The 57,671-nt window shown below is 71.0% G+C and carries 49 protein-coding genes and 1 riboswitch (2 of these 50 cut by a window edge); of the genes, 37 read left to right on the top strand and 12 right to left on the bottom strand.

The annotated features are described in order from the left end of the window. Positions 1–529 carry the end of a GTP-binding protein gene (locus AB0I66_RS23920; protein WP_363209951.1) on the top strand. 557 nt of this gene lie to the left of the window's left edge, so only the last 529 of its 1,086 coding nucleotides appear in the window; the start codon falls outside the window, past its left edge; it ends in the stop codon at positions 527–529. On the opposite strand, the gene AB0I66_RS23915 is transcribed toward AB0I66_RS23920, so the two are convergent. Continuing rightward, a complete protein-coding gene (locus tag AB0I66_RS23915) occupies positions 530–2,983 on the bottom strand; it encodes a DNA topoisomerase IV subunit A (RefSeq protein WP_363209950.1) in 2,454 nt (817 codons plus the stop codon). A gap of 219 nt (positions 2,984–3,202) precedes the next feature. Here AB0I66_RS23915 and AB0I66_RS23910 point away from each other — a divergent pair, with 219 nt between their 5' ends. The 4 genes from AB0I66_RS23910 (at position 3,203) to AB0I66_RS23895 (ending at position 8,041) form a co-directional block, all read left to right on the top strand. Continuing rightward, on the top strand, positions 3,203–4,552 hold the full coding sequence (locus AB0I66_RS23910; RefSeq protein WP_363210062.1) for a pitrilysin family protein: 1,350 nt from the start codon (positions 3,203–3,205) through the stop codon (positions 4,550–4,552). Continuing rightward, entirely contained in the window at positions 4,549–5,934 is a 1,386-nt protein-coding gene (locus AB0I66_RS23905) for a pitrilysin family protein (protein WP_363209949.1), read from the top strand. Before AB0I66_RS23910 ends, AB0I66_RS23905 begins: the two co-directional genes overlap by 4 nt. A 213-nt stretch (positions 5,935–6,147) precedes the next feature. Next, positions 6,148–6,311, top strand: a riboswitch (cyclic di-AMP (ydaO/yuaA leader). Between the two features lie 12 nt (positions 6,312–6,323). Then, positions 6,324–7,127, top strand: a complete 804-nt coding sequence (locus AB0I66_RS23900; RefSeq protein ID WP_363209948.1) for a M23 family metallopeptidase — start codon at positions 6,324–6,326, stop codon at positions 7,125–7,127. A gap of 227 nt (positions 7,128–7,354) precedes the next feature. Next, on the top strand, positions 7,355–8,041 hold the full coding sequence (locus AB0I66_RS23895; protein ID WP_363209947.1) for a GntR family transcriptional regulator: 687 nt from the start codon (positions 7,355–7,357) through the stop codon (positions 8,039–8,041). A gap of 154 nt (positions 8,042–8,195) precedes the next feature. Here AB0I66_RS23895 and AB0I66_RS23890 read toward each other — a convergent pair whose 3' ends face one another. Further along, complete coding sequence (locus AB0I66_RS23890) at positions 8,196–8,477, bottom strand: HPr family phosphocarrier protein (RefSeq protein ID WP_363209946.1); 282 nt, start codon at positions 8,475–8,477, stop codon at positions 8,196–8,198. A gap of 133 nt (positions 8,478–8,610) precedes the next feature. Here AB0I66_RS23890 and AB0I66_RS23885 point away from each other — a divergent pair, with 133 nt between their 5' ends. The 4 genes from AB0I66_RS23885 to AB0I66_RS23870 are packed head-to-tail and all read left to right on the top strand — an operon-like array spanning position 8,611 to position 14,038. Continuing rightward, positions 8,611–11,493: a GNAT family N-acetyltransferase gene (locus tag AB0I66_RS23885; RefSeq protein WP_363209945.1), complete on the top strand. Its 2,883-nt coding sequence runs from the start codon at positions 8,611–8,613 to the stop codon at positions 11,491–11,493. 42 nt (positions 11,494–11,535) lie between these two features. After that, positions 11,536–12,132, top strand: coding sequence for a DUF5998 family protein (locus AB0I66_RS23880; RefSeq protein ID WP_363209944.1), 597 nt, complete (start codon positions 11,536–11,538; stop codon positions 12,130–12,132). Then, the gene (locus AB0I66_RS23875) at positions 12,132–13,325 is read left to right on the top strand and encodes a nucleotide pyrophosphatase/phosphodiesterase family protein (RefSeq protein ID WP_363209943.1); all 1,194 of its coding nucleotides are present in this window, start codon (positions 12,132–12,134) and stop codon (positions 13,323–13,325) included. The genes AB0I66_RS23880 and AB0I66_RS23875 overlap by 1 nt, the downstream gene beginning before the upstream one ends. A gap of 53 nt (positions 13,326–13,378) precedes the next feature. Then, entirely contained in the window at positions 13,379–14,038 is a 660-nt protein-coding gene (locus AB0I66_RS23870; protein WP_363209942.1) for a thymidine kinase, read from the top strand. Position 14,039: 1 nt separating this feature from the next. Here the strand turns inward: AB0I66_RS23870 and AB0I66_RS23865 are convergent, their stop codons facing one another. Beyond that, entirely contained in the window at positions 14,040–14,846 is an 807-nt protein-coding gene (locus AB0I66_RS23865; protein ID WP_363209941.1) for a VOC family protein, read from the bottom strand. Between the two features lie 321 nt (positions 14,847–15,167). On the opposite strand from AB0I66_RS23865, the gene AB0I66_RS23860 reads away from it, so the two are divergent. Then, a complete protein-coding gene (locus AB0I66_RS23860) occupies positions 15,168–16,022 on the top strand; it encodes a sulfurtransferase (protein ID WP_363209940.1) in 855 nt (284 codons plus the stop codon). An 80-nt stretch (positions 16,023–16,102) separates the two neighbouring features. Here AB0I66_RS23860 and sepH read toward each other — a convergent pair whose 3' ends face one another. Then, a complete protein-coding gene (gene sepH, locus AB0I66_RS23855; protein WP_363209939.1) occupies positions 16,103–17,200 on the bottom strand; it encodes a septation protein SepH in 1,098 nt (365 codons plus the stop codon). A 462-nt stretch (positions 17,201–17,662) separates the two neighbouring features. Here sepH and AB0I66_RS23850 point away from each other — a divergent pair, with 462 nt between their 5' ends. Then, positions 17,663–18,919 (top strand): hypothetical protein, encoded by a 1,257-nt coding sequence (locus tag AB0I66_RS23850; RefSeq protein ID WP_363209938.1) that lies wholly within the window; start codon positions 17,663–17,665, stop codon positions 18,917–18,919. A gap of 26 nt (positions 18,920–18,945) precedes the next feature. Here AB0I66_RS23850 and AB0I66_RS23845 read toward each other — a convergent pair whose 3' ends face one another. Next, positions 18,946–20,277: a D-arabinono-1,4-lactone oxidase gene (locus AB0I66_RS23845; protein ID WP_363209937.1), complete on the bottom strand. Its 1,332-nt coding sequence runs from the start codon at positions 20,275–20,277 to the stop codon at positions 18,946–18,948. Then, a complete protein-coding gene (locus AB0I66_RS23840; protein ID WP_363209936.1) occupies positions 20,225–21,475 on the bottom strand; it encodes an MFS transporter in 1,251 nt (416 codons plus the stop codon). The genes AB0I66_RS23845 and AB0I66_RS23840 overlap by 53 nt, the downstream gene beginning before the upstream one ends. A 154-nt stretch (positions 21,476–21,629) precedes the next feature. Between AB0I66_RS23840 and AB0I66_RS23835 the strand changes: the two genes are divergently transcribed. Both AB0I66_RS23835 and AB0I66_RS23830 read left to right on the top strand, forming a co-directional pair. After that, positions 21,630–22,757: a ferrochelatase gene (locus tag AB0I66_RS23835; protein WP_363209935.1), complete on the top strand. Its 1,128-nt coding sequence runs from the start codon at positions 21,630–21,632 to the stop codon at positions 22,755–22,757. A gap of 10 nt (positions 22,758–22,767) precedes the next feature. After that, complete coding sequence (locus AB0I66_RS23830; protein WP_363209934.1) at positions 22,768–23,565, top strand: inositol monophosphatase family protein; 798 nt, start codon at positions 22,768–22,770, stop codon at positions 23,563–23,565. An 86-nt stretch (positions 23,566–23,651) separates the two neighbouring features. Here AB0I66_RS23830 and AB0I66_RS23825 read toward each other — a convergent pair whose 3' ends face one another. Next, entirely contained in the window at positions 23,652–23,825 is a 174-nt protein-coding gene (locus AB0I66_RS23825) for a hypothetical protein (protein WP_351173867.1), read from the bottom strand. Positions 23,826–24,128: 303 nt separating this feature from the next. Here AB0I66_RS23825 and AB0I66_RS23820 point away from each other — a divergent pair, with 303 nt between their 5' ends. The 4 genes from AB0I66_RS23820 (at position 24,129) to AB0I66_RS23805 (ending at position 27,654) form a co-directional block, all read left to right on the top strand. Next, positions 24,129–24,782, top strand: coding sequence for a response regulator transcription factor (locus tag AB0I66_RS23820; protein WP_135331070.1), 654 nt, complete (start codon positions 24,129–24,131; stop codon positions 24,780–24,782). A 6-nt stretch (positions 24,783–24,788) separates the two neighbouring features. Further along, positions 24,789–26,021 carry a HAMP domain-containing sensor histidine kinase gene (locus AB0I66_RS23815; RefSeq protein WP_363209933.1) on the top strand — a complete coding sequence of 411 codons (1,233 nt, stop codon included), beginning with the start codon at positions 24,789–24,791 and terminating at the stop codon, positions 26,019–26,021. A 393-nt stretch (positions 26,022–26,414) separates the two neighbouring features. After that, positions 26,415–26,711 carry a DUF4193 domain-containing protein gene (locus AB0I66_RS23810; RefSeq protein WP_055544889.1) on the top strand — a complete coding sequence of 99 codons (297 nt, stop codon included), beginning with the start codon at positions 26,415–26,417 and terminating at the stop codon, positions 26,709–26,711. Between the two features lie 13 nt (positions 26,712–26,724). Continuing rightward, a complete protein-coding gene (locus tag AB0I66_RS23805; protein ID WP_363209932.1) occupies positions 26,725–27,654 on the top strand; it encodes a hypothetical protein in 930 nt (309 codons plus the stop codon). Between the two features lie 22 nt (positions 27,655–27,676). Here the strand turns inward: AB0I66_RS23805 and AB0I66_RS23800 are convergent, their stop codons facing one another. Continuing rightward, positions 27,677–28,123, bottom strand: a complete 447-nt coding sequence (locus AB0I66_RS23800; RefSeq protein ID WP_363209931.1) for a DUF3093 domain-containing protein — start codon at positions 28,121–28,123, stop codon at positions 27,677–27,679. Between the two features lie 58 nt (positions 28,124–28,181). Between AB0I66_RS23800 and AB0I66_RS23795 the strand changes: the two genes are divergently transcribed. The 16 genes from AB0I66_RS23795 to AB0I66_RS23720 all read left to right on the top strand — a co-directional run bounded on the left by AB0I66_RS23795 (position 28,182) and on the right by AB0I66_RS23720 (position 49,375). Beyond that, positions 28,182–28,766 (top strand): PaaI family thioesterase, encoded by a 585-nt coding sequence (locus AB0I66_RS23795; protein WP_363209930.1) that lies wholly within the window; start codon positions 28,182–28,184, stop codon positions 28,764–28,766. Beyond that, positions 28,763–29,299 (top strand): dUTP diphosphatase, encoded by a 537-nt coding sequence (gene dut / locus AB0I66_RS23790; protein WP_363209929.1) that lies wholly within the window; start codon positions 28,763–28,765, stop codon positions 29,297–29,299. The genes AB0I66_RS23795 and dut overlap by 4 nt, the downstream gene beginning before the upstream one ends. A 1-nt stretch (position 29,300) precedes the next feature. Then, on the top strand, positions 29,301–30,074 hold the full coding sequence (locus tag AB0I66_RS23785) for a DUF3710 domain-containing protein (RefSeq protein WP_363209928.1): 774 nt from the start codon (positions 29,301–29,303) through the stop codon (positions 30,072–30,074). A gap of 314 nt (positions 30,075–30,388) precedes the next feature. Beyond that, positions 30,389–30,478 carry a K(+)-transporting ATPase subunit F gene (kdpF, locus tag AB0I66_RS23780; RefSeq protein ID WP_033264828.1) on the top strand — a complete coding sequence of 30 codons (90 nt, stop codon included), beginning with the start codon at positions 30,389–30,391 and terminating at the stop codon, positions 30,476–30,478. 8 nt (positions 30,479–30,486) lie between these two features. Then, positions 30,487–32,151: a potassium-transporting ATPase subunit KdpA gene (gene kdpA, locus AB0I66_RS23775; protein ID WP_363209927.1), complete on the top strand. Its 1,665-nt coding sequence runs from the start codon at positions 30,487–30,489 to the stop codon at positions 32,149–32,151. After that, positions 32,148–34,301, top strand: coding sequence for a potassium-transporting ATPase subunit KdpB (gene kdpB, locus AB0I66_RS23770; RefSeq protein WP_363209926.1), 2,154 nt, complete (start codon positions 32,148–32,150; stop codon positions 34,299–34,301). The genes kdpA and kdpB overlap by 4 nt, the downstream gene beginning before the upstream one ends. Positions 34,302–34,324: 23 nt before the next feature. Beyond that, the gene (locus AB0I66_RS23765; protein WP_363209925.1) at positions 34,325–35,005 is read left to right on the top strand and encodes a potassium-transporting ATPase subunit C; all 681 of its coding nucleotides are present in this window, start codon (positions 34,325–34,327) and stop codon (positions 35,003–35,005) included. 144 nt (positions 35,006–35,149) lie between these two features. Then, entirely contained in the window at positions 35,150–38,392 is a 3,243-nt protein-coding gene (locus AB0I66_RS23760) for an FtsX-like permease family protein (RefSeq protein ID WP_363209924.1), read from the top strand. Between the two features lie 819 nt (positions 38,393–39,211). Then, the gene (locus tag AB0I66_RS23755) at positions 39,212–41,728 is read left to right on the top strand and encodes a hypothetical protein (protein ID WP_363209923.1); all 2,517 of its coding nucleotides are present in this window, start codon (positions 39,212–39,214) and stop codon (positions 41,726–41,728) included. Next, positions 41,721–42,641, top strand: a complete 921-nt coding sequence (locus tag AB0I66_RS23750) for an ABC transporter ATP-binding protein (RefSeq protein ID WP_363209922.1) — start codon at positions 41,721–41,723, stop codon at positions 42,639–42,641. The genes AB0I66_RS23755 and AB0I66_RS23750 overlap by 8 nt, the downstream gene beginning before the upstream one ends. 99 nt (positions 42,642–42,740) lie before the next feature. Further along, the gene (locus AB0I66_RS23745) at positions 42,741–43,967 is read left to right on the top strand and encodes an alginate lyase family protein (protein ID WP_363209921.1); all 1,227 of its coding nucleotides are present in this window, start codon (positions 42,741–42,743) and stop codon (positions 43,965–43,967) included. A 76-nt stretch (positions 43,968–44,043) separates the two neighbouring features. Then, positions 44,044–44,724 (top strand): ABC transporter ATP-binding protein, encoded by a 681-nt coding sequence (locus tag AB0I66_RS23740; RefSeq protein WP_363209920.1) that lies wholly within the window; start codon positions 44,044–44,046, stop codon positions 44,722–44,724. Between the two features lie 150 nt (positions 44,725–44,874). Next, complete coding sequence (locus AB0I66_RS23735) at positions 44,875–47,421, top strand: sensor histidine kinase KdpD (RefSeq protein WP_363209919.1); 2,547 nt, start codon at positions 44,875–44,877, stop codon at positions 47,419–47,421. 44 nt (positions 47,422–47,465) lie between these two features. Next, the gene (locus tag AB0I66_RS23730) at positions 47,466–48,149 is read left to right on the top strand and encodes a response regulator (RefSeq protein ID WP_351173923.1); all 684 of its coding nucleotides are present in this window, start codon (positions 47,466–47,468) and stop codon (positions 48,147–48,149) included. 89 nt (positions 48,150–48,238) lie between these two features. Then, on the top strand, positions 48,239–48,637 hold the full coding sequence (locus AB0I66_RS23725; RefSeq protein ID WP_160507673.1) for an OB-fold nucleic acid binding domain-containing protein: 399 nt from the start codon (positions 48,239–48,241) through the stop codon (positions 48,635–48,637). 3 nt (positions 48,638–48,640) lie between these two features. Next, positions 48,641–49,375 carry a DUF3159 domain-containing protein gene (locus AB0I66_RS23720; protein ID WP_363209918.1) on the top strand — a complete coding sequence of 245 codons (735 nt, stop codon included), beginning with the start codon at positions 48,641–48,643 and terminating at the stop codon, positions 49,373–49,375. Positions 49,376–49,451: 76 nt separating this feature from the next. Here AB0I66_RS23720 and AB0I66_RS23715 read toward each other — a convergent pair whose 3' ends face one another. From AB0I66_RS23715 to AB0I66_RS23700, 4 genes are all read right to left on the bottom strand, one after another. Continuing rightward, positions 49,452–50,129 carry a TrkA family potassium uptake protein gene (locus AB0I66_RS23715; RefSeq protein ID WP_363209917.1) on the bottom strand — a complete coding sequence of 226 codons (678 nt, stop codon included), beginning with the start codon at positions 50,127–50,129 and terminating at the stop codon, positions 49,452–49,454. Beyond that, positions 50,129–50,797 carry a TrkA family potassium uptake protein gene (locus AB0I66_RS23710; RefSeq protein WP_363209916.1) on the bottom strand — a complete coding sequence of 223 codons (669 nt, stop codon included), beginning with the start codon at positions 50,795–50,797 and terminating at the stop codon, positions 50,129–50,131. The genes AB0I66_RS23715 and AB0I66_RS23710 overlap by 1 nt, the downstream gene beginning before the upstream one ends. Positions 50,798–50,951: 154 nt before the next feature. Then, the gene (locus AB0I66_RS23705) at positions 50,952–51,191 is read right to left on the bottom strand and encodes a hypothetical protein (RefSeq protein ID WP_190082440.1); all 240 of its coding nucleotides are present in this window, start codon (positions 51,189–51,191) and stop codon (positions 50,952–50,954) included. Further along, complete coding sequence (locus AB0I66_RS23700; RefSeq protein ID WP_363209915.1) at positions 51,191–51,520, bottom strand: winged helix-turn-helix domain-containing protein; 330 nt, start codon at positions 51,518–51,520, stop codon at positions 51,191–51,193. Before AB0I66_RS23700 ends, AB0I66_RS23705 begins: the two co-directional genes overlap by 1 nt. Before the next feature lie 214 nt (positions 51,521–51,734). Here AB0I66_RS23700 and AB0I66_RS23695 point away from each other — a divergent pair, with 214 nt between their 5' ends. The 4 genes from AB0I66_RS23695 to AB0I66_RS23680 all read left to right on the top strand — a co-directional run. Further along, the gene (locus tag AB0I66_RS23695; protein ID WP_363209914.1) at positions 51,735–54,011 is read left to right on the top strand and encodes an MMPL family transporter; all 2,277 of its coding nucleotides are present in this window, start codon (positions 51,735–51,737) and stop codon (positions 54,009–54,011) included. Between the two features lie 61 nt (positions 54,012–54,072). Then, the gene (locus AB0I66_RS23690) at positions 54,073–56,121 is read left to right on the top strand and encodes an APC family permease (RefSeq protein ID WP_363209913.1); all 2,049 of its coding nucleotides are present in this window, start codon (positions 54,073–54,075) and stop codon (positions 56,119–56,121) included. Between the two features lie 107 nt (positions 56,122–56,228). Continuing rightward, complete coding sequence (locus tag AB0I66_RS23685) at positions 56,229–57,596, top strand: class I SAM-dependent RNA methyltransferase (protein ID WP_363209912.1); 1,368 nt, start codon at positions 56,229–56,231, stop codon at positions 57,594–57,596. A gap of 32 nt (positions 57,597–57,628) precedes the next feature. Next, positions 57,629–57,671, top strand: partial view of a spore photoproduct lyase family protein gene (locus AB0I66_RS23680; RefSeq protein ID WP_363209911.1) — the start only. Its footprint extends 1,145 nt past the window's final position; the window shows 43 of its 1,188 coding nt (coding positions 1–43); its start codon is at positions 57,629–57,631; its stop codon lies off the right edge, out of view.

Raw genomic sequence — 57,671 nt, 5'->3', positions numbered from 1 at the left:
CTACGGGCGCGTCGACATTGAGTTGCTCCTTGATCGGAAGCCCGTGGGGGAACGCCTTGGGCAGCTCTCCTTCGACGACCTGCATCAGCATGAGCACGACGTGAGCGGCAACCACCACGACCACCTGCACTCCGCCTACGAAAGTCTCTCCTTCTCCTCCGAAGTGCCCATGAGCCCCCGCCCCTTCATGGCCCTCCTCGACAGTCGGCCCGAGGGGCTCTACCGCATCAAGGGGTACGTCGATTTCGGCGCCGCCGACCCGCGCAACAAGTACGCCGTGCACGCCGTGGGGCGGTTTCTGCGGTTCTACCCGGAGCCGTGGGCCGCGGGGGAGGCCCGGCTGACCCAGCTCGTTCTGATCGGGGCCGGGATCGACGTACCCGCCCTGGAGAAGGAGCTTGAGGCCACCCGTGAGTACGCCCCACACGCCGGCGCCGATGAGCGCAGCATGTGGGGCGTGCTTCGGTACGTCCAGGAGCCGCAGGAGCTGCAGGACCCGCAGGAGCTGCAGGACCCGCAGGGCGAGTGATTACGCCGGGCCCGCCACCGCCGCCACCGGCTTCGCCAGGGAGACGCCCGAGCCGTCGCGGCGCGGGTCGATCTCCGGCAGCTCCGCCGGCAGGCCGCTGCGCTGGGCCGCGAGCGGTGGCGTCGGGCCCGCCCACGCGAAGCTCAGGCAGTCCTCGCCCTTCAGGAAGCGCTGGACACGGACGCCACCCGTGGCGCGGCCCTTGCGGGGGTACTGGTCGAACGGCGTGACCTTCGCCGTCGTCTGCACCGAGTCGTCGAGCGTGCCGCGCGAGCCCGCCACCGTGAAGACCACGGCGTCGACGGCCGGGTCCACCGCCACGAAGGAAATGACCTTGACGCCGTCCGCGAGCTTGATGCCCGTCATGCCGCCCGCGGGGCGGCCTTGCGGGCGCACCTGTGAGGCTTGGTAGCGCAGCAGCTGCGCGTCGTCCGTGATGAAGACCAGGTCCTCCTCGCCCGTGCGCAGCTCGGCCGCGCCGACGATCCGGTCACCGTCCTTGAGGGTGATGACCTCAAGCTCTTCCTTGTTGGACGGATAGTCCGGGACGACGCGCTTGACCACGCCCTGTTCGGTGCCGAGGGCCAGGCCCGGTGAGGACTCGTCCAGGGTCATCAGGCAGATCAGCTTCTCGTCCGCCTCCAGGGAGAGCAGCTCCGAGACCGGGGCGCCTCCGGAGAGGTTCGGTGCCGAATGCGTCTCCGGGAGCTGGGGGAGGTCCACCACGGAGAGGCGCAGCAGGCGTCCCCCAGAGGTCACCGCGCCCACCTCGCCCCGCGCGGTCGCGGGCACGGCGGAGACGATCACGTCGTGCTTGACGCGCTTGGTGTCGCTCTCGGCGAACGGCTCGCCGTTGGCCGTACGGGCCAGGAGGCCGGTCGAGGAGAGGAGCACGCGGCACGGGTCGTCCGCCACCTGGAGCGAGACGGTGGGTGCCGGAGTGCCCGCCGACTCCAGGAGGACCGTGCGCCGGTCCGTTCCGAACTTCTTCGCCACGGCGGCCAGTTCGGCGGAGACCAGCTTGCGCAGCTCGGCGTCCGACTCCAGGATGCGGGTCAGCTCCTCGATCTCGGCCTTGAGCTTGTCGCGCTCGGACTCCAGCTCGATGCGGTCGAACTTGGTGAGGCGGCGCAGCGGCGTGTCGAGGATGTACTGCGTCTGGACCTCGCTCAGCGAGAAGCGCTCCATCAGGCGCTCCTTGGCCTGCGCGGAGTTTTCGCTGGAGCGGATGAGGCGGATGACCTCGTCGATGTCCAGGAGGGCGACAAGGAGACCCTCGACCAGGTGCAGCCTGGCCTGCTTCTTGCCGCGGCGGAACTCGCTGCGGCGGCGCACGACGTTGAAGCGGTGGTCGAGATAGACCTCGAGCAGTTCCTTGAGGCCGAGCGTGAGGGGCTGGCCGTCCACCAGGGCCACGTTGTTGATGCCGAAGGACTCCTCCATCGGCGTCAGCTTGTAGAGCTGTTCCAGGACGGCCTCCGGGACGAAGCCGTTCTTGATCTCGATGACCAGGCGCAGGCCGTGCGAGCGGTCCGTGAGGTCCTTGACGTCGGCGATGCCCTGCAGCTTCTTGGAGCCGACCAGGTCCTTGATCTTCGAGATGACCTTCTCGGGGCCCACGGAGAAGGGCAGTTCGGTGACGACCAGGCCCTTGCGGCGCGCGGTCACGTTCTCGACGGCCACCGTGGCGCGGATCTTGAAGGTGCCGCGGCCCGACTCGTACGCGTCCTTGACCCCGGAGAGGCCGACGATGCGGCCGCCCGTGGGCAGGTCGGGGCCCGGCACGAAACGCATCAGCGTCTCCAGGTCGGCCCCGGGGTGCTTGATCAAGTGGCGGGCCGCGGCGATGACCTCGCCGAGGTTGTGCGGCGGCATGTTCGTCGCCATGCCGACGGCGATGCCCGAGGCGCCGTTGACCAGGAGGTTCGGGTAGGCCGCCGGGAGGGTGACCGGCTCCTGCTCCTGGCCGTCGTAGTTCGACTCGAAGTCGACCGTGTTCTCGTCGATCGACTCCGTCATCAAGGACGTCGCGTCGGCCATCTTGCACTCGGTGTACCGCATGGCGGCCGGCGGGTCGTCGTTGCCGAGGGAGCCGAAGTTGCCGTGGCCGTCCACCAGCGGCAGGCGCATGGAGAAGGGCTGGGCCATGCGCACCAGGGCGTCGTAGATCGACGCGTCGCCATGGGGGTGCAACTTACCCATGACCTCGCCGACGACGCGGGCGCACTTCACATAGCCGCGTTCGGGGCGCAGGCCCATCTCGCTCATCTGATAGACGATGCGCCGGTGCACCGGCTTCATGCCGTCCCGGGCGTCCGGCAGGGCGCGCGAGTAGATGACCGAATACGCGTACTCGAGGAAGGAGCCCTGCATCTCGTCGACGACGTCGATGTCGAGGATCTTCTCCTCGAACGAGTCATCGGGCGGCGGGGTCTTCGTGCTGCGGCGGGCCATCGCTGCTGCGGCTCCTTCAGGGTGTCTGCCAGGGCATCAAAGGGATCTGACGCCGACCATTGTGGACTGTCCCACTGACAACGCCGACCACGACCCGGACTTCGGGGCCGACTACGCCGAGCGCGGAGCGGGAACTTCACAGGTTGTCGGCACGCTTGCATACAGTGTCAGGACTGGCAGAATTTCCAGCTTTTCGCGATCGAAGGGACGTACATGCCCATGGGTCACACGGCCACAGCCGAGGCCGGCTCCGGCGGCCTGACAGCGACCGAGCACCGGCTGTCCAACGGCCTGCGCGTGGTGCTCTCCGAGGACCACCTGACCCCGGTCGCCGCGGTCTGCCTCTGGTACGACGTCGGTTCGCGCCACGAGGTCAAGGGGCGTACGGGCCTCGCGCACCTCTTCGAGCACCTCATGTTCCAGGGTTCGAAGCAGGTGCAGGGCAACGGCCACTTCGAGCTCGTGCAGGGTGCGGGCGGTTCCCTCAACGGCACCACGAGCTTCGAGCGCACGAACTATTTCGAGACCATGCCCACACACCAGCTCGAGCTGGCCCTGTGGCTGGAAGCCGACCGCATGGGCTCGCTGCTCTCCGCGCTCGACGAAGAATCCATGGAGAACCAGCGCGACGTCGTCAAGAACGAGCGCCGCCAGCGCTACGACAACGTTCCGTACGGCACGGCGTTCGAGAAGCTGACCGCCCTCTCGTACCCCGAGGGCCACCCCTACCACCACACTCCGATCGGCTCCATGGCCGACCTGGACGCGGCGACGCTGGAGGACGCGCGGGCGTTCTTCCGTACCTACTACGCGCCCAACAACGCGGTCCTGTCGATCGTCGGCGACATCGACCCGGAGCAGACCCTCGCCTGGGTCGAGAAGTACTTCGGGTCCATTCCCTCGCACGACGGCAAGCAGCCGCCGCGCGACGGCTCGCTGCCCGACACGATCGGGAAGGAGCTGCGCGAGGTCGTCGAGGAAGAGGTCCCCGCCCGCGCCCTGATGGCCGCCTACCGCCTCCCGGAGGACGGCACGCGCGCGTGCGACGCGGCCGACCTGGCGCTGACGGTCCTCGGCAGCGGCGAGTCGTCCCGGCTCTACAACCGCCTCGTGCGCCGCGACCGCACCGCCGTGGCGGCCGGTTTCGGCCTGCTGCGGCTCGCCGGCGCTCCCTCGCTCGGCTGGCTGGACGTGAAGACGTCCGGTGACGTCGAGGTGCCCGTCATCGAGGCCGCCGTCGACGAGGAGCTCGCCCGCTTCGCGGAAGAGGGCCCCACCGAGGAGGAGATGGAGCGCGCCCAGGCACAGCTGGAGCGCGAGTGGCTCGACCGCCTCTCCACGGTGGCGGGCCGCGCGGACGAACTCTGCCGGTACGCCGTCCTGTTCGGCGACCCGCAGCTCGCCCTCACCGCCGTCGGGCGCGTCCTCGACGTGACCGCCGAAGAGGTCAAGGCGGCAGCGGCGGCCCGCCTGCGCCCCGACAACCGCGCGGTGCTCGTGTACGAGCCCATCGACGGCACCGCGGGCGCCGAAGCCACCGACGAGGACGAAGAGGAGGCGGCGAAGTGACCGAGGCCGCAACGATGCAGTTCCATCCGCAGCCCCAGGCGGGCGACGCACGGCCGTGGGCCTTCCCCGCGCCCGAGCGCGCCACCCTGGACAACGGCCTCACGGTGCTGCGCTGCCACCGCCCCGGCCAGCAGGTCGTCGCGGTGGAGGTCCACCTGGAGGCGCCGCTCGACGCCGAACCCGCGGGCCTCGACGGCGTCGCCACCATCATGGCGAGGGCCTTCAACGAAGGCACGGACAAGCACTCCGCCGAGGACTTCGCCGCCGAACTCGACCGCTGCGGCGCCACCATGGACGCGCACGCCGACCACCCCGGCGTACGCGTCTCGCTCGAAGTCCCGGTCTCCCGCCTCCCGAAGGCGCTCGGCCTGCTCTCCGACGCCCTGCGTGCCCCCGCCTTCGCGGACAGCGAGATCGAGCGCCTCGTGCGCAACCGCCTGGACGAGATCCCGCACGAGGCCGCGAACCCGGGGCGCCGCGCCGCCAAGGAGCTCTCCCGGCAGCTCTTCCCGGCGACCTCCCGCATGTCGCGCCCCCGTCAGGGCACCGAGGAGACGGTCACGGCCATCGACTCGGCGGCGGTTCGCACCTTCTACGAGAAGCACGTGCGGCCCGCCACGGCGACCGCCGTCGTCGTGGGCGACCTGACCGGCGTCGACCTGGACGCCGTTCTCGCCGACACCGTCGGCGCCTGGACGGGAGGCACCGCCGAGCCGCGTCCGGTGCCCCCCGTGACCGCGGACGACACCGGGCGTGTCGTCATCGTGGACCGCCCCGGAGCGGTCCAGACGCAGCTGCTCATCGGCCGCGTGGGACCGGACCGCCACGACCGCGTCTGGCCCGCGCAGGTGCTCGGCACGTACTGCCTCGGCGGCACCCTCACCTCACGCCTGGACCGCGTCCTGCGCGAGGAGAAGGGATACACCTACGGCGTACGGTCGTTCGCCCAGGTCCTGCGTTCCGCACCGGACGGCACCGGCGCCGCGATGCTCGCCATCAGCGGCTCCGTGGACACCGAGTCCACGGGCCCGGCGCTCGACGACCTGTGGAAGGTCCTGCGCACCCTCGCGGCCGACGGCCTCACGGACGCCGAGCGCGATGTCGCCGTGCAGAACCTGGTGGGCGTCGCCCCGCTCAAGTACGAGATGGCGGCGTCCGTCGCGGCCACCCTCGCCGATCAGGTCGAGCAGCACCTGCCGGACGACTTCCAGGCGCAGCTGTACCGCCAGTTGGCCGCGACCGGCACCGTGGAGGCCACTGCCGCCGTCGTGAGCGCCTTCCCGGTGGACCGCCTGGTGACGGTGCTCGTCGGTGACGCCGCGCAGATCGAGGAGCCCGTCAGGGCGCTCGGCATCGGTGAAGTGAGTGTCGTCACCGGCTGAGCATGGTGACAGGCTGAGTGACAGTCAGGACATATCGGGACCCCAGTGGCTGAGATTAACCACTGGGGTCCTCATATGTCCGAATTGGTATGGAGGTTACGTGTCTGACCTGTGGCGTGCGCTACAAAAGCTCTGATCCGTTTGTCGTTTGAAAGATGGCCCGCTTAGCGTCATCCCGGCTGTTCGTCATGCAGTAGTCGCACCCGCGGCACCGGACAGTCATCGCCGAGTCCCCGTACGGCGCGAGCCAGGGGAGCCGGGGACCCACATGTCCCCTTGGGGTGAATCGGGAACCTTGCCGTCAGGTGAGGGACTCGTAGGAGACCTTCCTGCTCCGAACCCGTCAGCTAACCCGGTAGGCGAGAAGGAAGGAAAGGATCAGCCGCTTCATGGCGTTCACCCGTGCCACCGGGAAGCACCGTCGCCCGAGCCGCCTCACGCGTACCACCGCGAACGTGGCGGGCGTCGCAGCCCTCACCACCACCGGTGTCATCGGAGGCCTGGCCGCTCCGGCGCTCGCCGCCGACGACGCGGCGGCCCTTGAGCACACCGGCCTGACCCAGGCCATCTCCGTCGGCGACTCGCTCGCCGAGAGCATCGACGCGCAGGCCGCCGCCCAGCAGCAGGCCGCCGACGACGCCGCGGCCGCCAAGAAGGCCGAAGAGGCCGCCAAGAAGAAGGCCGAAGAGGCGAAGCGCAAGGCCGAGGCCGAGGCGAAGGCCAAGGCCAAGAAGGAGCGCGAGGCCAAGGAGCGCGCCGCTCGCGAGGCCGAGCGCAAGCGCCTCAACAGCTACGTCTCCCCGATCTCCGGTTCGTACGTCTCCACGGGCTACCAGACCGGCGGCGCCATGTGGTCCTCCGGCAGCCACACCGGCGTCGACTTCCACGCCGCGTCCGGCACCTCGGTCCACGCGGTCGGCTCCGGCACCGTCGTCGAGGCCGGCTGGGGCGGCGCCTACGGCAACAACGTGGTCATCAAGATGAACGACGGCACGTACACCCAGTACGGCCACATGTCGTCCCTCGGTGTCACGGTCGGCCAGGCGGTCACTCCGGGCCAGCAGATAGGCCTCTCCGGCTCCACCGGCAACTCCAGCGGCCCGCACCTGCACTTCGAGGCCCGCACCGGCGCGGACTACGGCACGGACATCGACCCCGTCTCGTACCTCCGCTCGCACGGCGTTAACGTCTGATTCCGGCGGTCTGATCCCCGCGGTCGACGGCGGACGCACGCAGCGCCACTGATTCACCGAAAGCCCCGGCTCGTCGAGAGCCGGGGCTTTCGTCGTTCCCGTATCTCCTTTGGCCAAAAGTATCCCTGGATTTCGGCCTGCCGTCGGAAATTCGGCCGTCCTGCAATAGAGTCGCAGAACAGGCGTCGATCGACCGCGTTACGCGGGGATTAAGGCGGAGGTCAGTCATGCGCATTCCCGCGCACTCGGTATGCACGGCCATCCGGGACGACATCGTGTCCGGTGTCTACGAACGGGGTGGCCGGCTCACCGAGGAACTGCTCGCGCGCCGCTACGGAGTCTCCCGCGTCCCGGTGCGCGAAGCCCTGCGCACCCTTGAGGCGGAGGGCTTCGTCGTCACGCGCCGGCACGCGGGCGCGTGCGTCGCGGAGCCCACCGAGCAGGAGGCCGCCGACCTCCTGGAGATCCGCGCGCTCCTGGAGCCGCTGGGCGCGGCCCGCGCCGCCCAGCGTCGCACGGAGGCGCATCTGAAGGTCCTGCGCGGTCTCGTCAGGCTCGGCCAGGAGCGGTCGAGGCGCGGCCAGAGCGAGGATCTGCGCTCCCTGGGCGGCTGGTTCCACGAGACGCTCGCCCAGGCGTCCGGCAGCCCGGGCCTCACGGCACTGCTCACCCAGCTCCGGCACAAGATCGCCTGGATGTACGTGGTCGAGACGGCGGCCGCTCCCGCCGAGACCTGGGCCGAGCACGCCGCGATCGTCGACGCGGTCGCTCGCGGGGACGCGGAACGGGCCCGCGCGCTCACCGCTCAGCACACGGAGCGGACGGCCGCCGCGCACCGGCCGCGCTTCGTGCGCCATCTCTCCGGTGTGAGGGGTTCGCAACATTCCGTAAACACGGTGGGTCTGCGGCTTTAACAGAGGCGCCGTATACAAAGAAGTGGAAAGAAGCGCTATTGAGGGGGGCGTTATTTCTGCTGCCCGAATACTGCCCGAATAGCAGTGGAAAAACGCCGAAGGGCCCGCCCCTATTTCGGGGGCAGGCCCTTCGGCGTATGAGTACCAGTCTTTACTAGACGGTCTCGGGGAGTTCCTCGAGGCCGTCCGCGACCAGCTTCGCCAGACGGTCGAGGGCGGCGTCCGCACCCTCGGCCTCGGAGGCGAGCACGATCTCCTCGCCGCCCTGCGCGCCCAGACCGAGCACCGCGAGCATGGAGGCGGCGTTCACGGGGTTGCCGTCAGCCTTGGCGATCGTCACGGGGACGCCGGCGGCGGTGGCCGCGCGGACGAAGATGGAGGCGGGTCGGGCGTGAAGGCCCTCGGCCCAGCCGACGTTGACGCGGCGCTCAGCCATGTGTTGCTGCCCTTCCAGGTGTCTCACACTTGTCTAGACCAGTGTCTCATGCCGTCACGAGTGCTCCGCCGGCTGTTCGACGTCTCCTAGCCTGCCCCGGCCAAGGCACCCCCGCGACCCGTACCCTGGGCCCATGCAGACCCCGTCGGACCGGCACGCATACCCCTCCCACTGGGAAGCGGACGTCGTCCTGCGTGACGGAGGCACCGCCCGGATCAGGCCGATCACGGCCGAGGACGCGGACCGCCTGGTCAGCTTCTACGAACAGGTCTCGGACGAGTCGAAGTACTACCGCTTCTTCGCGCCCTACCCCCGCCTGTCCGCCAAGGACGTGCACCGCTTCACCCATCACGACCAGGTGGACCGGGTGGGTCTCGCGGCCACCGTGGGCGGCGAGTTCATCGCCACCGTCCGCTTCGACCGCATCGACGAGCGCGGCATGTCCGCCAGCGCGCCCGCCGACGAGGCCGAGGTCGCCTTCCTCGTGCAGGACGCCCACCAGGGCAGGGGAGTGGCCTCCACCCTTCTCGAACACATCGCCGCCGTAGCCAGGGAGCGCGGCATCCGCCGTTTCGCCGCCGAGGTGCTGCCCGCGAACACCAAGATGATCAAGGTGTTCACGGATGCGGGCTACCAGCAGAAGCGCAGCTTCGAGGACGGCGTCGTACGGCTCGAGTTCGATCTGGAGCCGACCGACCGCTCGCTCGCCGTGCAGCGCGCCCGCGAGCAGCGGGCCGAGGCGCGGTCGGTGCAGCGGCTGCTCACGCCGAAGTCGGTCGCGGTGATCGGCGTCGGACGCACGCCGGGCGGCGTGGGGCGCAGCGTCCTGCGGAACCTGCGCGAAGCGGGCTTCACGGGACGGCTGTACGCGGTGAACAGTGCGTTCGACTTCGAGGCGGGGGAGAGCACCGAGGTCGACGGGGTGCCCGCGTACCGCTCCGTGCGGGACATCGACGAGGCCGTCGAGCTCGCCGTGGTCACCGTGCCCGCCGAGCGGGTGCCGCAGGCCGTCGACGAGTGCGGGGAGCGTGGCGTGCTCGGGCTCGTCGTGATCTCCGCCGGGTACGCGGAGAGCGGCCCCGAAGGGCGGGAGCGGCAGCGTGAACTGGTGCGCCAGGCTCGGTCGTACGGCACGCGCATCCTCGGCCCGAACGCCTTCGGGGTCATCAACACGTCGCCGGACGTGCGGCTCAACGCGTCGCTGGCCCCGCACCCTCCCGAGCGCGGCAGGATCGGCCTCTTCACGCAGTCCGGCGCGATCGGCATCGCGCTCCTCTCCGGCCTGCACCGGCGTGGTGCGGGCCTGTCGACCTTCGTGAGCGCGGGCAACCGCGCGGATGTGTCCGGCAACGACGTCCTGCAGTACTGGTACGAGGACCCGGACACCGATGTCGCCCTGATGTACCTCGAATCCATCGGCAACCCGCGCAAGTTCACGCGGCTCGCCCGGCGCGCGGCGACGGCGAAGCCGCTGGTCGTGGTGCAGGGGGCGAAGCACAGCGGGATCGCGCCCACGGGGCACGCGGTGCAGGCCACGCGGCTTCCGTATGCCACGGTGTCGGCGCTGCTCCGCCAGGCCGGGGTCATCCGGGTCGACACCGTGACGGAGATGGTGGACGCGGGGCTGCTGCTCGCGGGGCAGCCGTTGCCCTCCGGGCCGCGGGTGGCGATCCTCGGGAACTCCGAGTCGCTCGGGCTACTCACGTACGACGCGTGTGTCGCCGACGGGCTTCGGCCGCTGCCGCCGGTGGATCTGACCACGGGGGCCACTCCCGCGGACTTCCGCGCGGCGCTCGCCGACGCCCTGTCGGACGACGCCTGCGACGCCGTGATCGTCACCGCCATTCCCTGGGTGGGGGAGGACGGGGCCACGGGGTCGCCCGAGGGGGAAGAGCTTGCGGCTGCGCTGCGGGCGGCTGCTGCCGGGTGCCCCGCGAAGCCGGTAGCCGTGGTCCACGTGGAACTCGGCGGCCTCGCCGAAGCGTTGGCCGCCGCGACGCGTACTCGCCCTGACGCTGCGGAACGCCTGCCCACAGCGACGGCGGCCAAGGAGGGCAGGCCCGCGGCGGGGGCGCCCGCAGCGGCGGCGGAGACAGCGGGCAGGCCCCCGGCTGCCTCCGAACCCAGCCCCAGCCCGGCGCAGCCGTACCGCATCCCCGCCTACCCCGCCGCCGAGCGTGCCGTCCGGGCCCTCGCCGAAGCCGTGAAGTACGCCCAGTGGCGGCGCGAGGCCAAGGAACCCGGCAAGGTGCACGAGTACGAGGACATCGACGAGAGCGGCACCGCCCGGCGGATCGACGAGCTGCTCGCCGCGCAGGACGACCCGCGCGGCGCCACCCTCGGTCAGGACGACGCCCGCGAACTGCTCGGGCTGTACGGCATCGACGTACGGGACGCCCGGCCCGCGCCCGACCCGGACGCGGCCGTCGCCGCCGCCCGCGCGCTCGGCTACCCCGTGGCCCTCAAGACCACGGCCCCGCACCTGCGCCACCGCGCCGACCTCGGCGGCGTCCGGCTCGACCTGGCGGACGAGGAACAACTGCGCCGGGCCTACGCCGAATTGACCCGCGCCTTCGGCAAGCCCGCCGAGCTGCGGCCCGTCGTGCAGGCGATGGCACCCCGCGGCGTCGACACCGTCGTCCGCGCGGTCATCGACCCGGCGGCCGGAGCGGTGCTCTCGTTCGGGCTCGCCGGCGCCCCGTCCGAGCTGCTCGGCGACACCGGGCACCGCCTCGTCCCGGTCACCGAGCGCGACGCGGGTTCCCTGGTCAGGTCCATCCGGACCGCCCCGCTCCTCTTCGGCTGGCGCGGTTCGGCGCCGGTCGACACCCCGGCACTCGAAGAGCTGCTCCAGCGGGTCTCGCGCCTCGTGGACGATCACCCCGAGGTGGTCGCCGTCTCCCTGGAGCCCGTGGTCGTCGCCCAGCGCGGCCTCTCCGTGCTCGGCGCCTCCGTGCGGCTCGCGCCCCCGCCGGCCCGCGGCGACCTCGGCCCGAGGGCCCTGCCCGGGTACTGAGGCGGCCAGTGGGGCACCGTGCGCCCTCCGTCGGGTCGTAGGATGGACGGCATGGCAAAGACCGGTACGACGACCCAGGGGCTGCGCGCGGCGATCGAGCGCAGCGGCTACTACCCGGCCCTCGTGGCCGAGGCGGTGGAGGCCGCGATCGGCGGCGAACCCATCGGGTCCTACCTGGTCCACCAGGAGACCACGTTCGACGCGAACGAAGTGCGCCGGCACGTGACGGTCCTCGTCCTGACGGGCACGCGCTTCATCGTCAGCCACACCGACGAGCAGGCCGCGGACAGCACCTCTCCGACGCCGTACGCGACGACCTCCACGGAGTCCGTGAAAATCGGCCGGATCTCGTCCGTGGTCGTCAGCCGCGTCGTCGCCAACCCCGAGAAGTACGTCCCGGGCTCGCTGCCCCGCGAAGTCGTCCTGACCATCGGCTGGGGCGCCGTCTCGCGCATCGACCTGGAGCCCGCCGCCTGCGGCGACCCCAACTGCGAGGCGGACCACGGCTACACCGGCAGCTCCACCGCCGACGACCTCAGTCTCCGCGTCAGCGAGGCGGGCGACGGCCCGGACACGGTGCGCCAGACCCTGGCCTTCGCCCAGGCGCTGTCCGAGGCGACCGCGGACACCACCCGCTGATGTCCCTGCCCGCCTGGGACGACGTGCAGCCGCTCGCCCTCGACTCCGCGCCCCTGCCCGAGTACGGCGTGGGCTCCCTCGCCGACCTGCTGCCCACGCTCGTCTCCCACCAGGGTGTCGAGGGCTTCGCGCCCGTCATCCCGGAACTCGCACCGGCCGACCGGAACTGCGTCTTCCTGATCGATGGCCTCGGCTGGGAGCAGCTGCGCGCCCACCCGGACGAGGCGCCCTTCCTGACCTCGCTGATCAGTTCCTCCCGCGGCGGCACGGGACGCCCGATCACCTCGGGTTTCCCCGCCACCACCGCGACGTCCCTCGCCTCGGTCGGCACGGGTCTGCCGCCCGCGTCGCACGGCCTGCCGGGCTACACCGTGCGCAACCCCGCCACCGGTGAGCTGATGAACCAGCTCCGCTGGAACCCGTGGACGGACCCGCGCAAGTGGCAGCCGTACCCCACCGTCTTCCAGCAGGCCCACGAGGCCGGCGTGCACACCGCCCAGGTGTCGTCCCCGACGTTCCAGAACACCCCGCTCACCAAGATCGCGCTGAGCGGCGGCAGCTTCTGCGGCAAGCTCTCCGGCGAGGACCGCATGGACCTCGCGGCCGAACAACTGGGCGCGGGCGACCGCTCGCTGGTCTACACGTACTACGCGGAGGTCGACGGCAAGGGGCACCGCTTCGGCGTCGACTCCGACGCCTGGCGCGGCCAGCTGATGTACGTCGACCGGCTGGTCCAGCGCCTGGCGGAACAGCTCCCGCCCCGCAGCGCCCTGTACGTCACCGCCGACCACGGCATGCTCGACATCCCCTTCGACGAGCAGTCGCGCATCGACTTCGACGAGGACTGGGAGCTGCGCGCCGGAGTCGCCCTCCTGGGCGGCGAGGGCCGCGCCCGCCATGTGTACGCGGTCCCGGGCGCCGAGAACGACGTCCTGACCGTCTGGCGCGAGGTGCTCGGCGAGCAGTTCTGGGTGGCGAGCCGGGACGAGGCGATCGCGGCAGGCTGGTTCGGTCCGCCCGGCGCCGTGGACGAGCGGGTGTACGGACGCATCGGCGACGTCATCGCGGCGGCCCACGACGACGTGGCGATCATCGCCTCCGAGAAGGAGCCGAAGGAGTCGGCCCTGGTCGGCATGCACGGCTCCATGACCCCCGTCGAGCAGCTCGTGCCGCTCATCGAAGTACGCTCCTGAGCACACCCGGCACCCCCCGCCCCCTCGTACGTCCCGAAAGGCCTCAACTCCCCATGCCCGAGCTGGTGTTCTTCTCCGGAACGATGGACTGCGGAAAGAGCACCCTGGCTCTGCAGATCGAACACAACCGATCGGCCCGGGGCCTGCAGGGGCTGATCTTCACGCGTGACGACCGCGCGGGCGAGGGCAAGCTCTCCTCGCGCCTCGGTCTCGTCACGGACGCGATCGAGGCCGCCGACGACTTCGACTTCTACGCCCATCTCGTCGACCACCTCTCGCAGGGCGGCCGCGCGGACTACGTGATCGCGGACGAGGCGCAGTTCCTCGCCCCCGGCCAGATCGACCAGCTGGCGCGCGTCGTCGACGACCTGGGCCTGGACGTCTTCGCCTTCGGCATCACCACGGACTTCCGCTCCAAGCTCTTCCCCGGCTCGCAGCGTCTCGTCGAACTCGCCGACCGCGTCGAGGTGTTGCAGGTCGAGGCGCTGTGCTGGTGCGGCGCCCGCGCCACCCACAACGCCCGCACCATAGGCGGCGCGATGGTCGTCGAAGGCGCGCAGGTCGTCGTCGGTGACGTCAACCACGCGGCGGACGAAGTGGGTTACGAGGTGCTGTGCCGCCGTCACCACAGGCGCCGGATGACGGCGGCGACCTCGCGCGCGGGCGCCCTGTCGCCGGACGTGCTGCCGGTCGACACGTCCGCCCGCGTCTGAGTCAGCCCTCCGAGCGCACCAGGGTGAAGACCGCCCCCTCCGGGTCGGCGACCGTGGCCTCCTGTCCGTGGGCGCCCGCGTGCGGGGGCCTGATGACGTGGCCGCCGAGTTCCACGACCCGCTCCACCGACTCGTCCACGTCGGCGACCTCGAAGTACGTCATCCAGTGCGCGCCCCGGTCCCGCGGCAGCGCCTGGCCGACGCCGTGCACCGAGGCCACCGGCCGGCCGTCGACCTGCAGCGTGACGAAGTCGAAGTCGGCCGATACGACGGCCTCTTCGGTATATCCGAAGACCGCTTGATAGAACTTGACGACGCCCGCCGTCTCCTGCGTGACCAGTTCGTTCCAGGCCGGGGCCCCGGGCTCCCCGCCCAGGGCGGCGCCCACATGCTCCGCCGCCTGCCAGATCCCGAACACCGCGCCCGCGGGGTCCACCGCGATGGCCATGCGCCCGGCCGGGCCCGCGTCCAGCGGTCCGACGCCGATCGTGCCGCAGCAGTGCCGCACGGCCTCGGCCGTCGCGTTCACGTCGTCCGAGGCCAGATACGGCGTCCAGGCGATCGGCAGATGGTGGTCGGGCGGCAGCTGACCGATCCCGGCGACCTCGTGGCCGTCGAGCAATGCCCGTACGTAGGGCCCGAGCTGTTCCGGCCCCGGCCGGAACTCCCAGCCGAACAAGGCCCCGTAGAACTCCTGGGTCGTGGCCAGGCCGTGCGCCATCAGACTCACCCAGGTGGGTGTGCCGGGCGCGCGGCGGACGGCCTCCGAGCCGTCATGCCGGCCCGTCGACCCCCGTGCCTCCGTCATCGTCACTCTCTCCTCGGCCCTTCAGGTGGCCGCTCGGCTCCGCATTTCGCATGCACGTACCTGTGTCGCGCCCTGGCCCGCCCGTGCAGATGCTCGCACCACCTGTGGCGCCCCGCGCCCCGGCCGCGCCGCTTGTCCCGGCTCCGCCCAGAGGATGCCCGGTTTGCCGTTTCTCATCCGTAAACGCGCGGTTGCTCTGTGGTGGCTTTCGGCAGTACACGGTGTGCCCGCTTCTGTACGCCGCGTGTTCGGCGGTCGTACGGCGGAGCAGGGTAGCCGGACCTGGCCGATGCGGCCACCCCGTGCGCAAGGATGGGGCCCATGAATGCCATCATCTCCGCATCCGAACTCGCGAGCGACCTGGCGGGCGAGAACCCGCCAGTGCTCCTGGACATCCGCTGGCAGCTGAGCACCGCCAAGGCGGCGGGCGCCCCCGCCTTCGACGGCCGGGCCGAGTACGAGAAGGGGCACGTCCCGGGCGCCGTCTTCGTCGACCTGGACGCCGATCTCGCGGGCCGAGCCGGTGCCGGCGGACGGCACCCCCTGCCGGACGTGGAGCACTTCGGGGCGGTGATGCGGGCGGCCGGTGTCTCGGCCGACCGGGACGTGGTCGTGTACGACGGCGGGCAGGGCTGGGCCGCCGCACGCGCCTGGTGGCTGTTGCGCTGGACGGGTCATCCCTCCGTGCGCGTGCTCGACGGCGGGCTCGCCGCGTGGGGCGGCCGACTGGAGTCCGGGGACGAGCGCCCGGCGGCCCCGGGGTCGTTCGCCCCCAAGACGAACACCACCGACCTCCTCGACGCCGATGCCGCGGCGGCCCTCGCCCGCTCCGGGCTGCTCCTGGATGCCCGCGCGGCCGAGCGCTACCGCGGCGACGTGGAGCCGATCGACCGCGTCGGCGGTCACATCCCGGGCGCGGTGTCCGCGCCGACCACGGAGAACGTCACGGAGGACGGCACTTTCAGGCCGGCCGCCGACCTCGCGGACCGCTTCAACTCGCTGGGCGCATCGGACACTTCCGAGGTCGGCGTCTACTGCGGCTCAGGTGTGTCCGGCGCCCACGAGGTGCTCGCCCTCGCGGTGGCGGGCATCCCGGCATCGCTGTACGTCGGCTCGTGGTCGGAGTGGTCGTCGGACGAGTCCCGCCCGGTGGCCAAGGGCCCGGACCCGCAGTAACCGAAGCCGAAGGGCAAGACCGGGGCCCCGCACCTGCGTGGTGCGGGGCCCCGGACGACGTACTACGCCTGCTGCTCCTGCTACTCCTGCTTCTTGCGGCGCGTGCCGAAGACGATCTCGTCCCAGCTGGGCACCGCCGCGCGGCGGCCGGGACGGACGCCGTCGGCCTCCGCCTGGCGGTCGGTGGTGCCGGTCAGGCGGTCGCGATGGCTGGCCACCGAGCGCGGCATCAGGACGTCCGCGTACGCGGCGCCCGCGCCGGCCGATGCCGCGGGGGGCTCCTCGGCCTCCGGGTCCTGCTCGGGCTCCTCCACGGGCGGGAGGTCGGTGGCCGGGAGCGCGGGGCGCTCCGGCACGATCATGTCGCCGCGGAAGCTCGGCACCGCCTCCAGGAGGCTGGTGAGCGAGTCACGCTCCGACTCCGACACGGAGGCGGTCGCGGCCGTCGCCGTGCCCTCTTCCGAAGGTTCCGGGGGCAGCGGTACGGCAGGACGCTCCAACTGCCGGTCCAGGGCGCGGTCAAGCGGCCGGTCGAGCGAGGGCCTGTCACGGGGCAGCCGTGCGATGCGCGGCACGAACGGGAAGCTGGGCTCGGGCGCGGCGATGTCGTCCGTCTCGCCGATCAGCGAGCGCGCCTCGTCGTCCACGGCCTGCACGAGCCGCCTCGGCGGGTCGTACGTCCAGCTCGCGGAGTGCGGTTCGGTCGCGACGCGGTAGACGAGCAGGACCTCCCAGGTGCCGTCGTCGCGGCGCCAGGAGTCCCACTGGACGGTTTCCTTGTCGGCGCCGCGCAGGAGCAGACGCTCCGATACGGCCTCGCCGAGCTGGGGTCCGGTGTTCTCGCCGGGACGGCGCACGGGGGTCTTGCGGGCCCGCTCGGCCATGAAGGCGCGCTCGGCGAGCACGGGTCCCTCGAAGCGGCGGACGCGGTCGACGGGGATTCCGGCGAGCGAGGCGACCTCCTCCGCGCTGGCTCCGGCACGTATACGCGCCTGGATGTCGCGGGGGCGGAGGTGGCTCTCCACCTCGATCTCGATCTGGCCGAGACGCGGACGGTCACCGCGCACCGCGGCGCGCAGTCGCTCGTCGATCGGAAGCGTGTACTCCGTGCTGTCCGCAGCCTTCAGCACCAGCCGTGTGCCGTCGTTGCTGACGGCCACGACACGCAGTTCGGGCATGGGGACCTCCCGGGTGGTGCCTGCCGACGTCACGTGCGTCGCTGCTTCCGCTAGTCGAGTGTGGCCTGCCCGGGTGCAGCCTGCCACAACCTTGCCGAGTTGCCCGGCGTGTCGGGCATGGGCCCGAGGTCGCCGTTATGGCACGGTTACCTCTTCGCAACTCTCAGTGACCAGTTTGGTCACCCTGTGCAGCGAGCCCCCTCCCGGCGGTTCTGGAAGGCCCCGGGCACCCAGGTGGGAGACCGGACCCAGGGCTCGCAACAGTACTCCATTCGGGCCATGTGGGTGGTCCGCCGCGCCGCCGAAGTTCTCACGGGGGACGGGAGTTGGCGCCTCGGGATACCCGGGCAGGGTGGTGCACGAGTGGCACACTTCACGGAATCTCCAAAAACGGAACTATCCACTTCACCCATACGTCCCTTTCTCGTGCAGACAGTCGAGAAAGGCAGGCAAGGGTCGGAGATGCGTGAAAAGCCGGATTCCGGCAAGGAGTCGAAGGACCGGACGGAACCGACGGACTCGGCGCGGACGAAGCGGCGTCTGGACCTGAGTGTGCCGCAGGTGGCGGGAAGCGCGGTGGCGGCGGTCGTGGCGGCGAAGCTCGCGTCGAGCTTCGGCGTCTACGGCACGATCCTCGGCGCCGGAGTGGTGAGTGCCGTCGCGACCTGCGGCGGCACGATCTTCCAGCACTTCTTCAGCCGCACGGGCGAGCAGATACGTGACGTCACGGTGCAGGCCAAGCCGAGGGCGCGTCAGGTCCCGCTGACCGACGGCTCGGGAGCGCCGGTGGCGCAGACGTTCAGAGCGGCGGCGTACACAGGGGCGGCGGCGCGCACCGGGGCGGGGCCCGTGACGACGACATGGGGGCGGACGGTCGAGCCGGACGCCCTCGCGGTGCCGCCCTCCGCCGGTGACGCGGACGCGGACCGCACGACCGTGCTTCCCGCCACCTCCGCTGTCGACGCGGATCGCACGAACGTGCTGCCGATCGTGGACGCCGACGCCGACGCGGACCGCACGACCCTGCTGCCCGCGGCGGGCACCGGAGCCGACGCCGATGCCGATAAGACGCAGATGCTCGGATCGCTCGACGTCACACAGCTCGTGCCCAGGGATGACGCGACGCGCGTCCTGCGGCAGGCGACTCCGCCCGCGCCGCAGGAGCCGACGGTGCCCCCGCTTCCCTCGGACGAGTTCACCCACGGCACCACGCACCGCACACAGGTCCGCAGCTGGAAGCGGCCCTTGATCGCGGCCGCGGTGGTCTTCGGTGTCGCCATGGCCGGCATCACGACGTACGAGCTCGTCTCCGGCGAGGACTTCAGCGGCGGCCACGGCACCACGATCGGCAACGGCTTCTCGGGCAGGAACAGCTCGCCGAACCAGCAGCCCACCCCCTCGACCGATCCCTCCGGGCAGCCGTCCGACGGCGCTTCCACCGGGACGGACGACGGTTCCCGGCAGGGCGGCGACGCGTCGCAGGACCCGGACGGGACGAACTCGCGGACGCCGGACAACGGCAACGACTCTGGCTCCGGTTCGAAGGACGACCCCGACAAGGGATCGGACTCCGGCACGGACTCCGGGGACGACGACGGCTCGAAGACGGACCCGACCCCGACGCCGACGCCCACCCCGACTCCGACTCCGACCCCGTCGAGCGGCGACGGCACCGACAGCGGAGGCGACGTACAGCGGGGAGAGACCGTCACTCCGTAGACGGCCCTCCCCGTGGGCGGCGGTTCTCAGGCGCCCAGGACGCGCCGCAAGTAGTCGTTGCCGAACATGCGCTCCGGGTCGAGGCGGTCGCGCAGGGCCGTGAACTCGGCGAAGCGCGGGTAGGCCTGCGCGAAGTAGTCGGCGCCCCGGGTGTGGATCTTGCCCCAGTGGGGCCGACCCTCGTGTGCGGTGAAGATCCGCTCGGCGGCGGTGAAGTACGCCTGATAGGGCGTGCCCCGGTACATGTGGACGGCGATGTACGCGCTCTCCCGGCCCGAGGCCGTGGAGAGCGCTATGTCGTCCGCGGGGGCCGTACGGACCTCCACGGGGAAGCTGATCCGCAGATTCGAGCGCTCCACCATGGTCTTCAGCTCACGCAGCGTTTCGACGAGGGCCGCCCGCGGAACGGCGTACTCCATCTCCACGAAGCGCACGCGGCGCGGGCTTGTGAAGACCTTGTAGGGGATGTCCGTGTAGGTGCGGGCGGAGAGCGCCTTGCTGGAGATCTTGGCGATGCCCGGGATGGTCGCGGGGACGGCCCTGCCGATCGTGTTGACCACCTGGAAGAGGCCGTTGGAGAGAATTTCGTCCTCTACGAAGGCGCTCACTTTGCCGGGCGGGGCGGCAGGACCCAGGCTGCGGTTGTTGCGCTTGGTGGTGCAGTTGCCGGTGTGCGGGAACCAGTAGAACTCGAAGTGCTCGTTCTCGGCGTGCAGTGCGTCGAAGTCGGCGGTGACCTGGTCGAAGGTCATCGGCTCCTCACGGGCCGTGAGGAAGAAGACGGGCTCCACGGCGAAGGTGATCGCGCTGATCACGCCGAGGGCGCCGAGGCCGATGCGGGCCGCCGCGAAGACCTCGGGATTCTCCTTCTCCGAGCAGATGAGGACCGTGCCGTCCGCGGTGACCAGCTCAAGTGCCTTGATCTGGGCGGAGATGGAGGCCGAGTCACGGCCCGTGCCGTGCGTGCCGGTGCTCGTCGCGCCGGAGACCGTCTGCTCCATGATGTCGCCCATGTTCGTGAGCGACAGGCCCTCGCGGGCGAGCGCCGCGTTCAGGCGCTTCAGCGGAGTGCCCGCTTCCACCGTGACGGTGCCGGCCTCGCGGTCGATGTGCCGGATGCCGGTGAGGAGTTCGGGGCGTATCAGGAGGCCGTCGGTCGCCGCGGCCGCCGTGAAGGAGTGGCCGGTGCCGACCGGCTTCACCCTGAGGCCGTCCTCCCTGGCCGCACGGAGCGCGGCGGAGAGCTCGTCGACCGATGCGGGGGTGACCTCCCTGGCCGGGCGTGCGGTGACGTTGCCCGCCCAGTTACGCCACGGTGCTGTGCTCTTCCCGCTGCCCGTGCCCGTTGCCGTGCTCATGGGTCCCTCCCCGTTGCGGAACCGGCCTCTTCAGCCGGCGATACCCAAGGAACCCGACCGCCACCGCGACGGCCCCGGAGACTCCGGGGACCGCGTACCCGGCGTCCGATCCGGCCGCGTCGATGACCCAGCCGGCCGCGGAGGAGCCGAGCGCGACGCCGACCGCGAGTCCGGTGCTCACCCAGGTCATGCCCTCGGTCAGCTTCGCGCGTGGTACGTGCTGTTCGACGAGGGCCATCGTCGTGATCATGGTCGGCGCTATGGACAGGCCCGCGATGAACAACGCCACGGCCAGAAACGGAAGGTTCCCGACCAATTGAAGCGGGATCATACTCACGGCCGTCGTACAGACACCCAGCAGCCACCTCGGTGCGGGGGCGCCCTTGAAGTGCACGAGCCCGAAGGCCGCTCCGGCCAGACAGGAGCCGAGCGCGTAGACCGCGAGCGCCACGCTCGCCATCGCCTTGTGGCCGAGATCCTCCGCGTACGCGACGGTCACCACGTCGATGGACCCGAAGATCGCACCCGTCGCCACGAAGGTCGCGACCAGGACCTGCAGGCCGCCGGAGCGCAGCGCCGAACCCTTCGTGTGGTGCTCACGGCCGTGCGGCACGGGCTCGGTGGCCCGCTGGGACGTCAGCCAGAAGACGCCCACCGCGAGGAAGACGCCGGCAAGGAGCGGCCCGGCCTCCGGGAACCACACCGTGGAGAGGCCGATCGAGATGATCGGCCCGAAGATGAAGCAGATCTCGTCCACCACGGACTCGAAGGAGTACGCGGTGTGCAGCTGCGGGGTGTCCCGGTAGAGCACCGCCCAGCGTGCCCTGATCATCGAGCCCACGCTCGGCACGCAGCCGACCAGCGCGGCGAAGGCGAAGAGCGTCCAGTCCGGCAGCTCGTACTTCGCGCAGAGCAGCAGCCCGGCGACCGCCACCAGGGACGCCAGGGTCGCGGGCCGCAGCACCCGGCGCTGGCCGTACCGGTCGACGAGCCGGGAGATCTGCGGGCCGATCGCGGCGGCGGAGAGCGCCACGGTCGCCGAGAGCGCGCCCGCGAGGCCGTACCGCCCGGTGAGCTGGGACACCATCGTCACGATGCCGATGCCCATCATCGACAGCGGCATCCGTCCGAGGAAGCCCGCCGACGAGAACCTCTTGGTGCCGGGGGCGGCGAAGATGGCGCGGTAGGGGCTGGGCACGTGGGACTCCGCTGGGGCGACGGGGCGGCCCCGCACGGATGTGCGCGGAGGGGCCCGGTAAGGCGTAAAGATGGCCCATACAGCTTACGGTTCCGACAGGGCCGGACGCACCAAGATTTTCCGGCTGTCAGTGGCGGGTGGCAGGATCGGATACATGTCCGATGCGCTCGATGCCTCTCCCTATGACGCCCTGCTGCTGCTCTCGTTCGGCGGCCCCGAAGGGCCAGACGACGTGGTCCCGTTCCTGGAGAACGTGACGCGGGGCCGCGGCATCCCCAAGGAGCGGCTCAAGGAAGTGGGGCAGCACTACTTCCTGTTCGGCGGGGTCAGCCCGATCAACGACCAGAACCGCGCCCTTCTCGACGCGCTGCGCAAGGACTTCGCCGACCACGGCCTCGACCTGCCCGTCTACTGGGGCAACCGCAACTGGGCGCCCTATCTGACCGACACCCTGCGCGAGCTCGTCCGGGACGGCCACCGCCGCGTGCTCGTCCTGGCCACCAGCGCGTATGCCTCGTACTCGGGCTGCCGTCAGTATCGGGAGAACCTGGCCGAGTCCCTCGCCGTGCTCGCCTCCGAGGGCCTGGACGTGCCCCGCGTCGACAAGCTGCGGCACTACTTCAACCACCCCGGTTTCGTGCGCCCCATGATCGACGGGGTCCTGAAGTCCCTGGCCGACCTCCCCGACGACGTGCGGGAAGGGGCGCACCTCGCCTTCACGACGCACTCCATCCCGACCGCGGCCGCCGACACCTCCGGCCGCGTCGAGGACCACGGGGACGGCGGGGCGTACGTCGAGGAGCACCTGGACGTGGCGCGTCTCATCGCCGACGCGGTGCGCGAGGAGACCGGCGTCGAGCACCCCTGGGAGCTCGTCTACCAGTCGCGCAGCGGCGCCCCCCACATCCCGTGGCTCGAGCCCGACATCTGCGATCACCTGGAGGAGCGCCGGGACGCGGGCGCGCCCGCCGTGGTGATGGTCCCGATCGGTTTCGTGTCGGACCACATGGAGGTGCTGTACGACCTCGACACCGAGGCTGAGGTGAAGGCCGCGGAGCTGGGTCTGCCCGTCCGCCGCTCGGCCACGGTCGGCGCTGACCCGCGGTTCGCCGCCGCGGTCCGTGAGCTGGTCCTGGAGCGTTCCGCCACGGAGAGCGGCCGCGAGGTCGCGCCCTGCGCCCTCGGCGCGCTCGGCGCGAGCCACGACCTGTGCCCGGTGGGCTGCTGCCCGGCGCGCGCCCCCAAGCCCGCGGCCGCGGGCGCCGACAGCCCGTACGCGTAAGGACGCCGTCGTGACCGATCTCAAGGCAGAACTCCTCGGCGTCGCCCTGGAGGCCGCCCACCGCGCGGGCGCCTTCCTGCGCGACGGACGCCCGGACGACCTGGGCGTGGCCGCCACCAAGACCAGCGCCGTCGATGTCGTCACCGAGATGGACATCGCATCCGAGAAGCTGATCACCGATTTCTTCGCCGAGCGCAGGCCCGCCGACGGCGTGCTGGGCGAGGAGGGCGCGAGCTCCGAGGGCAGCAGCGGCGTCCAGTGGGTGATCGACCCGATCGACGGCACCGTCAACTACCTGTACGGGCGCCCGGATTGGTCGGTGTCCATCGCGGCCCGCAAGGACGGCGAGACGCTGGTCGGCGTGGTGCACGCCCCGATGCGCGGGGAGACCTACCGGGCCGTCCTCGGGGAGGGCGCCTTCGTCAACGACAAGCCCGCGCGCACCCGCCCCGCGCCCCCGTTCGAACAGGCCCTCGTCGGCACCGGGTTCGGTTACGTCGCCGAGCGCCGCGCCCGGCAGGCAGAGGTGGCCCGGCAGCTGATCCCGCTGGTCCGTGACATCCGCCGGGGCGGCTCGGCGGCCATCGACCTCTGCGACGTCGCGCTCGGCCGCCTGGACGCGTACTACGAGCGCGGCCTCAACCCCTGGGACTTCGCGGCCGGTGACCTCGTCGCGCGGGAAGCGGGCGCCCTGACCGGTGGACGCCCCGGAGAGCCCCCCACGGGCGAGCTGACCATCGCGGCCCCGCCCGGCCTCTTCGAGGACCTGCAGGGCCGCCTGGAGGAGCTCGGCGCCTGGCACGACTGACCACCGGGCGGATCACCCGCCCAGAGCACGCGGAAGGGCCCCGGCATCTCGTCCACGGATGCCGGGGCCCTTCTGCCTGCGATGGATCAGGCGTGCAGCACGCCGACCTCCACCCCGTGCTCGGCGGCCAGGCGGTGGAGATCTTCGAGCTCGGCCTGCTCGACCTCGGCAAGGAAGTCGTCGCCCGTCTCACGGGCCTTCGTGAGGTCGGATTCCGTGGCCTTTATGCGCTGCAGCAGTCCTGCGGTAAAAGCGTCCATGGTTGCGCCCCCTCGGCTGGGTCGTGGGTCGATGGCACGGGGGTGTGCCCTCAAGAAGGGGCGATCACGTCTCAAGCCGCCCTGGAGGAAGCGGTTCGTGGCGCGCCACATACAAAGCGTGATCGCGGGTGTGAGGTCGTCCTCCCCTCGCTCCCTCTCACGGAAACCTCAACCCTCGGAGAAAATCCCGCATTCCCCGGCCAGGACACCGCCTTACAGCCGGTTTATGGCCGAAAGGGGCAGGATGGAGGCCACACCCCACGAACAGACCTGCCCGCAGGGGCACAGAGGAAGGACAGCGCCGTGCGCGTACTCGTCGTCGAGGACGAGCAACTGCTCGCCGATGCGGTGGCCACCGGACTGCGCCGGGAGGCCATGGCCGTCGACGTCGTGTACGACGGAGCGGCCGCCCTGGAACGCATCGGGGTCAACGACTACGACGTCGTGGTGCTCGACCGGGACCTCCCGCTCGTGCACGGCGACGACGTCTGCCGCAAGATCGTCGAGCTCGGCATGCCGACCCGCGTCCTGATGCTCACCGCGTCCGGCGACGTCAGCGACCGCGTCGAGGGCCTGGAGATCGGCGCCGACGACTATCTCCCCAAGCCCTTCGCGTTCAGCGAGCTCACGGCACGCGTGCGTGCCCTCGGCCGGCGTACGAGCGTGCCGCTGCCGCCCGTCCTGGAGCGCGCCGGGATCAAGCTCGACCCGAACCGCCGGGAGATCTTCCGCGACGGCAAGGAGATCCAGCTCGCCCCCAAGGAGTTCGCCGTCCTCGAAGTGCTGCTGCGCAGCGAGGGAGCCGTCGTCTCCGCCGAGCAGCTCCTGGAGAAGGCCTGGGACGAGAACACCGACCCGTTCACGAACGTGGTCCGGGTGACCGTCATGACCCTGCGGCGAAAGCTCGGCGAGCCCGCCGTCATCGTGACGGTGCCCGGCTCCGGCTACCGGATCTGATCCCCGGTGGCCGCGACCCCGGCGCCGCCAGCAGCGCCTCCGAAACCCACCTGGGACCCCAGGAAGGCCGAACCACCCTTTCCGTGGCTGCGTCCCACGATCCGCATACGGCTCACGCTGCTGTACGGCGGCATGTTCCTGATCGCCGGCATCCTGCTGCTCTCGATCATCTACCTGCTGGCCGCGCAGGCACTGAACGTGGGCGCCGACCTGCCGTTCAAGATCGTCTCCGGTCAGGTGGCCAGCGACAGCTGCAACTTCCCGAGCTCGCCGTCGGCCGGTGAGCTCAACAACGCCATGAACGCGTGCGTCAACGAACAGCGCCAGCACGCCCTGGACAACCTCCTGAGCCGCTCGCTGCTCGCCCTGCTCGGGCTCGCGGTGATCGCCTTCGCCTTCGGTTACGCGATGGCGGGACGCGTCCTTTCGCCGCTGGGCCGCATCACGCGCACCGCGCGCAGGGTGGCCGGCACGGACCTGTCGCGGCGCATCGAACTGGACGGACCGGACGACGAGTTGAAGGAGCTCTCGGACACCTTCGACGAGATGCTGGACCGCCTGGAGCGCGCCTTCACGGCCCAGCAGCGGTTCGTCGGCAACGCGTCGCACGAACTGCGCACCCCGCTGGCGATCAACCGCACGCTCCTCGAGGTGCACCTCTCCGACCCGGGGGCGCCCGCCGAGCTCCAGCAGCTCGGCAAGACGCTCCTCGCGACCAACGAACGCAGCGAGCAGCTCGTGGAGGGTCTGCTGCTGCTCGCCCGCAGCGACAACCAGATCGTGGAGCGCAAGCCGGTCGACCTCGCCGAGGTCGCCGACCGCGCCGTCGACCAGGTGCGGGCCGAGGCGGACGCGAAGGGCGTGGAGATCCGCGGGGAGCGCGGCCCGGCCGTCGTGCAGGGCAACGGCGTCCTCCTGGAGCGGATCGCCCTGAACCTCGTCCAGAACGCCGTCAGGTACAACGTGCCGGACGAGGGCTGGGTCGAGGTCACCACGGAGGCCCAGCACGGCCAGGCGGTCCTCGTGGTGTCGAACACGGGTCCCGTGGTGCCCGCGTACGAGATCGACAACCTCTTCGAGCCGTTCCGGCGGCTCAGGACCGAGCGCACGGGCAGCGACAAGGGCGTGGGACTCGGCCTGTCGATCGCCCGGTCGGTGGCACGGGCCCACGGGGGCCGTATCATCGCGGAGCCGCGCGAGGGGGGAGGGCTCGTGATGCGAGTCACCCTTCCTCTCTGAGATGCTGCCGCAGACGCGCCGCCATGTTCGCTTTGCGCGGAATTTTCGGGACCTGTTCTCAGAGATTTCCTGTGCGATCGATCACAGGGGCGAATTTTCGGCCATCTACTCTCCGTGATCGTGAAAGTCGTTGGAAAGCCGGGAAAATCCGGGTTTTCAGGGGTCTTGATCACGGGAAGTACACGGGGTGGCGCCTGTGAAGTGCGACATTCGGACCGTGTACGGTCCCGATCGCCATCCAAACCGATCACCTCTTCAGGGGTGCGGTTGGGTGTCGATTGAGTAACAGACCTTGATGTGAGGCAAAATCTCCGCCTCAGGTCGGGCACAAGTCCGGCCTCTCACGCGTTACGTGCGCTGAGACACCGCAGACACCCAGAGGGGGAGAGCGACATGGCAACGGACTACGACACCCCACGCAAGACCGACGATGACGTCAACGAGGACAGCATCGAGGAACTCAAGGCGCGGCGGAACGACAAGTCGACTTCGGCAGTGGACGTCGACGAGTTCGAGGCCGCAGAGGGCCTTGAGCTGCCCGGCGCGGACCTGTCGAACGAGGAGCTCGCCGTTCGGGTGCTCCCGAAGCAGCAGGACGAGTTCACCTGCATGAGCTGCTTCCTGGTGCACCACCGCAGCCAGCTGGCCAGGGAGAAGAACGGCCAGCCGATCTGCCGCGACTGCGACTAGGGCAGGGTCGGCCGTGACAGGCTCGACCCCGCCGAGGAAGCGCCGCTTCCGTAAGCGCGGAGCGGACCAAGAAAGCGCCGTCCCCGACGGCGTGCGTGACGACGAGCGGGGCTCTTCCCCCACAGGAACAGCCTCGCTCGGACCGGCGAACGCCCTGGAGGTGGCGCACGACGAGACGGCGGCCGACAAGGCGTCCGGGATCCAAGGATCCAAGGGACGCGTTGCCGCCGTCACGAACGGAGTCATGGCGGGCGTACGCGCGAGCGGACGCGGCGCCAAGGCCGGCATCGGCTATCTCGCCGACCGGATCATCGAGAACGCCCCGCGGATCCCGGTCCGCGACCTTTCCGCCCTCCGCAAGCAGTTCCCGGGTCTCGACCCCGATCAGCTCGCGGACAAGCTCATTGCCGGCGCCGCCAACGCGACCTCGACGGTCGGGGCCGGGATCGGCGTCGCGGTGATGATGCCCGTGCCGCCCGCGATGCCCGCGGAGCTGGCCGCCGAGATCACCGGCGTCGCGGCGATCGAGCTGAAGCTGATCGCCGAACTCCACGAGGTCTACGGCCGCCGTCCCCCCGGCAACCTCAAGGAGCGCAGCACCGCCTACCTCACGTCGTGGACCGAGGAGCGCGGCATCGACGTGGCCAAACCCGCGTCGATCAACGCGGCGCTCGGCGGCCAGATGAAGCGCGAGCTGCGCCAGCAGATCATGAAACGCATGGTGCGGAACCTCCCGAACCTGATGCCCTTCATGGTCGGCGCCGCGGTCGGGGCGGTGATGAACCGCCGGGACACCAAGAAACTCGCTGAGCGGGTCCGTGCGGACCTGCGGAGGTCGCAGGTGCCCTGGGGCGCCCTCATCGAGCTGCCGCCCCTTGAGCAGCCCGCGCAGCCCCTTGACCCGTCACGTCCCGGCAGCCCGCCCGAGGAGCTGGGCGCCTGACGCCGCCCGCCCCGCATCGGGCCTACGAGGCTCGTACCGCCGTGAGCGCCGCCGCGAGCGCCTCGGGATGCCGCGTCGACACGTACACGTACGGAGTCGGGTCCTGCGGGTCCGTGATCTCCACGCGCAGCGCCGTGGGGATGTAGGCGCGCAGCAGCATGAAGGCGCGCGGGTCGGCCTTCGGGCCGCGCCAGGCGCGCGCCCCCTCCGCGTCGAGCACCTCGGGCTCACCCAGTGCGGAGACCGGGATCTTCGCGTCGCCCGCGACGAGCGAACCCGCCACCACGCGGATCCGGGGAGAGCCGTACGAACTGGTGACGACCGCGGCGACCGCCGTACCGGCGACCAGGCCGCCGAGCAGCGGCAGGGTGCCGAAGGGGAGCATGATCAGCGCCGTCGCGACACCGACCAGGAGCGAGACAAGCCACCAGGAACGGGGCGCCGTCAGGCGTTCTTCGTAAGGCTGCATGTGAGCAAGCTTGGCACGATGAGCTGTGTGACCGGACTCGCGGGTAAGGTCTGCGGTCGTGAGTGGTACTTCAGCAGCTCTGACGCCCCCGGCCGACGCAATAGCGCCCGTCCGCCACCCCGACGCGCCCGCCCCCGGCGAGCTCATCGGAGCCCACTACGAGCACTGCTTCGGCTGCGGCGAAGGGCAGGCCCACGGGCTGCACCTCGCGACGCGTGCCGGTGAAGGCGTGGGCGTCACCGCCGAGTTCACCGTCCGCGAGGCCCATCAGGGCGCTCCGGGCCTCGCCCACGGCGGGGTGCTCGCCACGGCGCTCGACGAGACGCTCGGCTCGCTGAACTGGCTGCTGCGCGTGATCGCCGTGACCGGCCGGCTCGAGACCGACTTCGTGCGGCCCGTGCCGCTGGGCACCGTGCTCTTCCTCGAGGCCGAGGTGACCGCCGTCTCCGGACGGAAGATCTACTCCCGGGCCACCGGACGGATCGGCGGCCCCGAGGGGCCCGTGGCCGTCCGCGCCGAGGCCCTCTTCATCGAGGTCAAGGTCGACCACTTCATCGACAACGGCCGCCCGGAGGAGATCCGGGCCGCCATGGACGACCCGGACCAGATCCGCCGCGCACGTGCCTTCGAGGTGAACCCGTGACCCCCGCACCCCGTCCGGAGCTCGACGTGCTGATCCGTCGCGTCGACTCCGATGTACCGCTGCCGTCGTACGCGCAGCCCGGCGACGCCGGAGCGGATCTGCGGACCACCGAGGCGTGCGAACTCGCCCCGGGCGAGCGGGCGGTATTGCCCACCGGGGTGTCTGTCGCGCTGCCGGAGGGGTACGCGGCCTTCGTGCACCCGCGTTCCGGGCTCGCGGCCCGCTGCGGTGTCGCCCTGGTGAATGCCCCGGGGACGGTGGATGCCGGGTACCGTGGAGAGATCAAGGTGATCGTGGTGAATCTCGACCCGCGCGAGCGCGTGCGGTTCGAGCGCTTCGACCGGATTGCCCAACTGGTCGTCCAGCAGGTCGAGAAGGTGCGCTTCCGCGAGGTGGCGGAGCTTCCCGACTCGGCGCGGGCCGAGGGGGGCTTCGGGTCCACCGGCGGCCATGCCGCCGTGGGCGCCGGCTCGGGTGACACAACGGGTGGGAATCGATACGCATCGGTCGTATCTGACCGGGAAGGACAGTGACGTGTTCGGACGTCGCAAGAAGGACAGTGCCGCCGAGGACGCGGCGGGCGAGGCCGAGCAGGTCGTCGAGGGCCCTGACGGTTCTGACAGCGACGACACGGCCGCGGCGCCGTCGCGCGTGAGGCTCGAGCCCGAGCCCCGCCCCGACGGCCCCTGGGACGTCTCCGAGGTCCGGGAGCCCGGCGAGGGCCGTGTGGACCTCGGTGGCCTCTTCGTACCGGGTGTCGAGGGCATGGAGCTGCGGGTGGAGGTCGCGGGAGACGCGATCGTCGCCGCGACCGTCGTGCTCCAGGACAGCGCCATCCAGCTGCAGGGCTTCGCCGCCCCCAAGAAGCAGGGCATCTGGGGCGAGGTCCGCGAGGAGATCGCCTCGGGCATCACCCAGCAGGGCGGGGTCATCGACGAGGTCGAGGGTCCCCTCGGCTGGGAGCTGCGCGCGCAGGTGCCGGTGCAGCTGCCGGACGGCACGGGCGGCGTGCAGGTCGTGCGCTTCATCGGTGTCGACGGTCCGCGGTGGTTCCTGCGCGGGGTCATCTCCGGCCAGGGCGCGGTGCAGCCGCAGGCCGCGGGTCTCCTGGAGCAGATCTTCCGGGACACCGTCATCGTGCGCGGTGAGGGGCCGATGGCGCCTCGTGACCCGATCGTCCTGAAGCTGCCGGACGACGCCCAGATGGTCGCCGAGGGCACGGTCCAGCAGGAGCAGCAGGAGGGCTCGCGCTTCTCCGGTGGCATGGGCCAGCTACAGCGGGGCCCCGAGATCACCGAGGTGCGCTAGCGCTCCATCTGAACGAGCAGTACAGGCCGATGGGCCGCATTCCCTGACGGGAGTGCGGCCCATCGGCGTTTTCGCAGGTGGGAGCGGTGGGGCGTAAGCATCCGTAAGAGAGTCGTCAACGGAGAGCCGACGGACGTAAGGGAGCCGTCAACGGCGGTCATTTCCGGCCAGGGAGGAGGTTTGCTCAAGGCGCCGGATCAATCGCATCTCATCTCTCTCATCTAGGAGCACACGATGGCCGACGTGGCCTTCGTCGTCACCACGCTCGCGGTCTTCGCGCTGGTGGCGCTCATCGCCAAGGGGGTGGCGAAGCTGTGACTGCCGAGAACATCGTCGGTCTCGTCGTGGCCGTCGCCCTGCTGGGCTATCTCGTACTCGCTCTTGTGTTCCCGGAGAGGTTCTGAGTACGGCCATGAGCCCTGTTCCAGCTGGTGTGCTCCAGTTCCTGGCGCTGATCGTGGCGCTCGCCCTGGCATACCGTCCACTCGGTGACCACATGGCCCGGGTCTACTCCTCCGACAAGCATCTGCGCGTGGAGAAGTGGATCTACAAGGGCATCGGCGCCAACCCGAACGCCGAGATGCGCTGGCCCGCCTATCTGCGCGGGGTCCTCGCCTTCTCCGCCGTGAGCGTGCTGTTCCTGTACCTCCTGCAGCGGCTCCAGGGCTCGCTGCCCGGATCGCTCGGCTTCAAGTCGATCGATCCCGACCAGGCCTTCAACACCGCCGCGTCCTTCGTGGCGAACACCAACTGGCAGTCGTACTACGGCGAACAGGCCATGGGCCACGTCGTGCAGACCGGCGGCCTCGCGGTGCAGAACTTCGTGTCCGCCGCCGTCGGCATCGCCGTCGCGGTGGCCCTGGTACGCGGCTTCGCCCGCTCCCGCACGGGTGAGCTGGGGAACTTCTGGGCCGACCTGGTGCGCGGTGTCGTACGCATCCTGATCCCGATATCGGTGATCGGCGCGCTCGTCCTCGTCGCCTGTGGCGCGATACAGAACTTCTCCGGCATCCACGGGGTCGGCCAGTTCATGGGCGGCAGCCAGCAGTGGAACGGCGGAGCGGTGGCCTCGCAGGAGGTCATCAAGGAGCTGGGCACCAACGGAGGCGGCTACTTCAACGCCAACTCCGCCCACCCCTTCGAGAATCCGAACGGATTCTCCAACCTCTTCGAGGTCTTCCTGATCCTGGTGATCCCCTTCGCGATCACGAGGACCTTCGGGCGGATGGTCGGTTCCCTCAGGCAGGGGTACGCGATCCTCGCCACGATGGTGACCGTCTGGGTCGGGTTCACCGCGCTGATGATGTGGACGGAGTTCCACCACGGGGCTCCCGCGCTCGACATCGCGGGCGGGGCGATGGAGGGCAAGGAGACGCGGTTCGGGATCGCCGGTTCGGCGATCTTCTCGGTCGCCACGACGCTGACCTCGACGGGCGCGGTCAACTCCTTCCACTCCTCCAACACCGGCTTCGGCGGCGGACTCGATCTCCTCGGCATGCAGTTGGGGGAGATCGCACCCGGCGGCACGGGTTCGGGTCTGTACGGCATGCTGATCATGGCGATCATCGCGGTGTTCATCGCCGGGCTCATGGTGGGCCGTACGCCGGAGTACCTGGGCAAGAAGATCGGCACCCGCGAGATCAAGCTGGCGGCCTGCTACATCCTCGTCACCCCGGCCCTGGTGCTCGGCTTCACGGCGGTGTCGATGGCGCTGCCCACGCCCAAGGACTCGATGCTCAACTCCGGGGCGCACGGCTTCTCGGAGATCCTTTACGCCTACACGTCGGGCGCCAACAACAACGGCTCGGCGTTCGCCGGACTGAGCGCCGACACCAACTGGTTCAACACCACGATCGGTCTCGCGATGCTGCTCGGCCGTTTCCTGCCGATGGTGTTCGTGCTCGCGCTCGCGGGTTCGCTGGCCGAGCAGAAGCCGATCCCGGCGACCGCGGGCACTCTGCGCACCGAGAAGCCGCTGTTCACCGGGCTGCTGGTCGGCAGCATCATGATCATCACCGGCCTGACGTACTTCCCGGCGCTCGCCCTGGGGCCGCTGGCCGAAGGGCTCGCGTCATGACCACCTACACCAAGAAGGCAGAGGAGCCCGGCTCCATGTCCACCGTTACTCCCACCCGCGCGCCGCACCAGGACGTGCCCGGCGGCCGTGAGGGCCATCAGGACGGCGGCCGGGTCGGCGGGGGTCTGTTCGACCCCAAGCAGCTTCTGAAGTCCTTCCCGGACGCCGTGCGGAAACTCGATCCGCGGGTGATGGTCAAGTCGCCCGTCATGTTCGTGGTGCTCGTCGGCTCGGTGATGACCACCGTCCTCGCGGTCAAGGACCCGGGGGACTGGTTCGGCTGGGCGATCGCGGTCTGGCTCTGGCTGACCACGATCTTCGCCAACCTGGCGGAGGCGGTGGCCGAGGGCCGCGGCAAGGCGCAGGCGGACACGCTGCGCAAGGCCAAGACCGACACGGTCGCGCGCCGTCTGAACGGCACGGCCGAGGAGCAGGTGCCCGGCACCGCGCTGCGCATCGGCGACCTGGTCGTCTGCGAGGCGGGCGACGTGATCCCCGGTGACGGCGACGTCGTCGACGGGGTCGCGAGCGTCGACGAGTCGGCGATCACCGGCGAATCGGCCCCGGTCATCCGGGAGTCGGGCGGCGACAGGTCCGCCGTCACCGGCGGCACGAAGGTCCTCTCCGACCGGATCGTCGTCAAGATCACGACGAAGCCCGGCGAGACCTTCATCGACCGCATGATCAATCTGGTCGAGGGCGCGGCCCGGCAGAAGACACCCAACGAGATCGCCCTCAACATCCTTCTCGCGTCCCTCACCATCGTCTTCCTGCTCGCGGTCGTCACGCTCCAGCCGTTCGCCGTGTACGCCGGTGCCGAGCAGTCCATGATCGTGCTTGCCGCGCTCCTGGTCTGCCTGATCCCCACGACCATCGGCGCGCTGCTGTCCGCCATCGGCATCGCGGGCATGGACCGGCTCGTCCAGCGCAACGTCCTCGCCATGTCCGGACGGGCGGTCGAGGCCGCCGGTGACGTCTCGACGCTGCTGCTCGACAAGACCGGCACCATCACGCTGGGCAACCGGCGGGCCGCCGAGTTCGTGCCGGTGCGCGGGACGACCGAGGCCGAGCTCGCGGATGCCGCCCAGCTGTCGTCGCTGGCCGACGAGACACCCGAAGGGCGCTCCGTCGTCGTACTGGCGAAGGAGAGGTATGGGCTTCGCGAGCGGCACCAAGGGGAGCTGGAAGGGGCCGAGTGGGTCGCCTTCACCGCGCAGACGCGGATGTCGGGCGTCGACCTCGTCGAGGGCGGCGCCGGACGCAAGGTCCGCAAGGGGGCGGCCGGTTCGGTCGTCGCCTGGGTCACGCGCAACGGCGGCACGGTCTCCGAGGACGCCCAGGCCCTGACCGACACGATCTCGCAGGCCGGTGGCACGCCCCTCCTGGTCGCCGCCGAGGACGAGAAGGGGGCCCGTGTCCTCGGCGTCATCCACCTGAAGGACGTCGTCAAGGAAGGCATGCGGGAGCGGTTCGACGAGCTGCGGCGCATGGGCATCAAGACGGTCATGATCACCGGTGACAATCCGCTGACCGCCAAGGCCATCGCGGACGAGGCGGGCGTGGACGACTTCCTCGCCGAGGCCACGCCCGAGGACAAGATGGCGCTGATCAAGCGGGAACAGGCGGGCGGCAAGCTCGTCGCGATGACCGGTGACGGCACCAACGACGCGCCCGCGCTGGCCCAGGCGGACGTGGGCGTGGCCATGAACACCGGAACCTCGGCCGCCAAGGAGGCCGGGAACATGGTGGACCTGGACTCCAACCCCACCAAGCTCATCGAGATCGTCGAGATCGGCAAGCAACTCCTGATCACCAGGGGCGCGTTGACGACCTTCTCGATCGCCAACGACGTCGCGAAGTACTTCGCGATCATCCCCGCCATGTTCGCCGTGGTGTACCCCGGTCTCGACAAGCTCAACATCATGAACCTGTCCTCTCCGGAGACGGCCATCTTGTCGGCCGTCGTCTTCAACGCGCTGATCATCGTCGCCCTGGTGCCGCTGGCCCTGAAGGGCGTGCGGTACCGGCCGATGAGCGCGGACAGGATGCTGCGGCGCAATCTCGGCGTCTACGGAGTCGGCGGTCTCGTCGCCCCGTTCATCGGCATCAAGATCATCGACATGGTCATCTCCCTCATTCCCGGGCTGTAGTTCCTGAAAGCGTGCTTATCGTCATGAACAACTCCGTCGGAAGTACGGCACGGCTGCTGGGCGCGGGTCTGCGTGCCCTGCTCGTGCTGACCGTGATCTGCGGTGTCATCTATCCGCTCGCCGTCACCGGAATCGCCCAGGGCCTGTTCCACGACAAGGCCAACGGCTCCGAGATCAGGAGTGGGGGCGAGGTCGTCGGCTCCGAACTCATCGGGCAGCGGTACGACTTGCCGCTGAAGGAGGGCCAGGAGACCGCCGCGCCCGACCTGAAGTGGTTCCAGCCCCGGCCGTCCAACGGTCTCGGCTCCAACCAGGACGCGGGGGTGAACACCCGGTACGACCTGATCCTGTCGGGTGCGACGAACCTGGCCGGTGACAACAAGGACCTGATCGCGAACGTCAAGGCGGCCAAGGCGGCCGTGGTCAAGGACAATTCCACGGCCGGCTTCAGGGTGCGGCCGTCGGACGTGCCGGCCGAGGCCGTCACCTCGTCCGGTTCAGGCCTCGACCCTCACATCTCCCCGGAGTACGCGGAACTCCAGGCCCACCGGGTGGCCGAGAGGAACGGTCTTCCCGTACGCACGGTCGAGAAGCTGGTCGACGAGCACTCCGACGGGCGGATCCTCGGCTTCATGGGCGAGCCCCGCGTCAATGTCCTCCAGCTCAATGTGGCGCTGAAGGAGCTGGTCGGCGAGAGGGGCTGATCTCCGTAGAAGAGGAGCCTCATACTACTCAACTCCCTTGTGGCTCGCGGTGGTTCGGTCCCGGAGATCCCGGTGACCGGAGCATTGCGGGCCACAATCGCGTACGTCCATACTGTGCCGGTCACGCGGGGGGAGACCGGTCTGGTGAGCGGACGGCGCGTGCCCGCCGTGGTGCGGAGCGGCCGGTACCACGGGATGGTGCTCGGGGCGGCCGGGCTTGCCGTCCTGCTGGCGGCCACGGTGCTCGCCGCCCTTGCCGCGCTGACCGAGAAGGCCGTCGAGGGCGGGGTGCGGCAGCGTCTCGCCGCGGACCGGGAAGCCGCCGTCGAGGTCGCGGGGCGCTACGACGCGGGCAGCGTGCGGCGCCTGGACGCGGACGTGCGCGCCGCGGTCGGCCGCACCTACGGCGAGGTGCCCCATCGGACCCGGCTCGCGCTGCGGGCACCGGCGGCGCGCAACGACGAGCTCTCCGTGACCGAGGCCGGGGGCCGGCGCCGCGAGGACGCCACCGTGTCCGTGATCGCGCTCGAAGGGGCGAGGTCGCACGCCGCTCTCGTGGCGGGCCGGTGGCCGCGCGCGGGCGCCGGAGGCTCGGCCGACGCACCTGTGGAGACCGTGCTGACCAGGACGTTCGCCGCCGAACTCGCGGTCCGTACGGGCGACTCGGTGCACGTGCGCGGCGCCGGGGGGCGCCTGGTGCGGATGCGGGTCGTCGGGCTCTACGGGACCGAGGGGCGCGCGCCCGCGGTCTGGGCGGGGCTCAGCAGTACGTTCGGGACGCCCGACTCCCTCGCGCTCGTGCCCCGCGGCGCGTTCACGGCGCGGCCCGGGCTCGCGAAGGACGCGGGCGCGGTGTGGCTCGGCGTGCCCGACGCGCGGGGGCTGCGGCTCGGCGACATCGGGCCGCTGGCCGAGCGGGCCCGGCGCTTCGGTGGCAGCGATGCCTCGCTCTCGGTGCTGCGGGGCTCGAACCGCGCGGCGGAACTGACGGTCTCGGCAGGGTTGCGCAGGGCGCTCGACCGGCTCACCACGCCCATCGCCGTGGCCCGCGCGGGGCTCTACGTGCCCGCCACGCTGCTTGCCGCCCTCGCGGTCGCGGCCCTGGTGCTCACCGGGCGGCAACTCGCCGAGCACCGGCGGCCGGAGCTGGCGTTGCTGGCCGCGCGGGGTGCCGGGACGCGGCGGCTCGTGGTGTCGACCGGGGTGCAGTGGGCGGTGGTGGCCCTGCCGGTGGGGGTGGCCGCGCCCTTCCTCGCGGGTCCGCTGCTGCGGCTCCTCGAAGGGGCGGGGGTGCTGCACGGCGGGGTGCCGGATGCCGCCGCGATCGGTGCCGCCTGGGTGGCCGCCGGTTTCGCCGTCGTGGTGCACGGGTGCGCGGTGCTGCTGCCGACGCTGCGGTTGGTGCGGGACCGGCAGGCGGTGAGGCGGCTTCGGCTGCGGGTGGGGAGGTTCGCGGGGGTGCAGCGGGTGGGGGCCGATGTGGTGCTTGGGGCGGTGGCCGTCCTGGGGTGGCTGCAGCTGCGGCAGTACCGCTCTCCCGTGACCGGTGACGGTGTCGATCCGGTGCTCGTGTTCGCGCCGGTGGTGATGACCACCGCGGCCGCCCTGCTCGTGCTGCGCCTGCTGCCCTTCCTGACGCGGGCCGTCGACCCGCTCGCCCGGCGTGGCAAGGGCCTCGTGCTGCCGCTCGGCGGGTGGCAGATCGCGCGGCGCGCGGCACGGCACGCGGGGCCCGCCCTGGTGGTCACGCTGGCCCTGGCCGTCGCGGCCCTGAGCAGCACCGCCCTCGCCATTCTCGACCGGGGGGACCACGATCAGGCCGCTTTCCAGGTGGGCGCCGATTTGCGCATCGAACCGGGGGAGGGTGTGCCCGCCGGGGAGCGGCGTGCGACGTACGGCGCGTTGCCCGGGGTCGACGCGGTCACTCCCGTGGTGACGACGGAGGGATACATCGGGCAGGACGCGGTGGCCGTGACGGGCGTCAACACCGGACGGGGGCCGGTGCCTTCGCTGCGGGGGGATCTCGCGGGGCGGCCGGTGGGGGAGCTTGTCGCGCCGCTGGGGAGGGGGATTCCGGCGCATGGTCTCGCTGTGGGCGCTGGCCGTCCCGCGCGCGAACTTCCGCTGCGGGTGCGGTTGTCGGCCGACGGGGCCGGTCGGGCCGTGCCGGTGCGGCTGACGGTCTTCTTCGAGGACGAAGACGGTCTCGTCCACTCAAGTGCCCTCCTTCTTAAAGAAGAGGGCCCTCGAACTCTTCCTTTGAAGGTGCCGGTACGAAGCGGTGCCCTGCGCATCCTGCAGATCGACCTGAGCATGGCGGGCGAGACGGTACGGCGTACCTACCGTCTGCGGATCGACCGGGTGCCGGGGCTTTCCCGGCAGGCCGACTGGCGGGATCTGCGCGAGGACGCGCCGGACCGGTACGGGGCAGGGTGCCCCGGGGCCGAGCGGCCGCGCGGGACGGTGGGGGAGGCGCCCGGTCCCGTGCTGTGCGGCGACAGGCCCGGGGCCGGAGTACTGCTCGACGCGGTGCTTCGAGGGCCCGACACGCGGCTCAAGTACCCGACGTGGAGCGTCCGGCTCGGCACGGACAGCGCCAAGGGCCGCCCTGCGGCGCCCGCACTCGCCGATCGTGTGCTGCTGGACTCCGGGGCGGTGCGGGTCGGGGATGTCGTGACCGTGCGGCGCGGTACGGGTGGCAGCGCCCGGCTGAAGATCGTCGGACGGATCAAGGCGGTGCCGGGTGAGGCGCGTGACCGGCCGCGTCTCCTGGCCGACTCGCGTGCGATGGCGGCCCAGATGGCGCTGAGCGGGGCGTTGCCGGGGGCGGAGAGCGCGTGGTGGGCCGGGGGTGACACGGATGCTGCGTGGGAGGCGGTCCGGGACGAGCCTCGGCTCGGGACCGCCGTGGACGTGCCGCACGCGCGCGTGGCCCTCGGCGAGGATCCGCTCCGGCGGGGAGCCCGTGGCGGCCTCTGGCTCTGCCTCGCCCTCGCACCGGCGTTCGCCGTCATCGCCTTCACCCTGCACACGGTGCTCGCGGCGCGGTCCAGGGAACGGGAGTTCGCGCTGCTGCGGGCCCTGGGAGTACGACGGGGCCAACTCGCCGCATACCTGTGGACGGAACAGTTGGCGCTGGCAGGCATGGCAGCACTCCTCGGCACCCTCCTCGGAGCGGGCCTCGCCGCAGTGATCACGCCGGTGGTGACGGTGGACGCGACCGGTGCCCCGGTCTTCCCGGCCCTGCTCACGGAGGTGCCGTGGGCAAGGGTATGGGCGGTGGCGGCCGGCGTGACGCTGATGATCTGCGGGGTGGTGAGCGGGGTGGTCCGGGTCCTCGGCCGGGTGGACCTGGGACGGGTGCTGCGGGCGGGGGAGGACGGGTGAGGGGGACTGCGGGGGGTCCGTGGGGGCGGGGTTGGTCTGCCTGGGGCGGGGCCGGTGGCGTGGGAGGGAATCGCACCGACGTGAGCCCGAACAGGCCCACACGCCCCCTCGAAGCGTTGCTGCGGTGGGTCGCGCTGGCGGGGTGGGGCCTTGTGGCTGCCGGGCTGTTTCGGCGCCGGATTGACGTGGATTGCGCTCCGGCTGGGCAGACCAGCGCGCCCGCCTTGCGCGTGTTGTCGGTTGCGGGTGGGTGGGCTGCTGCGGTGTCCTCCGTCGGTGGGACGGGGCCGGTGGCTGCCGGGCTGCTACGGCGCCGGATTGCCGGGAGACGTGCTCCGAGTGGACAGATCGGCACGTCCCCTTGCGCGTGCTGTCGATGGCGCGTGGCCGTCGGCCTGCTTCGGTGCCGAAGTTCTGGGGGCCGTGCTCCGGGCAGGCAGAGCGGAACGTCCCCTTGCGGGTGTTGTTGGTTGGGCGGATCGGGGTTGGGGGTGCCCCCGGCGGGTGTTTTCGGGTGTTGGGTATGGCCGCGTGGCTCGCTGCTTGTTGGCGGGGAGCTGTGGTGGTTCAGGGTGATCGGGTGGGTGGGCGGGGGCGCTTGTTCGGGGAGGGCTGATGCGGCGTAGGGGTTGGGTGTGGGGGGAGTTGGGCGGGCTCGCCCTGTTGGTTTTCGTGCTCTGCGGTGTTGCTGCCGGTGGGCCCGGGTTGTTGGACGTGGCTTCGGGGCGGGCGTTGGGGCATCGGCTTGAGCAGGTGCAGCGTGATGCCCCGGGTATCACCCACCGGATGCGGTTCGGGCCCGAGGAGGAGCGGCCCGGGGTGGAAAGCACCCTGGACGCCGACTTGAGGAGGTTCTCGGAGGTCGTCGAGAACGCCACCCCCGCCGCCCTCCGCGGAGAACTCCTGCGCGATTCCACCCGCATCGCCCTGCCCGGCGTACGCACCCCCGACGGCACCACGCTGTCCCTCGTGTATGCGAGCGATGCCCCGCCCCGCTCCGCGTACGCCGCCGGACGGCCCCCCGCCGGGAGGGGACGCGTCGTGGAGATCGCCGTCTCCACCCGTACCCGCGACGCCCTGAAGCTGCGGCTCGGGCAGGAACTGCGGCTCGGCCCCGGCGCGTTGGAGATCGCGGACGCCCCGGCACGGGTCGTCGGGTTCTACGCCGCCGAAGGCGATCGGCGGCTCTGGCGCGAGCACCCCCTGCTCGCGGGACCGGGACGGGAACCGCGGGGCGGAGCGGTGCGGTACGCGGGCGCCCTGCTCGCGCCCCAGGGCGTCGAAGTGCTGCAGAGCCAGGCAGAGGCCGACCTCACCGTGATGTGGGGCATGCGCCTGGACCCCGGCGAGAACGCCGCGCGCTACGTCGGCGACCAGGGGCAGCGCGACTTCGAGCGCCACATGCTCCGCTACCCGCAGTCCGTACGGGAGGTCACCTGCCAGGTCGGGATGGTCGGCGGCGGCATGTACTGCGCCTTCGGCGCCCACCCGGCGGCCGAGACGGAGACCGCCACCGAACTGCCGGACGCCCTGGCGGAGTTCCGGGAGCAGTGGCGGCAGGGCAGTGTCGTGATCTCCTTCGCGCTCGCCTCGGTGACGGCCGTGGGCCTCGCCACCGTGGTCGTCGGCGCGCTGCTCTCCGTACGCCGTCGCCTCGACGCCCATCGGCTGCGACGCGCGCGTGGGGCGTCGGCCCTGGGGATCGCCCTGGGGCGCGGAGCGGCGACCGCACCGGCCGTGCTGCTGGGGTTCGTGGGCGGGTGCGCGGCCGCCTCGGTCCTGCCGGGGGCGTCGGCGGCGTACGGGCGAGGGCTGCTCGTCGCCCTGGGCGCGTGGCTGGTGCTGCCCCTGCTGACCTGGTGGGCGGTCCGCGACCGGGCCCTGCTGCGGGACAAGGGGGTGAGCGGCGGCCGTCGCGTCGTCGCCGAGGTGAGCGTGGTGGCCGTCGCTCTCGCGGGCGTCCTCGCGCTGCGGGCCCGCGGGACGGCGGGCGGGGCGAGCGGTGACCCCCTGCTCGCCGCAGTCCCCGTACTCCTCGGGCTCGCCACCGTCGTGGTCCTTGTGCGTCTCTACCCGTGGCCGGTACGCCTCGTCGCCCGCCGGGCCGCCCGTGGACGCGGAACCGTGGCCCTCGTCGCGCTCCGCGGCGCCGCGAAGGAGGCCCCCGCGCGGGCGCTCGCACTGCTCGTCCTGGTGGTGACGCTGGCCGGCGCCGTGTTCGGCGGCCTGGTCGCGCAGACGCTCACGGAGGGGCGCCGGGACACCGCCGCCTGGCGGGTGGGCGCCGATGCCTCCTTCCTGGGAGCGGGACGCGACCCCGACACCGCGAAGCGCCTGGCACGCGCGCGTGGCGTGCGGGAGACGGTGTCGGTGCGGCAGCTGCGGGTCGATCCGATGAGCGCCGAGGACGGCGGACGGTACGGGATCGCGAGCCTGGTGGGCGTCGACGGCACGGAACTGCGGTCGGCCGCGGGGAGTTCGGCGGCGGCTCGCGCGCTGCGGGACGCCGGTCTCAGCGGGAGCGGGGCCAAGGGCACCGGGCGGGACATCCGGGTGCTCGCCGACGCTGCCGACGCGGGGGACCTGCTGACCATCACGGTGCACGGCAAGGAGCGCCGCCTGCGCGTCGTGGGCCCCCTCCCCGAGGCCGTGCGACGCGACCCCGCTCTGGGCCCCGTACGCTCCTCCACCGAGGCGAGGGACCATCTCCTGCTCGCCGACAACCGGGACCTCAAGGGCTTCGCCGCGAGCGAGTTCGAGGAGTTCGCCCTGCTTCTGTACGGCCCGCATCTGGACGCCGGTGAGCTGCGCTCGGTCGTCCCGCGCACCGCCCCCGGCGCCGCCATTGGAGAGCTGCGGATCCGTGCCGAGGAGCAGTCCGAGGCCGGGAAAGACGGTCTGATCGCGGCCATGACCGCCGCGCACACCGCCTGCACCGCCGTGGCCGTGTTCCTCGCGCTGCTCGCCCTGGTCCTCGAACTCCTGCTGTCCGCGCCCGCCCGCGGCGACACGGCCGCCCGGCTGCGCACGCTGGGACTCGGCGGCCGCGCCACCGCCGGGCTGCATCTGCTCCAGCTGCTGCCCATGGTGCTCGCGGCCGTGGCCGGGGGCGTCGCGCTCGGCCTGACCCTGCCCGGACTGCTCGGCCCCGCCCTCGACCTGCGGGTGTTCACCGGGGGGCCCACCGCGCCCGCCTTGCGGACCGACGCCCTGTTCACCGCGGTCCTTGCCGCCGGGACCGTCGCCCTGGTGGCCGTGGCGGTGGGGGTGGAGACGTGGCTGGGGCGGCGGAGGGGACTCGGAGCAGTGCTGCGACTGGGGAGGAACGATGACTGAGCTCGCCGATCTGGAGGCCCGCGCGAACGCCGCGCGCCGTCCCGCCAAGGACGAGGGGCTTGTCGTCTGCGACAACCTCGTACGCGTCTACCGCACCGAGAAGGTGGAGGTACAGGCCCTCCAGGGGCTGGACCTGGTGGTCGGTGAGGGGGAGTGCGTGGCGCTCGTGGGCGCGTCCGGATCGGGCAAGTCCACCCTCCTGTCGATCCTCTCCGGGCTCGATCTGCCGACCGCGGGCCGGGCCAGGGTCGCCGGGCACGATCTGCTCTCCATGGGGCGCCGCGAGCGCCTGGGCTACCGCAGGAACACCGTCGGCTTCGTGTGGCAGCAGACCGGGCGCAATCTGCTGCCGTACCTCACCGCCCTGGAGAACGTCGCACTGCCGATGAGGTACGCGCGCGTGCCCCGTCGCGAGCGCGCGGCGCGGGCCGCCGAACTGCTCGACGTGCTCGGAGTCGCGTACTGCGGCGCGCGGCGGCCCGCCGAGCTCTCCGGCGGCGAGCAGCAGCGCGTCGCCGTGGCGGTCGCCACCGCCAACGCCCCGCGGGTGCTGCTCGCCGACGAGCCCACCGGAGAGCTGGACACGGCCAGTGGCGAGGAGGTGTTCGCCGCCCTCCGGCGCGCGAACGAGGAGCTCTGCGCGACCGTCCTGGTGGTCACGCACGATCCGCTCGTCTCCGGTCAGGTCCGCCGCACGGTGCGCATCCGGGACGGCCGTACGGCCACGGAGACGCTGCGTGAACGGGGCGGCGCAGGCGAGGAGTTCACGGTTCTGGACCGGGCGGGGCGATTGCAGCTGCCGCGCGACTACGTGGAGCGCTACGGGCTGGGCGGTCGCGTACGGCTCACAGAGGAGCCGGACCACATCGGAGTCTGGGGTGAAGGGCCGGATTCGACCTCGCCCACCGCCTGAAGCCTTGACGGACGTCAGGTCCGTACCTATGGTCACGGCCCAACACGCGTGTTCAGAAAGGTACTTGACGTTCACATACAAGAATGGATGGCTCTTCGCATGGCTGACACCCCCACACCCGTGCGCCACCACCGCAGACCCCGCACGGCAGTCCTCGCGACCCTCGCCTCCGTGGTGACCGCCCTGGTCGCCGCCCTCCTGGCCTGGCCCGGCGCGGAGCGCGCCGACGCCGCGCCCAGCACTTTCGCGCACCCCGGAGTCACCGTCTCGCGCGGGCAGCTGGACTTCACCAGGGAGAAGGTCAACGCCGGCGCCCAGCCCTGGAAGGGCGCCTACGACCAGATGATGGGGAGCAAGTACGCCTCCCTCTCGCGCACACCGAAGCCCCGCGCGGTCGTCGAGTGCGGCTCCTACTCGAACCCCAACTACGGCTGCACCGACGAGCGCGAGGACGCGATCGCCGCGTACACGACGGCGCTCGCCTGGTACGTCACCCGTGACGACCGCTACGCCAAGAAGTCCATCGAGCTGATGGACGCCTGGTCCGGCACCATCAAGGATCACACCAACAGCAACGCCCCGCTGCAGACCGGCTGGGCGGGATCGACCTGGCCCAGGGCCGCCGAGATCATCAAGCACACGTACACCGGCGGCTGGAGCAACTCGGGCCGCTTCGCGACGATGTTGCGCACCGTCTACCTGCCCGAGATCATCAACGGCTCCAACTCCAACGGCAACTGGGAGCTGTCGATGATGGAGGCCGCCATCGGCATCTCCGTCTTCATCGAGGACAAGGGGTCCTACGACAAGGCGATGGCGAAGTTCCGCACGCGCACCGCCGCGTACATCTACCTAGCCTCCGACGGCGCGCTGCCCAAGACCGTGCCCAGCCAGAACCTGGACACCCGCGCCAAGATCGTCAAGTACTGGCAGGGGCAGGGCACCTTCACCACCGGGCTCTCCCAGGAGACGTGCCGCGACTTCACCCACACCGGATACGGGCTCTCCGCGATCTCCCATGTCGCCGAGACCAGCCGCATCCAGGGCGACGACCTCTACAAGACGGACGTCGGCGAGCGGCTGCGCCAGGGTCTCGGCTTCCACGCCAAGTACGAACTGGGCGAGGCCCCGCCGAGCTCGCTCTGCGGCGGAACGGTCCACCGTGGCTTCGGACCCGTCACCGAGGTCGGTTACAACGCGCTTCACGACCGCCTCGGCCACGCCATGAGCAACACCCAGAAGCTCACCGAGAAGAACCGCCCGGCAGGTTCCAACAACCTGTTCGTCGCCTGGGAGACCCTGACCCACGCGGACAACCCGAGCTGATACGGACCTTGTTGGGCCGGGCGCGCGCTGACCATACTGGCGCCCGGCCCCACAGGGCCGCACGGGGGGAGTGGGCATGGCCGAGCACGCGATCGTCGTCGAGGACCTGCACCGCACGTACGGCGGCGGCGCGTCCGCCGTGCACGCCCTGCGCGGCGTCTCCTTCGCCGTCCCGCGCGGTGAACTGGCCGCCCTGAAGGGGCGGTCGGGGTCCGGCAAGACCACCCTGCTCAACCTCGTCGGCGGTCTCGACACCCCGGACGCGGGCAAGATCACCGTAGAAGGGCTCGCACTCGCGGGACTCGGCGAGGACGGCCTCCTGGAGCTGCGCCGCGACCGCGTCGGCTTCATCTTCCAGTCCTTCGGGCTCATCTCGATCCTCACCGCCGCCGAGAACGTCGGCGTACCCCTTCGGCTCCGAAAGACCGACCCCCACGCGCGCGAGGAGCGCGTCGCGCTGCTGCTCGCCCTCGTCGGTCTGTCCGATCACGCCGAGCAGCGGCCGGGCGAGCTCTCCGGAGGACAGCAGCAGCGCGTGGCGATCGCCCGCGCGCTCGCCAACAAGCCCGCCCTGCTCATCGCCGACGAGCCCACCGGGCAGCTGGACGCCGAGACCGGGCTCGCCGTGATGGAGCTGCTGCGTGCCGTCGTCCGCGGGGAGGGCGTCACCGCCCTGGTCGCCACGCACGACGCGGCCCTGCTCGACCTCGCCGACCGGGTCCTGGAACTGCGCGACGGCGAGATCGTCGGGCGCTGACCCCGGCCCCCGCCATATCGATGCCCGTGGCCCGCCACATCAGGGTTGTGTCAAGGTGCGCCCGCGGGTGCGCCTTCGTCCGTTTTGCGGGAAATGTTGGCCGTAAGGTCGACGCTGCGTACACAGCAGTTTCGGGAAGACAATGGGGCCATGGCACGCGGCAAGCTTCGGATATACCTCGGTTCGGCACCGGGCGTCGGCAAGACGTACGCGATGCTGTCCGAGGCGCACCGCCGCATCGAGCGCGGCACCGACTGCGTGGTGGCCTTCGTGGAGCACCACGACAGGCCGCGCACCGAAGTGATGCTGCACGGCCTGGAACAGGTGCCCCGCACGGAGCTCGACCACCGCGGCACCCTCTTCACCGAGATGGACGTCGACGCCGTCCTGCGGCGTGCGCCCGCCGTCGCCCTCGTGGACGAACTGGCGCACACCAATGTCCCCGGCTCCCGCAACGCCAAGCGCTGGCAGGACGTCGAGGAGCTGCTCGCCGCGGGCATCGACGTCGTCTCGACCGTGAACATCCAGCACCTGGAGTCCCTCGGCGACGTCGTCGAGTCGATCACCGGCGTGCGCCAGCGCGAGACCGTGCCGGACGAAGTGGTACGGCGCGCGGACCAGATCGAGCTCGTCGACATGTCGCCACAGGCGCTGCGCCGCCGCATGGCCCACGGCAACATCTACAAGCCCGACCGGGTCGACGCGGCCCTCTCCAACTACTTCCGGCCCGGCAACCTCACCGCCCTGCGCGAGCTCGCGCTCCTCTGGGTCGCCGACCGGGTCGACGAGTACCTCCAGCAGTACCGCGGCGAGCACGACATCCGCTCCACCTGGCAGGCCCGCGAGCGCATAGCCGTCGGGCTCACCGGCGGCCCCGAGGGCCGCACCCTGATCCGCCGCGCGTCCCGGATGGCCGCCAAGGGCTCAGGCAGCGAGATCCTCGCCGTCTACATCGCCCGCAGCGACGGCCTGACCGCGGCCTCGCCCAAGGAGCTCGCGGTCCAGCGCACCCTGGTGGAGGACCTGGGCGGCACCTTCCACCACGTCATCGGCGACGACATACCGGCCGCGCTGCTCGACTTCGCCCGCGGCGTCAACGCCACCCAGATCGTCCTCGGCTCCTCGCGCCGCAAGACCTGGCAGTACATCTTCGGACCCGGCGTCGGCGCGACGGTGGCCCGCGAATCGGGCCCCGACCTGGACGTCCACATCGTCACGCACGACGAGGTCGCCAAGGGCCGCGGCCTGCCCGTGGCGCGCGGGGCGCGGCTCGGCCGGTCCCGGAGCATCTGGGGCTGGCTGGTGGGCGTGGGCGGCCCGGCGCTCCTGACGCTGCTCCTCACCCATGTCGACGCGGACCTGGGTCTCGCCAACGACATGCTGCTGTTCCTGACGCTCACCGTCGCCGCCGCGCTGCTCGGCGGTCTGCTGCCGGCCCTGGCCTCGGCGGCGTTCGGTTCGCTGCTCCTGAACTACTACTTCACGCCGCCGCAGCACCTGTGGACGATCTCCGACTCCAAGAACATCGTCGCGATCGTCGTCTTCGTGGGCGTCGCGATCTCCGTCGCCTCCGTCGTGGACCTCGCCGCCCGCCGCACCCACCAGGCCGCGAGGCTGCGCGCGGAGTCGGAGATACTCTCCTTCCTCGCGGGCAGCGTGCTGCGCGGCGAGACGAGCCTGGACGCCCTCCTCGAACGCGTGCGCGAGACCTTCAGCATGGACTCGGTGGCCCTCCTGGAGCGCGCGAGCGACGTCGCCCCCTGGACCTGCGCGGGCCGCGTCGGCGAGGGCCGCACGCTGGAGCGCCCCGAGGACGCGGACGTGGACATGCCGGTCGGCGACCACATGGCGCTCGCCCTGTCCGGCCGGGTGCTGCCCGCCGAGGACCGCAGGGTGCTCGCCGCGTTCGCCGCGCAGGCCGCCGTGGTCCTCGACCGCCAGCGCCTGCGGGACGAGGCACAGCAGGCCCGCACCCTCGCCGAGGGCAACCGCATCCGTACCGCGCTGCTCGCCGCCGTCAGCCATGACCTGCGGACGCCCCTCGCGGGCATCAAGGCCGCCGTCACCTCCCTGCGCTCCGACGACGTGGCCTGGTCCGAGGAGGACCAGGCCGAGCTCCTCGAAGGCATCGAGGACGGCGCCGACCGCCTGGACCACCTGGTCGGCAACCTCCTGGACATGTCCCGCCTGCAGACCGGCACCGTCACGCCGCTGATCCGCGCGATCGACCTCGACGAGGTCGTCCCGATGGCGCTGGGCGGCGTCCCCGACGGCAGCGCGGACCTCGACATCCCCGAGACGCTGCCCATGGTCTCCGTGGACAAGGGTCTCCTGGAGCGCGCGGTCGCCAACATCGTGGAGAACGCGGTCAAGTACAGCCGCGCCGCCGAACCGGTCCTGGTCTCCGCGAGCACACTCGGCGACCGCGTCGAACTGCGGGTCGTGGACCGCGGCCCCGGCGTCCCCGACGCCGCCAAGGACCGCATCTTCGAGCCCTTCCAGCGCTACGGTGACGCTCCGCGCGGCGCGGGCGTGGGCCTGGGCCTCGCGGTCGCCCGCGGCTTCGTGGAGTCCATGGGCGGCACGCTGGAGGCCGAAGACACCCCCGGCGGCGGCCTCACCATGGTCCTCACCCTGCGGGCGGCGGCGGGCGGACCGCCTGCGCTGCCGGACCTCTCCGCCCAGGCCGTCTCATGACCGCCGAGGCGGCCACCACCGACAAGTCCGAAAGGCAGGTACGCATGACCCGGGTGCTCGTGGTCGACGACGAGCCGCAGATCGTACGCGCCCTCGTGATCAACCTGAAGGCGCGCAAGTACGAGGTGGACGCGGCCCCGGACGGAGCCACCGCGCTCCAGCTCGCCGCCGCTCGCCACCCCGACGTGATCGTGCTCGACCTCGGTCTGCCGGACATGGACGGGGTCGAGGTCATCAGGGGTCTGCGCGGCTGGACGCGCGTCCCGATCCTGGTGCTCTCCGCGCGCCACAGCTCGGACGAGAAGGTCGAGGCGCTCGACGCGGGCGCCGACGACTACGTCACCAAGCCCTTCGGCATGGACGAGCTGCTTGCCCGCCTGAGGGCCTCCATCCGCAGGGCCGAGCCCACCGGAGCGGGCGAGGACGACGTGATGGTGGACACGGAGGACTTCACGGTCGACCTGGCCGCCAAGAAGGTCAACCGCGACGGGCGCGACGTACGCCTGACGCCCACCGAGTGGCACCTGCTGGAAGTCCTGGTGCGCAACACCGGGCGCCTGGTCAGCCAGAAGCAGCTGCTCCAGGAGGTGTGGGGCCCTTCGTACGGTACGGAGACGAACTACCTGCGCGTCTACATGGCGCAGCTGCGCCGCAAGCTGGAGGCGGACCCCGCGCATCCGCGGCACTTCATCACCGAGCCGGGAATGGGTTACAGGTTCGAGCGATGAGTCAAGGGTCAAGGCAGGGCTGAGCGGGCATAAGCACAGATGAGCGCACCCATTGCGGCGCTGTCGGCGACCCCCGGTACGCTTCCTGTATGAGTGCTGTTCCTGGTTCCGAGAAGCCGGCAGGCCGTTTCCGGCGCATGCTCGACCGGCTGTCCTCCTCCCAGGAGGATCTGGAGTCGGAGGAGCTGCGCGAGGATGCCGAGACGGCTGGCTGCACCCGTATCGGAGACTGCCACGACCGCCAGATAGTCACGGTTACTGGTACCTTGCGCACGGTCACCCTGCGACCACGCGCCGGCGTACCCGCCCTGGAGGCGGAGCTGTTCGACGGCTCCGCGGCTCTGGACGTGGTGTGGCTCGGCAGGCGCTCCATCGTGGGGATAGAGCCGGGGCGCAGGCTGATCGCGTCCGGCCGGATCTCGATGAGCCGGGGCCGCCGGGTGCTCTTCAACCCGAAATACGAACTCAGACCCCTCGGACGGGAGTAGCCGGTGACGTCCCTCGACAAGCCGACGGACCAAGGAAGCACGGATCAGGACGCAGATTCCCGGGCCGTGACCGAGGCCGCGCTCTTCGAGGCCTTCGGCGGCGTGCGGGGCATGGTGGAGACCGTCGTCCCGGGCCTCCTCTTCGTGACGATCTTCACGATCAACAAGGACCTGCACATGTCGGCCATCGCGGCCCTCGCGGTGTCCCTGGTGCTCGTGGCGGTCCGCCTGGTCATGAAGGGCACCGTCAAGCACGCCTTCAGCGGCGTCTTCGGGGTCGCCTTCGGTGTGGTCTTCGCGATGATGACCGGCAACGCCAAGGACTTCTATCTGCCGGGCATGCTCTACACGCTGGGTCTGGCCCTCGCCTACGTCATCACGGCCATCGCGGGCGTCCCGCTGATCGGCCTGATCCTCGGCCCGGTCTTCAAGGAGAACCTCTCCTGGCGGACCCGCAACCCGGGCCGCAAGTCGGCGTACACGAAGGCCAGTTACGCCTGGGGTCTGATCCTGCTCGCCAAGTGCGCGATCCTCTTCCCGCTCTACTGGTGGGCGGACACGACCCAGTTCGGCTGGGTCCTGATCGCCCTGAAGATCCCGCCCTTCCTGCTCGCCGTCTGGCTGACCTGGGTCTTCCTGGCCAAGGCTCCGCCGCCGATTGACGTCTTCGCCGAGATGGAAGCCGCGGAGAAGGCCGAGGAAGAGCGCAAGACCGCGGCGCGTGGCCACGAGGCCTGAGCAGCGCTTGCTGTACGTAGAAGGGGGCGCCCGGAAGTTTCCGGGCGCCCCCTCTGCGTACGAGCAAGCGCAGCGACTAGCTCGCCGCGTCTTCCTTCCGCACCGACAGCAGGTCCTCCAGCTGCTCCTCGCGGGCCTGGGCCGCCACGAAGAGGAGCTCGTCGCCTGCCTCCAGGGAGTCGTCCGGGGTCGGCGCGAGGACGCGCGTGCCGCGGATGATCGTCACCAGCGAGGTGTCCTGGGGCCACTGGACGTCGCCGACCGTCGTGCCCGCGAGGGCCGACTCGGGCGGCAGGGTCAGCTCGACGAGGTTCGCGTCGCCGTGGCTGAAGCGCAGCAGGCGTACGAGATCACCGACGCTCACCGCCTCCTCGACGAGCGCGGACATCAGACGCGGGGTCGAGACCGCGACGTCGACGCCCCAGGACTCGTTGAAGAGCCATTCGTTCTTCGGGTTGTTCACGCGGGCGACGACCCGCGGGACGCCGTACTCGGTCTTCGCGAGCAGCGAGACGACGAGGTTGACCTTGTCGTCGCCGGTCGCGGCGATCACCACGTTGCAGCGCTGAAGCGCCGCCTCGTCGAGGGAGGTGATCTCGCAGGCGTCGGCGAGCAGCCACTCCGCCTGCGGGACGCGCTCGACCGAGATGGCCGTCGGCGCCTTGTCGATGAGCAGAATCTCGTGCCCGTTCTCCAGGAGCTCACCGGCGATGGAACGTCCCACCGCGCCTGCTCCGGCAATGGCGACCCTCATCAGTGACCGCCTTCTTCCGGGCCTTCGGCGAACGCCGCTTCGACCTTCTCGACCTCGTCGGTGCGCATCATCACGTGCACCAGGTCGCCCTCCTGGAGCACCGTCTGCGAGGTCGGCAGGACCGCCTCGCCCAGCCGGGTGAGGAAGGCCACGCGCACGCCGGTCTCCTCCTGCAGCTCACTGATCTTGTGGCCGATCCAGGACGCGGACGTGTGTACCTCGGCGAGCTGTACGCCGCCGGTGGGGTCGCGCCACAGCGGCTCGGCCCCGGAGGGCAGCAGCCTGCGCAGCATCTGGTCGGCGGTCCAGCGGACCGTGGCGACGGTGGGGATGCCCAGGCGCTGGTAGACCTCGGCGCGGCGCGGGTCGTAGATGCGGGCGGCGACGTTCTCGATGCCGAACATCTCGCGGGCCACGCGGGCGGCGATGATGTTCGAGTTGTCGCCGCTGCTGACCGCGGCGAAGGCGCCCGCCTCTTCGATGCCGGCCTCGCGCAGGGTGTCCTGGTCGAAGCCGATGCCGGTGACGCGACGGCCGCCGAAGCCGGAGCCCAGCCGGCGGAAGGCGGTGGGGTCCTGGTCGATCACGGCGACCGTGTGCCCCTGTTGTTCCAGGGTCTGCGCGAGAGCGGATCCGACTCTCCCGCAGCCCATGATGACGATGTGCACGCCCGTCCTTCCGGCTGTGTCAATACTTTTTGCTCAGGCTGAACGGTAAAAGCGTCTCAGACCGACGCCCAAGCTACACACGCACGGTCCGCGGAGGGCACCCCCGTGCACCTGCCGGTGCCGACGGAGGCGGTACGGGGGTCCGGGGCGGGGGTCAGTCCACGCTGCGCAGCAGGCCCTCGACGTTCTTGAGCCGGTAGCTGAGCTCGACGATCTGCAGCCGTGCCGCTTCCTGCTCGGACCTCGCGCGTTCGACGACCTCGCGGTACTGCTCCATCGCCTCGGCCCACTGGCGGTCGCGCTCGCGGTTGCGCTGCGACTGGAAGTAGGCGACCGACACGACCGCGCCGGCGAGTATCAGGAAGAAGGCGACCGGGATGATCACGTCGTCCATTAAGACCCCTCAGGTGAGTGCTGTCCTGCCTCGTCGGACGCGTCCTCCCGGACGGCCGCGAGGATCGTGTCCACGTTCAGGCGCACGTCGAAGGGCGCCAGTTCGAAGTACTTGAGTGCCTTGCCGTCGTCGGAGAGTTCCAGGCGGCCGACGACGAGACCGGCCTTCTCCAGACGTTCGAGGTGCATGTAGAGCAGGGGCCGGGAGACGCCGAGCCGCCGCGCCAGTTCGCTGACGTACAGCTGCCCCGGGGCGAGCTCGGTGATGATCCGGATCCGCTGGGCGTGGCCGACGGCGGACAGAAAGGCGAGCAGCTCTTCGCTGTCCATGGCCCGCCTTCTCGCTGGTCTGCCAGCTGAATCCCCGCTGGTCCCGAAACCTGTCAGCCAAGACTTACGCATGACGGGAACCACTGTCAATCCGCCGCCACTCGGCCGCGAATGACAGTTGACGGTTCGTTCCTTCACCTGTCAGTCTTCACTTACACATGAAGGACTGATGAGGGACTGGACGCCAGGAGCTGGCGAAGGGGCGGGGATGGTCATGGGGAAGCGATCGGTCACGGTGGGCGTGGCCAGATGGAGCGCGCTGCATCCGGGGCGCGCGATCATCGGCTGGCTGGTGTTCGTGGTGCTCTGCCTGGGGGGCGGCATCGCCACCGGCATGAACAGCGCGAGCAGCGAGGACTACCGCGTGGGGGAGGCGGGGCGCGCCGAGGCCCTGGCGACCGAGGGCGGCGTCCCGCTGCGGCCCACGGAACAGGTGCTGATCCGCGCCAAGTCGGGCCCGCTGGACAAGGCGGCGGCCGGCGCCGCCGTCAAGGACGTCACCGCCCGGATGAAGTCGCTGCCGGAGGTCGCGTCGGTCGCCGCCCCGGTCCGCTCCGAGGACGGACGCGTCCTGCGCGTCCAGGTGGAGCTGAAGGGGCCCGACCAGGACGGCAAGAAGAACGTCATCCCGCTCCAGGCCCAGACCGAGCAGGCCAAGAAGGCCCACCCGGACCTGGTGATCGAGGAGACCGGTGCCGCCTCGGTGAGCAAGGGCGTCAACGACCAGCGGGGCAAGGACCTCGCCTTCTCCGAGGCGATCACGCTCCCCGTCACGCTGATCACGCTCGCCCTGGTCTTCGGCTCCGTGGTCATGGTCGGCGTACCGCTGCTCCTCGCCATCACCTCGATCATGGCGACCATGGGCCTGGCGATGCTGGCCTCGCACCTGCTGCCCGACACCGGCGTCGGGATGAACATGATCCTGCTCATCGGCATGGCGGTCGGCGTCGACTACACGCTCTTCTACCTCAAGCGTGAGCGCGAGGAACGGGCCCGCGCAGGCGGCCGCCTCACCTCCGAGGCGCTGGTAGAGGCCGCCGCGGCCACCGCAGGCCGCGCGATCGTGGTCTCCGGACTCGCGGTGATCGTCTCCACCGCCGCCCTCTACCTCGCGGGCGACGTCATCTTCGACTCCCTCGCCACCGGCACCATCCTGGTCGTGGCCGTCGCCGTGGTCAGTTCGGTGACCGTGCTCCCCGCGCTGCTTGTCAAGCTCGGACGGCGCGCGGACCGCCGTGCGCTGAAGCGGCAGGCCCAGGGCAAGCCGGTGCGGACGTACGGCGAGAAGAAGCCCGGACGGGCCTGGAACGCGCTGCTGACCCCGGCCCGCAAGCGCCCCGCGCTCACCCTCGGCCTCGCCGTCCTCGTCCTGCTCGGCCTGGCGCTGCCCGCCCTGGACATCAAGCTCAAGGACCCCTCGCGCGACAGCTTCTCGCGCGACATCCCGGCCATGCAGGGGTACGACCGGCTGCTCGACGCCTTCCCCGAGCAGCGCATCCGGCACCAGGTCGTGGTGCGGGCCGAGGCCTCGCAGGCCGGTGAGGTGCGCGACGCCCTGACGGAACTGGACCGCAGGGCGCAGGCCGACCCGCTGTTCTCGCACCCCTCCGGCACTCCGCTCCTGCGCACCTCCAAGGACCGCAGGACCACCACACTGGAGCTCAACGCCCCGCACGCCACGTACTCCGACAAGGCCGTCGCCACCCTCGACCACCTGCGCGACGACCACCTCCCCGCCACCGTCGGCGAACTGCCCGGCGTCGAGACGGCCGTCACCGGCGATGTGCCGCGCGGCACGGACTATGTGGAGCACCAGAACGAGAAGCTGCCGCTCGTCCTTGGTTTCCTGCTCCTGATGACCTTCGCCATGACGGTCATCGCGTTCCGCTCGGTCGTCCTCGGACTGCTCGGCATCGTGCTCAACCTGCTCTCCGCCGCCTCCGCGCTCGGACTGCTCGTGCTGGTCTTCCAGGGGGAGTGGGCCGAGGAACTGCTCTCGTTCGTCTCGCTCGGCGGGATCTCCTCGCGGGTGCCGCTCTTCCTCATCGTGATCCTCTTCGGGCTCTCGATGGACTACCAGGTGTTCGTCGTCAGCCGGATCCGGGAGGCCGCCCTGAACGGCACACCCACCCGGCAGGCCGTCATCGAGGGCATCGGCTCGTCGGCCAAGGTCGTCACCAGTGCCGCGATCGTCATGGTCACCGTCTTCGCGAGCTTCGTGATGCTGCACATCCTGGAGATGAAGCAGATGGGCTTCGTCCTCGCGGCGGCCGTCCTGCTCGACGCGTTCGTGATCCGCATCATGATCCTGCCGGCGGCACTCCTGCTCCTCGGGCGGGCCACCTGGTGGCCGTCCCGCGCCATCCACCGCGCAGAGCAGCGGGCGGCCGAGCGGTACGGGGCGCGGGAGGTGCCGGAGGCACCGCAGACCGCCGACGGCCGTCCGCTTTCCGGGCATTGGGCGGAGCCCCCGGCGGCGCGTCGTGGCTAACCGGCGCGGTTAGGGGGTGGTGGGTGGGCGGGCACCCATTCGAACGCTTACGATCCTCTGCGTGTCCAAACTGACCGACGTGCCCAAACGGATCCTCATCGGGCGCGCACTGCGCAGCGACCGGCTCGGAGAAACCCTCCTGCCGAAGCGCATCGCTCTACCCGTGTTCGCGTCCGACCCGCTCTCCTCCGTGGCCTATGCACCGGGAGAAGTGCTCCTCGTCCTCTCGATCGCGGGTGTGTCGGCGTACCACTTCAGCCCCTGGATCGCTGTCGCGGTCGTCGTGCTGATGTTCACCGTCGTCGCGTCGTACCGGCAGAACGTGCACGCCTACCCGAGCGGTGGCGGCGACTACGAGGTCGCCAACACCAACCTCGGCCCCAAGGCCGGACTCACCGTCGCGAGCGCGCTGCTCGTCGACTACGTCCTGACCGTGGCGGTGTCGATCTCCTCGGGCATCGAGAACCTCGGCTCGGCGATCCCGTTCGTCGTCGAGCACAAGGTCCTCTGCGCGGTCGCCGTCATCGTGCTCCTCACGGTGATGAACCTGCGCGGCGTGAAGGAGTCAGGGAAGCTCTTCGCCATCCCGACGTACGTCTTCGTGGCCGGCGTCTTCATCATGATCGCCTGGGGTGCCTTCCGGGGCATCGTCCTGGACGAGACGATGAAGGCGCCCACCGCGGACTACGTGATCAAGCCCGAGCACGAGGGCCTCGCGGGCTTCGCGTTGGTCTTCCTGCTCCTGCGGGCCTTCTCCTCCGGCTGTGCCGCGCTCACCGGCGTCGAGGCGATCAGCAACGGCGTCCCGGCCTTCCGCAAGCCCAAGAGCAAGAACGCCGCGAGCACCCTGGCCCTGATGGGCGCCCTCGCCGTCACCATGTTCTGCGGCATCATCGCGCTCGCCATGACGACCAAGGTCCGCATGGCCGAGTACCCGGGCAAGGACCTCTTCCACAACGGGGTGCCGGTCGGTTCCGACTACGTCCAGAACCCGGTGATCTCCCAGGTCGCCGAGGCCGTCTTCGGCAACGGCAGCTTCCTCTTCATCGTGCTGGCCGCCGCCACCGCGCTGGTCCTCTTCCTCGCGGCCAACACGGCGTACAACGGCTTCCCGCTGCTCGGCTCGATCCTCGCGCAGGACCGCTACCTGCCGCGTCAGCTGCACACCCGCGGCGACCGGCTCGCCTTCTCCAACGGCATCGTGCTGCTCGCGGGCGCCGCGGCCCTCCTCGTCGTCATCTACGGCGCGGACTCGACCCGCCTGATCCAGCTCTACATCGTCGGCGTCTTCGTCTCCTTCACGCTCAGTCAGATCGGCATGGTCCGGCACTGGAACCGCCATCTGCGCAAGGAGAGGGACCAGGCCAAGCGGCGCCACATGATCCGCTCGCGGGCGATCAACACCTTCGGCGCCTTCTTCACGGGCATGGTCCTGGTCGTCGTACTGGTCACGAAGTTCACGCACGGCGCGTGGGTCGCGCTGCTCGGCATGGTGATCTTCTACGCGACGATGTCCGCGATCCGCCGCCACTACGACCGCGTCGCCGAGGAGATCGCCGCCCCGGACACCCCGTCCGACGACAGCGTGCGGCCCTCGCGCGTGCACTCCATCGTCCTGGTCTCCAAGATCCACCGGCCGACGCTGCGTGCCCTGGCCTACGCCAAGCTGATGCGCTCGGACACGCTCGAAGCGCTGAGCATCAACGTCGACCCGGCGGAGACCAAGGCCCTGCGGGGCGAGTGGGACCGGCGCGGCATCACCGTCCCGCTGAAGATCCTCGACTCGCCCTACCGCGAGATCACCCGGCCGATCATCGAGTACGTCAAGGGCCTCCGGAAGGAGAGCCCGCGCGACGTGGTCAGCGTGATCATCCCGGAGTACGTGGTGGGCCACTGGTACGAGCACCTGCTGCACAACCAGAGCGCGCTCAGGCTCAAGGGCCGCCTGCTCTTCACTCCCGGCGTGATGGTCACCTCCGTCCCCTACCAGCTCGACTCCTCCGAGGCCGCGAAGAAGCGGGCCCGGAAGCGGTCGGAGTGGAACGCTCCGGGCGCGGTGCGCCGGGGACCGGTGGAGAAGCGCCCCAAGGAGCCCAGCAACAAGGCCTGACCCCCGCGGTTGGTGAGCGGCCGGACGACACCCACGTAGACTGGTGGGCTGTTGTCCGGCCGTTTCCTTTCGGCCGATGCCCCCTTACGTAGTGGAGTCACCCCGCCATGCAGGCAGAACCGAAGAAATCGCAGGCGGGGAACTCGAAGGAGGGCTCACAGGCAGCCTCCCTCATCGGGCAGGAGTACGAGGTCGAGGTGGGCCCCGTCGCGCACGGCGGCCACTGCGTCGCCCGCACAGCGGAGGGCCGGGTCCTTTTCGTCCGGCACACGCTGCCCGGCGAGAAGGTCATCGCGCGCGTCACCGACGGTGACGAGGAGTCCCGCTTCCTGCGCGCGGACGCGGTGACCGTCCTCGACCCGTCCAAGGACCGCGTCGAGGCCCCCTGCCCGTACGCGGGCCCCGGCCGCTGCGGCGGCTGCGACTGGCAGCACGCGAAGCCGGGCGCGCAGCGCCGCCTCAAGGGCGAGGTCATCGCCGAGCAGCTCCAGCGGCTGGCCGGGCTGACCCCCGAGGAGGCGGGCTGGGACGGCACGGTCGTCCCGGCCGAGGGCGACAAGCTGCCCCCGGGCGAGGTCCCGGCCTGGCGCACCCGCGTCCAGTACGCGGTGGACCCCGACGGCAACGCGGGCCTGCGCCGCCACCGCTCGCACGAGGTCGAGCCCATCGAGCACTGCATGATCGCCGCTCCCGGGGTCTCCGAGCTCGGCATCGAGAAGCACGACTGGGCCGGCATGGCCTCGGTCGAGGCGATCGCCGCCACGGGCTCCCAGGACCGCCAGGTCATCCTGGAGCCGAAGCCGGGCGCGCGCCTGCCGCTCGTCGAGCTGGACAAGCCGGTCTCGGTCCTCCGGGTCGCCGAGCAGGACGGCGGCATCCACCGCGTGCACGGCCGTCCCTTCGTCCGCGAGCGCGCCGACAACCGCACCTACCGCGTCGGCAACGGCGGCTTCTGGCAGGTCCACCCGAAGGCCGCCGAGACGCTGATGCTCGCCGTCATGCAGGGCCTCACACCCCGCAAGGGCGACACGGCCCTCGACCTCTACTGCGGCGTGGGCCTGTTCGCGGGCGCCATCGCCGACCGGGTCGGCGACAAGGGCGCCGTCCTCGGCATCGAGTCCGGCAAGCGAGCCGTCGAGGACGCCCGCCACAACCTCGCCGCGTTCGACCGCGTCCGCATCGAGCAGGGCAAGGTCGAGGCCGCCCTGCCGCGCACCGGCATCACCGAGGTCGACCTGATCGTCCTCGACCCGCCGCGCGCGGGCGCGGGCAAGCAGACGGTGAAACACTTGACGGGTCTGGGAGCACGCAGGATCGCGTACGTGGCCTGCGACCCGGCCGCGCTGGCACGGGACCTGGGGTACTTCCGCGAGGGCGGCTACCGGGTGCGGACGCTGCGCGCGTTCGACCTGTTCCCGATGACTCACCACGTGGAGTGCGTGGCGATCCTGGAGCCCGCCACCAAGGGTTCCTGACGCCGGCTCCCCGGCGCGGAAAGGGACGGCACGTGGCGCAGCCTGCGGCAGGAGCGGCGGGGGCCGGACCGGGAG

The organism is Streptomyces sp. NPDC050439 (assembly GCF_040655335.1).
GTDB lineage: Bacteria > Actinomycetota > Actinomycetes > Streptomycetales > Streptomycetaceae > Streptomyces.
This window is presented reverse-complemented; position numbering and strand designations above follow the sequence as displayed.

Excerpts from the sequence above, each read along its gene's own strand:
- kdpA (WP_363209927.1), top strand. The coding sequence starts at position 30,487 with ATGAGCCCTGTTCCAGCTGGTGTGCTCCAGTTCCTGGCGCTGATCGTG.
- AB0I66_RS23890 (WP_363209946.1), bottom strand. The coding sequence starts at position 8,477 with ATGGCTGAGCGCCGCGTCAACGTCGGCTGGGCCGAGGGCCTTCACGCC.
- AB0I66_RS23745 (WP_363209921.1), top strand. The coding sequence starts at position 42,741 with ATGGCTGACACCCCCACACCCGTGCGCCACCACCGCAGACCCCGCACG.
- AB0I66_RS23850 (WP_363209938.1), top strand. The coding sequence starts at position 17,663 with ATGCGTGAAAAGCCGGATTCCGGCAAGGAGTCGAAGGACCGGACGGAA.
- AB0I66_RS23740 (WP_363209920.1), top strand. The coding sequence starts at position 44,044 with ATGGCCGAGCACGCGATCGTCGTCGAGGACCTGCACCGCACGTACGGC.
- AB0I66_RS23810 (WP_055544889.1), top strand. The coding sequence starts at position 26,415 with ATGGCAACGGACTACGACACCCCACGCAAGACCGACGATGACGTCAAC.
- AB0I66_RS23695 (WP_363209914.1), top strand. The coding sequence starts at position 51,735 with ATGGGGAAGCGATCGGTCACGGTGGGCGTGGCCAGATGGAGCGCGCTG.
- AB0I66_RS23725 (WP_160507673.1), top strand. The coding sequence starts at position 48,239 with ATGAGTGCTGTTCCTGGTTCCGAGAAGCCGGCAGGCCGTTTCCGGCGC.
- AB0I66_RS23700 (WP_363209915.1), bottom strand. The coding sequence starts at position 51,520 with ATGGACAGCGAAGAGCTGCTCGCCTTTCTGTCCGCCGTCGGCCACGCC.
- AB0I66_RS23735 (WP_363209919.1), top strand. The coding sequence starts at position 44,875 with ATGGCACGCGGCAAGCTTCGGATATACCTCGGTTCGGCACCGGGCGTC.
- AB0I66_RS23845 (WP_363209937.1), bottom strand. The coding sequence starts at position 20,277 with ATGAGCACGGCAACGGGCACGGGCAGCGGGAAGAGCACAGCACCGTGG.
- AB0I66_RS23875 (WP_363209943.1), top strand. The coding sequence starts at position 12,132 with ATGTCCCTGCCCGCCTGGGACGACGTGCAGCCGCTCGCCCTCGACTCC.
- AB0I66_RS23900 (WP_363209948.1), top strand. The coding sequence starts at position 6,324 with ATGGCGTTCACCCGTGCCACCGGGAAGCACCGTCGCCCGAGCCGCCTC.
- AB0I66_RS23705 (WP_190082440.1), bottom strand. The coding sequence starts at position 51,191 with ATGGACGACGTGATCATCCCGGTCGCCTTCTTCCTGATACTCGCCGGC.
- kdpB (WP_363209926.1), top strand. The coding sequence starts at position 32,148 with ATGACCACCTACACCAAGAAGGCAGAGGAGCCCGGCTCCATGTCCACC.
- AB0I66_RS23800 (WP_363209931.1), bottom strand. The coding sequence starts at position 28,123 with ATGCAGCCTTACGAAGAACGCCTGACGGCGCCCCGTTCCTGGTGGCTT.
- AB0I66_RS23870 (WP_363209942.1), top strand. The coding sequence starts at position 13,379 with ATGCCCGAGCTGGTGTTCTTCTCCGGAACGATGGACTGCGGAAAGAGC.
- AB0I66_RS23885 (WP_363209945.1), top strand. The coding sequence starts at position 8,611 with ATGCAGACCCCGTCGGACCGGCACGCATACCCCTCCCACTGGGAAGCG.
- AB0I66_RS23685 (WP_363209912.1), top strand. The coding sequence starts at position 56,229 with ATGCAGGCAGAACCGAAGAAATCGCAGGCGGGGAACTCGAAGGAGGGC.
- AB0I66_RS23765 (WP_363209925.1), top strand. The coding sequence starts at position 34,325 with ATGAACAACTCCGTCGGAAGTACGGCACGGCTGCTGGGCGCGGGTCTG.
- AB0I66_RS23915 (WP_363209950.1), bottom strand. The coding sequence starts at position 2,983 with ATGGCCCGCCGCAGCACGAAGACCCCGCCGCCCGATGACTCGTTCGAG.
- AB0I66_RS23910 (WP_363210062.1), top strand. The coding sequence starts at position 3,203 with ATGGGTCACACGGCCACAGCCGAGGCCGGCTCCGGCGGCCTGACAGCG.
- AB0I66_RS23835 (WP_363209935.1), top strand. The coding sequence starts at position 21,630 with ATGTCCGATGCGCTCGATGCCTCTCCCTATGACGCCCTGCTGCTGCTC.
- AB0I66_RS23880 (WP_363209944.1), top strand. The coding sequence starts at position 11,536 with ATGGACGGCATGGCAAAGACCGGTACGACGACCCAGGGGCTGCGCGCG.
- AB0I66_RS23895 (WP_363209947.1), top strand. The coding sequence starts at position 7,355 with ATGCGCATTCCCGCGCACTCGGTATGCACGGCCATCCGGGACGACATC.
- sepH (WP_363209939.1), bottom strand. The coding sequence starts at position 17,200 with ATGCCCGAACTGCGTGTCGTGGCCGTCAGCAACGACGGCACACGGCTG.
- AB0I66_RS23715 (WP_363209917.1), bottom strand. The coding sequence starts at position 50,129 with ATGAGGGTCGCCATTGCCGGAGCAGGCGCGGTGGGACGTTCCATCGCC.
- AB0I66_RS23730 (WP_351173923.1), top strand. The coding sequence starts at position 47,466 with ATGACCCGGGTGCTCGTGGTCGACGACGAGCCGCAGATCGTACGCGCC.
- AB0I66_RS23865 (WP_363209941.1), bottom strand. The coding sequence starts at position 14,846 with ATGACGGAGGCACGGGGGTCGACGGGCCGGCATGACGGCTCGGAGGCC.
- AB0I66_RS23825 (WP_351173867.1), bottom strand. The coding sequence starts at position 23,825 with ATGGACGCTTTTACCGCAGGACTGCTGCAGCGCATAAAGGCCACGGAA.
- AB0I66_RS23750 (WP_363209922.1), top strand. The coding sequence starts at position 41,721 with ATGACTGAGCTCGCCGATCTGGAGGCCCGCGCGAACGCCGCGCGCCGT.
- AB0I66_RS23860 (WP_363209940.1), top strand. The coding sequence starts at position 15,168 with ATGAATGCCATCATCTCCGCATCCGAACTCGCGAGCGACCTGGCGGGC.